The 57,671-nt window shown below is 56.8% G+C and carries 55 protein-coding genes (2 of these 55 cut by a window edge); 24 read left to right on the plus strand and 31 right to left on the minus strand.

What is annotated here, in order from left to right; genetic code table 11:
- From tagH to MWU60_RS01075, 9 genes are all read right to left on the minus strand, one after another.
- Positions 1-1,048 carry the 5' portion of a type VI secretion system-associated FHA domain protein TagH gene (tagH, locus tag MWU60_RS01035; RefSeq protein WP_247225188.1) on the minus strand. It extends 257 nt beyond the left edge of the window, so 1,048 of the gene's 1,305 nt are visible here — the first part of the coding sequence; its start codon is at positions 1,046-1,048; the stop codon falls past the left edge of the window.
- Positions 1,045-2,073 carry a type VI secretion system baseplate subunit TssG gene (gene tssG / locus MWU60_RS01040; RefSeq protein ID WP_247225189.1) on the minus strand — a complete coding sequence of 343 codons (1,029 nt, stop codon included), beginning with the start codon at positions 2,071-2,073 and terminating at the stop codon, positions 1,045-1,047. The genes tagH and tssG overlap by 4 nt, the downstream gene beginning before the upstream one ends.
- Entirely contained in the window at positions 2,037-3,905 is a 1,869-nt protein-coding gene (gene tssF / locus MWU60_RS01045; protein WP_247225190.1) for a type VI secretion system baseplate subunit TssF, read from the minus strand. The genes tssG and tssF overlap by 37 nt, the downstream gene beginning before the upstream one ends.
- Positions 3,905-4,633 carry a type VI secretion system baseplate subunit TssE gene (gene tssE / locus MWU60_RS01050; protein WP_247225191.1) on the minus strand — a complete coding sequence of 243 codons (729 nt, stop codon included), beginning with the start codon at positions 4,631-4,633 and terminating at the stop codon, positions 3,905-3,907. Before tssE ends, tssF begins: the two co-directional genes overlap by 1 nt.
- 3 nt (positions 4,634-4,636) lie before the next feature.
- Positions 4,637-5,137, minus strand: a complete 501-nt coding sequence (locus MWU60_RS01055) for a type VI secretion system tube protein Hcp (RefSeq protein ID WP_247225192.1) — start codon at positions 5,135-5,137, stop codon at positions 4,637-4,639.
- A 43-nt stretch (positions 5,138-5,180) separates the two neighbouring features.
- Positions 5,181-6,686 (minus strand): type VI secretion system contractile sheath large subunit, encoded by a 1,506-nt coding sequence (gene tssC, locus MWU60_RS01060; RefSeq protein ID WP_247225193.1) that lies wholly within the window; start codon positions 6,684-6,686, stop codon positions 5,181-5,183.
- Positions 6,687-6,688: 2 nt separating this feature from the next.
- Entirely contained in the window at positions 6,689-7,228 is a 540-nt protein-coding gene (gene tssB / locus MWU60_RS01065; RefSeq protein WP_247225194.1) for a type VI secretion system contractile sheath small subunit, read from the minus strand.
- A 19-nt stretch (positions 7,229-7,247) separates the two neighbouring features.
- Complete coding sequence (tssA, locus tag MWU60_RS01070) at positions 7,248-8,372, minus strand: type VI secretion system protein TssA (RefSeq protein ID WP_247225195.1); 1,125 nt, start codon at positions 8,370-8,372, stop codon at positions 7,248-7,250.
- An 88-nt stretch (positions 8,373-8,460) separates the two neighbouring features.
- Positions 8,461-10,551, minus strand: a complete 2,091-nt coding sequence (locus MWU60_RS01075) for a serine/threonine-protein kinase (RefSeq protein ID WP_247225196.1) — start codon at positions 10,549-10,551, stop codon at positions 8,461-8,463.
- A gap of 146 nt (positions 10,552-10,697) precedes the next feature.
- On the opposite strand from MWU60_RS01075, the gene tssH reads away from it, so the two are divergent.
- A complete protein-coding gene (gene tssH / locus MWU60_RS01080) occupies positions 10,698-13,376 on the plus strand; it encodes a type VI secretion system ATPase TssH (RefSeq protein ID WP_247225197.1) in 2,679 nt (892 codons plus the stop codon).
- 430 nt (positions 13,377-13,806) lie between these two features.
- Here the strand turns inward: tssH and MWU60_RS01085 are convergent, their stop codons facing one another.
- The 4 genes from MWU60_RS01085 to MWU60_RS01100 all read right to left on the minus strand — a co-directional run bounded on the left by MWU60_RS01085 (position 13,807) and on the right by MWU60_RS01100 (position 16,833).
- Positions 13,807-14,124, minus strand: a complete 318-nt coding sequence (locus tag MWU60_RS01085) for a hypothetical protein (protein ID WP_247225198.1) — start codon at positions 14,122-14,124, stop codon at positions 13,807-13,809.
- 73 nt (positions 14,125-14,197) lie between these two features.
- The gene (locus MWU60_RS01090; protein ID WP_247225199.1) at positions 14,198-14,458 is read right to left on the minus strand and encodes a hypothetical protein; all 261 of its coding nucleotides are present in this window, start codon (positions 14,456-14,458) and stop codon (positions 14,198-14,200) included.
- Positions 14,459-14,497: 39 nt separating this feature from the next.
- Positions 14,498-15,685: an OmpA family protein gene (locus MWU60_RS01095; protein WP_247225200.1), complete on the minus strand. Its 1,188-nt coding sequence runs from the start codon at positions 15,683-15,685 to the stop codon at positions 14,498-14,500.
- A gap of 182 nt (positions 15,686-15,867) precedes the next feature.
- Positions 15,868-16,833, minus strand: a complete 966-nt coding sequence (locus tag MWU60_RS01100) for an OmpA family protein (RefSeq protein ID WP_247225201.1) — start codon at positions 16,831-16,833, stop codon at positions 15,868-15,870.
- A gap of 391 nt (positions 16,834-17,224) precedes the next feature.
- Between MWU60_RS01100 and MWU60_RS01105 the strand changes: the two genes are divergently transcribed.
- Positions 17,225-17,788 carry a hypothetical protein gene (locus MWU60_RS01105; RefSeq protein WP_247225202.1) on the plus strand — a complete coding sequence of 188 codons (564 nt, stop codon included), beginning with the start codon at positions 17,225-17,227 and terminating at the stop codon, positions 17,786-17,788.
- Between the two features lie 268 nt (positions 17,789-18,056).
- Here the strand turns inward: MWU60_RS01105 and MWU60_RS01110 are convergent, their stop codons facing one another.
- Positions 18,057-18,272 (minus strand): L-rhamnose isomerase, encoded by a 216-nt coding sequence (locus MWU60_RS01110; RefSeq protein ID WP_247225203.1) that lies wholly within the window; start codon positions 18,270-18,272, stop codon positions 18,057-18,059.
- Between the two features lie 120 nt (positions 18,273-18,392).
- Here MWU60_RS01110 and MWU60_RS01115 point away from each other — a divergent pair, with 120 nt between their 5' ends.
- Positions 18,393-19,682, plus strand: coding sequence for a PQQ-dependent sugar dehydrogenase (locus MWU60_RS01115; protein WP_247225204.1), 1,290 nt, complete (start codon positions 18,393-18,395; stop codon positions 19,680-19,682).
- Positions 19,683-19,711: 29 nt separating this feature from the next.
- Here the strand turns inward: MWU60_RS01115 and MWU60_RS01120 are convergent, their stop codons facing one another.
- The 3 genes from MWU60_RS01120 to MWU60_RS01130 all read right to left on the minus strand — a co-directional run bounded on the left by MWU60_RS01120 (position 19,712) and on the right by MWU60_RS01130 (position 24,998).
- Positions 19,712-19,858 (minus strand): hypothetical protein, encoded by a 147-nt coding sequence (locus MWU60_RS01120; RefSeq protein WP_247225205.1) that lies wholly within the window; start codon positions 19,856-19,858, stop codon positions 19,712-19,714.
- Positions 19,859-20,073: 215 nt separating this feature from the next.
- Positions 20,074-23,763: an efflux RND transporter permease subunit gene (locus tag MWU60_RS01125; RefSeq protein ID WP_247225206.1), complete on the minus strand. Its 3,690-nt coding sequence runs from the start codon at positions 23,761-23,763 to the stop codon at positions 20,074-20,076.
- Positions 23,760-24,998, minus strand: a complete 1,239-nt coding sequence (locus tag MWU60_RS01130; RefSeq protein WP_247225207.1) for an efflux RND transporter periplasmic adaptor subunit — start codon at positions 24,996-24,998, stop codon at positions 23,760-23,762. Before MWU60_RS01130 ends, MWU60_RS01125 begins: the two co-directional genes overlap by 4 nt.
- Before the next feature lie 269 nt (positions 24,999-25,267).
- On the opposite strand from MWU60_RS01130, the gene MWU60_RS01135 reads away from it, so the two are divergent.
- The 3 genes from MWU60_RS01135 to der are packed head-to-tail and all read left to right on the plus strand — an operon-like array spanning position 25,268 to position 28,751.
- On the plus strand, positions 25,268-25,924 hold the full coding sequence (locus MWU60_RS01135; RefSeq protein ID WP_247225208.1) for a tetratricopeptide repeat protein: 657 nt from the start codon (positions 25,268-25,270) through the stop codon (positions 25,922-25,924).
- A gap of 22 nt (positions 25,925-25,946) precedes the next feature.
- A complete protein-coding gene (locus MWU60_RS01140) occupies positions 25,947-27,245 on the plus strand; it encodes a PQQ-like beta-propeller repeat protein (protein WP_247225209.1) in 1,299 nt (432 codons plus the stop codon).
- Between the two features lie 48 nt (positions 27,246-27,293).
- Positions 27,294-28,751 (plus strand): ribosome biogenesis GTPase Der, encoded by a 1,458-nt coding sequence (gene der, locus MWU60_RS01145; RefSeq protein WP_247225210.1) that lies wholly within the window; start codon positions 27,294-27,296, stop codon positions 28,749-28,751.
- Here der and MWU60_RS01150 read toward each other — a convergent pair.
- Positions 28,726-29,445, minus strand: coding sequence for a hypothetical protein (locus MWU60_RS01150; protein WP_247225211.1), 720 nt, complete (start codon positions 29,443-29,445; stop codon positions 28,726-28,728). The two genes, der and MWU60_RS01150, sit on opposite strands and share 26 nt — an antisense overlap.
- A 114-nt stretch (positions 29,446-29,559) precedes the next feature.
- On the opposite strand from MWU60_RS01150, the gene MWU60_RS01155 reads away from it, so the two are divergent.
- Positions 29,560-30,690, plus strand: a complete 1,131-nt coding sequence (locus MWU60_RS01155) for a DUF2235 domain-containing protein (protein ID WP_247225212.1) — start codon at positions 29,560-29,562, stop codon at positions 30,688-30,690.
- On the opposite strand, the gene serS is transcribed toward MWU60_RS01155, so the two are convergent.
- Positions 30,665-31,957 carry a serine--tRNA ligase gene (gene serS / locus MWU60_RS01160; protein WP_247225213.1) on the minus strand — a complete coding sequence of 431 codons (1,293 nt, stop codon included), beginning with the start codon at positions 31,955-31,957 and terminating at the stop codon, positions 30,665-30,667. The two genes, MWU60_RS01155 and serS, sit on opposite strands and share 26 nt — an antisense overlap.
- Positions 31,958-32,228: 271 nt before the next feature.
- Between serS and yajC the strand changes: the two genes are divergently transcribed.
- The 10 genes from yajC to MWU60_RS01210 are packed head-to-tail and all read left to right on the plus strand — an operon-like array spanning position 32,229 to position 38,707.
- Positions 32,229-32,513 carry a preprotein translocase subunit YajC gene (yajC, locus tag MWU60_RS01165; protein WP_247225214.1) on the plus strand — a complete coding sequence of 95 codons (285 nt, stop codon included), beginning with the start codon at positions 32,229-32,231 and terminating at the stop codon, positions 32,511-32,513.
- Between the two features lie 24 nt (positions 32,514-32,537).
- Entirely contained in the window at positions 32,538-34,202 is a 1,665-nt protein-coding gene (gene secD / locus MWU60_RS01170) for a protein translocase subunit SecD (RefSeq protein ID WP_247225215.1), read from the plus strand.
- Position 34,203: 1 nt separating this feature from the next.
- Positions 34,204-35,172: a protein translocase subunit SecF gene (gene secF / locus MWU60_RS01175; protein WP_247225216.1), complete on the plus strand. Its 969-nt coding sequence runs from the start codon at positions 34,204-34,206 to the stop codon at positions 35,170-35,172.
- 10 nt (positions 35,173-35,182) lie between these two features.
- On the plus strand, positions 35,183-35,536 hold the full coding sequence (locus MWU60_RS01180; RefSeq protein WP_247225217.1) for an Mth938-like domain-containing protein: 354 nt from the start codon (positions 35,183-35,185) through the stop codon (positions 35,534-35,536).
- Entirely contained in the window at positions 35,537-36,151 is a 615-nt protein-coding gene (gene ccmA / locus MWU60_RS01185; RefSeq protein ID WP_247225218.1) for a heme ABC exporter ATP-binding protein CcmA, read from the plus strand.
- On the plus strand, positions 36,148-36,804 hold the full coding sequence (ccmB, locus tag MWU60_RS01190) for a heme exporter protein CcmB (RefSeq protein ID WP_247225219.1): 657 nt from the start codon (positions 36,148-36,150) through the stop codon (positions 36,802-36,804). Before ccmA ends, ccmB begins: the two co-directional genes overlap by 4 nt.
- Positions 36,805-36,846: 42 nt before the next feature.
- Complete coding sequence (locus tag MWU60_RS01195; RefSeq protein ID WP_247225220.1) at positions 36,847-37,575, plus strand: heme ABC transporter permease; 729 nt, start codon at positions 36,847-36,849, stop codon at positions 37,573-37,575.
- Positions 37,568-37,711 carry a heme exporter protein CcmD gene (gene ccmD / locus MWU60_RS01200; protein ID WP_247225221.1) on the plus strand — a complete coding sequence of 48 codons (144 nt, stop codon included), beginning with the start codon at positions 37,568-37,570 and terminating at the stop codon, positions 37,709-37,711. The genes MWU60_RS01195 and ccmD overlap by 8 nt, the downstream gene beginning before the upstream one ends.
- Positions 37,704-38,240, plus strand: a complete 537-nt coding sequence (locus MWU60_RS01205) for a DsbE family thiol:disulfide interchange protein (RefSeq protein WP_247225222.1) — start codon at positions 37,704-37,706, stop codon at positions 38,238-38,240. Before ccmD ends, MWU60_RS01205 begins: the two co-directional genes overlap by 8 nt.
- 14 nt (positions 38,241-38,254) lie before the next feature.
- Positions 38,255-38,707: a hypothetical protein gene (locus MWU60_RS01210; protein WP_247225223.1), complete on the plus strand. Its 453-nt coding sequence runs from the start codon at positions 38,255-38,257 to the stop codon at positions 38,705-38,707.
- A gap of 30 nt (positions 38,708-38,737) precedes the next feature.
- On the opposite strand, the gene acnA is transcribed toward MWU60_RS01210, so the two are convergent.
- Complete coding sequence (acnA, locus tag MWU60_RS01215) at positions 38,738-41,428, minus strand: aconitate hydratase AcnA (RefSeq protein ID WP_247225224.1); 2,691 nt, start codon at positions 41,426-41,428, stop codon at positions 38,738-38,740.
- A 233-nt stretch (positions 41,429-41,661) separates the two neighbouring features.
- Between acnA and MWU60_RS01220 the strand changes: the two genes are divergently transcribed.
- Positions 41,662-42,354, plus strand: coding sequence for a DUF1223 domain-containing protein (locus tag MWU60_RS01220; RefSeq protein WP_247225225.1), 693 nt, complete (start codon positions 41,662-41,664; stop codon positions 42,352-42,354).
- Here the strand turns inward: MWU60_RS01220 and MWU60_RS01225 are convergent.
- The 6 genes from MWU60_RS01225 to MWU60_RS01245 form a co-directional block, all read right to left on the minus strand.
- On the minus strand, positions 42,346-43,239 hold the full coding sequence (locus MWU60_RS01225; RefSeq protein ID WP_247225226.1) for a lysophospholipid acyltransferase family protein: 894 nt from the start codon (positions 43,237-43,239) through the stop codon (positions 42,346-42,348). The genes MWU60_RS01220 and MWU60_RS01225 overlap by 9 nt on opposite strands.
- Positions 43,236-43,880: a nitrile hydratase subunit alpha gene (gene nthA / locus MWU60_RS01230; RefSeq protein ID WP_247225227.1), complete on the minus strand. Its 645-nt coding sequence runs from the start codon at positions 43,878-43,880 to the stop codon at positions 43,236-43,238. The genes MWU60_RS01225 and nthA overlap by 4 nt, the downstream gene beginning before the upstream one ends.
- Positions 43,870-44,139, minus strand: coding sequence for an SH3-like domain-containing protein (locus MWU60_RS19470; protein WP_281493206.1), 270 nt, complete (start codon positions 44,137-44,139; stop codon positions 43,870-43,872). The genes nthA and MWU60_RS19470 overlap by 11 nt, the downstream gene beginning before the upstream one ends.
- A 10-nt stretch (positions 44,140-44,149) precedes the next feature.
- A complete protein-coding gene (locus MWU60_RS19475; protein WP_281493174.1) occupies positions 44,150-44,497 on the minus strand; it encodes an SH3-like domain-containing protein in 348 nt (115 codons plus the stop codon).
- A gap of 51 nt (positions 44,498-44,548) precedes the next feature.
- The gene (locus tag MWU60_RS01240; RefSeq protein ID WP_247225228.1) at positions 44,549-45,571 is read right to left on the minus strand and encodes a FliG C-terminal domain-containing protein; all 1,023 of its coding nucleotides are present in this window, start codon (positions 45,569-45,571) and stop codon (positions 44,549-44,551) included.
- 80 nt (positions 45,572-45,651) lie between these two features.
- Positions 45,652-46,140 carry an autoinducer binding domain-containing protein gene (locus MWU60_RS01245; protein WP_247225229.1) on the minus strand — a complete coding sequence of 163 codons (489 nt, stop codon included), beginning with the start codon at positions 46,138-46,140 and terminating at the stop codon, positions 45,652-45,654.
- Between the two features lie 137 nt (positions 46,141-46,277).
- Here MWU60_RS01245 and MWU60_RS01250 point away from each other — a divergent pair, with 137 nt between their 5' ends.
- Positions 46,278-46,886: an autoinducer binding domain-containing protein gene (locus MWU60_RS01250; protein ID WP_247225230.1), complete on the plus strand. Its 609-nt coding sequence runs from the start codon at positions 46,278-46,280 to the stop codon at positions 46,884-46,886.
- Between the two features lie 123 nt (positions 46,887-47,009).
- A complete protein-coding gene (locus MWU60_RS01255; protein WP_247225231.1) occupies positions 47,010-47,675 on the plus strand; it encodes an acyl-homoserine-lactone synthase in 666 nt (221 codons plus the stop codon).
- Between the two features lie 63 nt (positions 47,676-47,738).
- Here MWU60_RS01255 and purB read toward each other — a convergent pair whose 3' ends face one another.
- Positions 47,739-49,046: an adenylosuccinate lyase gene (gene purB / locus MWU60_RS01260; protein WP_247225232.1), complete on the minus strand. Its 1,308-nt coding sequence runs from the start codon at positions 49,044-49,046 to the stop codon at positions 47,739-47,741.
- 173 nt (positions 49,047-49,219) lie between these two features.
- Between purB and MWU60_RS01265 the strand changes: the two genes are divergently transcribed.
- Positions 49,220-49,639 carry a DUF6314 family protein gene (locus MWU60_RS01265; protein WP_348644663.1) on the plus strand — a complete coding sequence of 140 codons (420 nt, stop codon included), beginning with the start codon at positions 49,220-49,222 and terminating at the stop codon, positions 49,637-49,639.
- A 75-nt stretch (positions 49,640-49,714) separates the two neighbouring features.
- Positions 49,715-50,320 (plus strand): biotin transporter BioY, encoded by a 606-nt coding sequence (locus MWU60_RS01270; protein ID WP_247225234.1) that lies wholly within the window; start codon positions 49,715-49,717, stop codon positions 50,318-50,320.
- Between the two features lie 51 nt (positions 50,321-50,371).
- Here the strand turns inward: MWU60_RS01270 and MWU60_RS01275 are convergent, their stop codons facing one another.
- Entirely contained in the window at positions 50,372-51,577 is a 1,206-nt protein-coding gene (locus tag MWU60_RS01275; RefSeq protein ID WP_247225235.1) for a bifunctional alpha/beta hydrolase/OsmC family protein, read from the minus strand.
- 98 nt (positions 51,578-51,675) lie between these two features.
- Between MWU60_RS01275 and MWU60_RS01280 the strand changes: the two genes are divergently transcribed.
- A complete protein-coding gene (locus tag MWU60_RS01280) occupies positions 51,676-52,557 on the plus strand; it encodes an endonuclease/exonuclease/phosphatase family protein (RefSeq protein ID WP_247225236.1) in 882 nt (293 codons plus the stop codon).
- On the opposite strand, the gene dddP is transcribed toward MWU60_RS01280, so the two are convergent.
- A complete protein-coding gene (gene dddP, locus MWU60_RS01285; protein WP_247225237.1) occupies positions 52,554-53,894 on the minus strand; it encodes a dimethylsulfonioproprionate lyase DddP in 1,341 nt (446 codons plus the stop codon). The genes MWU60_RS01280 and dddP overlap by 4 nt on opposite strands.
- A gap of 91 nt (positions 53,895-53,985) precedes the next feature.
- Positions 53,986-55,836 (minus strand): extracellular solute-binding protein, encoded by a 1,851-nt coding sequence (locus MWU60_RS01290; protein ID WP_247225238.1) that lies wholly within the window; start codon positions 55,834-55,836, stop codon positions 53,986-53,988.
- 110 nt (positions 55,837-55,946) lie between these two features.
- On the opposite strand from MWU60_RS01290, the gene MWU60_RS01295 reads away from it, so the two are divergent.
- Positions 55,947-56,756 (plus strand): M90 family metallopeptidase, encoded by an 810-nt coding sequence (locus tag MWU60_RS01295; RefSeq protein ID WP_247225239.1) that lies wholly within the window; start codon positions 55,947-55,949, stop codon positions 56,754-56,756.
- A gap of 82 nt (positions 56,757-56,838) precedes the next feature.
- On the opposite strand, the gene glnA is transcribed toward MWU60_RS01295, so the two are convergent.
- Positions 56,839-57,671 carry the 3' portion of a type I glutamate--ammonia ligase gene (gene glnA, locus MWU60_RS01300; protein WP_247225240.1) on the minus strand. 574 nt of this gene lie beyond the right edge of the window, so the window shows 833 of its 1,407 coding nt (coding positions 575-1,407); its start codon lies off the right edge, out of view — the gene reads right to left on this strand; the stop codon is at positions 56,839-56,841.

Below are 57,671 nucleotides of genomic sequence, written 5' to 3' on the forward strand. Positions count from 1 at the left end.
CCTGATGGTCGGCCAAATCGCGGTAGGCCCCATTGATGGCTGCCGGACCATCAAGATAACCGGGCCGGTTGTTGTCCAGCATCATCGCGATTGCGTCATCTGCGGTGGCCAAGAATTTCAATGGGTTCACATCCGCGCTGGAAATCAGCGTTTGCGCCACGCGTACCTGTTGTTTTTCCGAAGCCCGCGCGCGCAAAAGATGCATGACACCTTCGACCAGATAGCGGTACTGGGTGCCGATGGCCTCCATCTGGGCCTCAGGATCATCGGTTTGCATGTGGTCTGGGTCAACGCCCATACCGCGCAGGAGCGCAGCGCGCAGGAGCGCAGCGCGCAGGGCCGTGTCATTTTTAGTTGAAGCTTGAGGTGGGGGTGGAGGTGGCGGCGGCGCGGTTGCCTGCGGCACTGGTGCCGGTTCGCGGGCTGGTGCCTCGGGTTGCAAAGGTGCAGCAATAGGTGCGTCAAAGAACCGATTGCCGGATGGGGTGGGCGTGTCATCCTGCGGCGGCGGCAGATCAAGCCCAAACGGATCATCCATATCCAGCGGTTTGGGCGGCGTGTTGTCTTGTGCAGCGGCGGCCTGTTTGGCTGTGCTTTCGGCAAAAGGATCAAAGGGCGGCGGCAGCGTCTCCGGGCGCTCTGCCTGCGCAGGTTCTGACGCCGGGGTTGGCGCGGCGGCAAAGGTGAAGCTTGCGTTTAATTGGCCCGACGGCTGTTTCGCGCTGTCCTGCGCGGCCAGATCCACGCGAAAGACGAAGTCGCCCATGCGTAGCCGCATCCCATCAGTCAGCACGACAACATTGCCCGTGCCAAGCGGCTGTTCAGCACCATCCACAAATGTGCCGCCTCGGCTGGTATCTGTTGCCGTCAGTTGCCCGTCGGTCAGCGCAATCACACAGTGTTTGCGGCTGAGATACATATCAGGATCGTCCAACTGCCAATCCGCGTCCTCACCTCGTCCGATCACGACGCTATTGGTGCTGAGCGCGTAGCTCATCCGCGTTTGCGGTCCTGGTGTGGTTTCAAGGATAAGCTGTGCCTGTGTCATGCAGCGGCCTTTTTGTCTGCGGCATCGGCCAGCGTCAGATCATCGGCATCGCGGTCGCGTTTGGGTTGGATCCATGTAGTCGCCCCCAGCCGGCAGTCGCCCAATCGGGCGGCAGGAACCTCGGATGCGGCCAACACCAGACGTATACGGAACGAAATGTCATGCCCCGCCGCAAAGAGGATCGCATGATGCAGTTTATCGCGTGTGTCGGGGTCATCCAGCAGCGCTAGAAACTGCGTGTGGGTCAGTGGACCTAGCCGAAGCTCGGCGCGGTTCTGGCGCGAAAAGCTGCGTGCGCCGACGACAGCGCTTTCGCCCAAACCGCTGTAAGCCATACCAAGACGCGATTGGAGCGGTTGGGGGATGTCATCCCAATGGCCCACGAATTGCTGCAAAGCGACTGGCACACCGATGGCATCTGTCAGATAGCTTGTTAGCCGCTCCGGGCTATTGATGTGCTGGGCCAGTGTCGTGGCGTGGCGCAGTTTGGCAGTGTCATGGGGCGGGGCGCTGGTGCCCTCCATGCCAAGCCCGGCAAGGCTGTTCAGGATCGCCATGCTGGGTCCGCCACCTTTGTGACTGACGTGAATTTCGGCCCGGGCGTCGGCCCAGGCGCGCCAATATAGTGCGATTAAGCGATGTTGCAGCACATCGGCAAAGTCCTTGAACGCGGTATCCGAGGTGACGCCATCAGTATCACCGGCAAACCAACGGTTCGACAGTCGCGCCATGACCCAGCGGGTCAGGTAAAGCGGCATTGGTCCTTCGGGCCCCAAAAGCCCCAGCACATTGATGGCAACTTTGGTCTGTGGACCGGTTGTCATGTCAGCCACATCCGTGGTGGCAAACGACAGCCGCACGTGCTGGCCGAGGCGCGCTGGTTCGTCACCGGGGCCGCCCTCGCGTCCAAAACGACGACCATCGACATCCTCTATCGCGCGCAAGAGCGCGAAGAAATCCGAACGTCCTGCGTGTTGGCTCAGCGCAGTCAGATCATCGCGCGATTGCCGAGCGTTAACGGCCATGTCACCTCCTGTTGTGATCCGGTGAGCCTGGTCTTGATGCGCACGACCGCATTGATCGCTGCTTGACGGCGCAAAAGCTGTGCCAGCAGAGCCGACATCAACAGCTGGCTGTGACCGCTCAGTACGCTTTCGTCGATGTCCAGCGTGATCCCGGTGCCATGCCCGAAACAGATAGGCCCTTTGATAGGCAAGCGTTCAAAGACGGGGCCTGAACTGACGCCGCGCAGGGCCTGCGCATGGCGGGTCAATGCGGGATCGCCGCGGTCTGCATAAAGCGCCAAAAGCGTGCGCAGCGGAGCGGCATCGGTGCCTTGTTCGGCAAGCGACAGTTGGTTGAGCGACAGCTGGCTGATCCAGCGCCATGCCAGTTCATCGCGCCTTGCATCATCGGCACCCGTGGCGGGCAGGACTGCCTGCAAACTGCTGCGGGGCCGCTTGATGGCCTGCAACAGGGTGATCGTGCCGACAGGCGCACCGGAGTCCAGCGTCAGAACTGGCGTGTCATCAAGTATAGCCAGATCGCGATTGGTGCAAAGCGCTCGGATATCCAGCCGGCGCACCGGCGGGCCACTGCGTTTTGAGCCATCATGGCTGAGGGCGATAAAGACATTGTCACCAGCATAGCTGGTGCGCATCTGGCCACGGCGGACCTCATCTTCGCCGGGGTGGCGGGCCTGCCGTTCAACGCTGTAGGATATCCTGCTGGCATGGCTGCCTTGGGCTGCAAAGATGGAAGGGATCTGCGCCTGCGGGCCATCGTTTTCGATGTCTTCGACCCGCAGCAAACGAAACACCTCGTAATCCAGAGGCCGGGTTCGGTCCGGGTGAACAACATGTGCTGCGCGGCCCGGATCAAGATCGACGACGTTACACTCACGCTCAAAGAGGTTCACAATCGGCGTCACGAAAAGCTGAAAATCGGCGGCGGAAAGATCGGCAAGGTCTGGCTGGGTCTCATCCAGCAGGATCAGGACTTCGACGCTATCGCTGGCGTCCGGTACCACCTGTTGCAGATCATGCAGGCGCATATAGTGGAACCGCTCTGGCATCAGGAAGTATTCGCGGATCAGGCCATATCCTTGAAAGGCCGGGCGGACCTGCGGCAAGAGCGTTTCATCGGGGGCGATACCAACCATGCTGTGATTGCCAAGGCGCTGGAATGGGGCGTCGCCACTGCGCGCCATCACGGCAGTGCCATGCCCGTGGATCGCGTCAAATAGCTGCCCGCCTCGCGCCTTTTGACCCAAGTAAAGATCAAGCGTGTCGAGTTTCAGTGTGTTCAGCGGCGTTGGTCCCGCGCTTTTCAAGGTCAACCGAATACCAGCAGCAGGTCTGTCGCCCACCCCGTCGGGTAGACCAGCGGCCCGCAACGCGCCAATGTCTTGCAGATAATCGGCGACGGCAATCTTGATCGGCCAAAGCTGCACATCCTGTGCGGTGGTATAGGTGGCCCGCGTGGTCAGCCCATCGCGCAGCCCCGAGATCATCCGCGTGCCGCGGTCCACAGTAAAGCCGCTGACCATCCCTTCTACCTGGTCGCCGGGTTCCAGCTGGGCCAGCGACATCGCGGGGGCAGGCGCCACCATATCAGGGTAAAGCGCATCAAGCAGGTTGCGCACATGACGGCTGCTTTCGGCATCGACCTTGAGCCGGGTGCGTGCCGCCAAATAGGCGACACCTTCCAGCAAGCGTTCGACATATGGATCGGGGCAGGGGGTGGTGTCGAGTGACAGGTTGCGCGCCACACCGGGATGCAGGGCCGCAAAATCGGTGGCCATGTCACGAATGTGTTCCAGTTCGCCTTCGTAATAATGCAGAAAGGTGCGATCCATCAGTCATCTTCCAACACGGTGGCGGCGGCGCCATTATCAAGATCTATCGTGGTCGATAGTTTCAGCCGCTCAGGCGTCGGCGAGAGCATCAGCGTGGCATCGACGGTGATTTTCATGCCGGTCTTGTCGTTCAGATCAATGTTGACCTTGATGGTGTTGGATTTCAGTCGCGGCTCAAAAATCGTCAATACCTCGCGCAGATCGCGGGCGAGGGCGGTTTTGTCAAAATCGGATCCGCTGCGCCCGGCAAAGGAAGGCACGCCATAGTTGATCACACTGCGGCGCACATGTGGAAAATCCGCCAGCAGGCTGGCAGGTGTTTCGATCATCAGGGCCTCTTGATCGGTCATCAGCGTATTGGCTTCCATCCTTTCGATATTGAACAGGGTTTCGATGTCGCGGCGCACGGCCTCGCGCAGCACATCGCGGGTTACAGTGATGCCACTGGCCTCAAGCGCGCTGCGGCGCTGCATGTTGGTCTTCAGCAGATAAAGCTGCCGTTTGGTATCCTCGCTCAGCGTTGTATCAGCCGAGGCCGCCCGCCCGCCATCATCCAGCAGGGCCCCCAGTTTGTCAGCACCGCCCAGCTCTTTGACAAGTTGGCGGTGCTGGCTTTCGATCTCAGCCTCAAGACCGGGCAGATCGTTCACCAGACGGTCCCAAAACGACGGCTGTATTGCCTCGCTTCGGGCAACAGGCACGGTGCCCGATCCTACGCCTTGATTCATGCGTTAGACCCCGGCGACGATATCGAATTCGATCTCGTGCTCGTCTCCGGCGGAGTGATCATCGGCCTGAACAGTGTAGACCATGTTGACGGATTCAAACGATAGCGCCAGACGTTCTGTCACGACGTCGCTGTCTGAATCCTCACTTTGGTCTGCGTCGTCATTCAGCATCTCATACGTCGTGACAATGCAGTTGGTCATCTTAATCGTGAGATAATCCAGATGCGCGTCTCCAGAGTCCTTGCGTAGCGCCAACGTCGCCTCCGGAATCGATTTGCCCTGCATGCATGCAAGAGCAAGATAAGGCGATGAGGCATCGACTTCCTTGTAACAAGTCAACGATGACACCTGCGCTCGTGACTGGGTTCTCCCGCTGCCGCGCGCTGAAGAACTGCCCTGCGAGATATTCCAATGAATGTCATGCACATCAATTTCACCCTCGTGATCCGCACGTTTGGATTCGCCGGGGATATCGTCAATTTTTAGATAGCCTGTCAGTGGCATTTCAATGTCCTTTCAGTTCAATTTAAGGTGGCAAAAGCCCTATTCAGGAGCTTTTGACCGATGGCAATTCCGAGACGAGCCGTAGTGACGCGTTGATGCCTTCCAGCTGATAATGCGGTCGTAGGAAGAAGCGGGCATTGTAGTAGCCGGGCCGTCCTTCGACGCTGTCGACCTGTACTTCGGCTGCCGCAAGTGGGCGCTTGGCCTTGGCCTTGTCATCGGCCATTGCGGTATTCGCCAGCACGTAGCGATTGATCCATTCGGACAACCAGACCTGCATATCCGCGCGTTCCTTGAACGTGCCGACCTTGTCGCGGGCAATCGCCTTGAGGTAGTGCGCAAAACGGCTGACAGGGAAAAGGTAGGGCAGGTTGGCCGACAAACGTTCATTCGCCTGCGCATCAGGATCAACAAGCCGCCCCGCGCGGGTTTCATCGTCTTGCAGGCTGTGCGCGCCAATGAATGCTGCAGTATCAGTGTTCTTGCGGTGCAGGATCGGCATCATGCCCAGCTTGGCCAGTTCCGCCTCGCGTCGGTCATCAATGGCAATCTCGGTGGGGCATTTCATCGCCACCGATCCATCATCGGTAGGGAAGGTATGCACCGGCAGGTTCATCACGGTGCCGCCGGATTCAACACCACGAATCTGTGTCCCCCAGCCATAAAGCTTGTGACTGCGGTTGATGTTCACGCCCATCGCGAATGCGGCATTCATCCAGACATAGTTGTCATGCTTAGCGTCGATCTTTTCTTCAAAGCTGAAGCCTTTGACTGGCACCGTCTCGGCACCATAGGGCAGACGGCCCAGCACGCGCGGCATCGTTAGCCCAATATAGCGGGCGTCTTCGCTCTCACGCAGGGATTGCCAACTGGCATAGTCTGGCGACGACACGATTTGCTCAAGGTCTTGCGGATTGGGCAGTTCCTGCCAGCTATCCATACGGAACAGTTGCGGTGCGGCGGCGGCGATAAAGGGTGCGTGCGCCGAAGCACAGATACCCGACAGGTTACGCAGCATCGCGACATCCTTGGGCTTGTGCGAAAACTCATAAGCACCAACGATGCAGCCGAAAGGTTCGCCACCGAACATTGAGTATTCGTCAGAGTAGACCTTTTTGAACATATCGGCCTGGTCCCACATCTGGCCTTCAAAATCCTCCAGATGATCAGCAAGTTCGTCCTTGGTGATGTTGATCACCCTGATTTTCAGCTTTTGGTCGGTTTCTGTGTTGTTGATCAGGTAATGAAGGCCGCGCCATGTGCCCTCCATCTCGCGGACTTCAGGGGCGTGCATGATTTCATTGACCTGATCGGTCAGCATACCGTCGATGCCCGCGATCAGCGACTTAATCGACTTGACTGCATTGCCGGAAATCGTGGCAGAGCCAGACCGGTCCTTGGCTGCAACAGCCAGGTTTTGTACCAGCGCCTGAAGCTTGTCGGTTTCGCTTTCCTTGACCCGGAAATCCTTTTCCAGCAGCGACGAAAACTCGCCCAGATCAAGCGTTTCCGCTTCTTTGCCTGCGTCTTGGGTTTCTGTCTCGGCCATGATCAAGCCTCCCCTTTTTCTTCATTTGCCTTCATTGCAGCCTCGGCCGCTTCGGCCAGAAGCGGTTCATTGGCCAATAGCTGTGCAATGCGTTTTTCGGCATCAACCTTGCCGTCCATGTAGCCCAGAAGTTCTTCAAGCTGCTGGCGCATCTTAAGGAGCTCGGCCAGCGCGGGCACCTGTTCGGCCACCTTGTCAGGGGCGAAGTCGGACATGGATTTGAACGACAGATCGACGAAAAGCTCCTCGTCTTTTTCTTCACCGTCGGCGACAGGTAACGTGTTGGGCACACGCGCCTTCACCCGCGGTGACAGCGCCTCCATGAATTTGGGAAAACGGCCTGCATCGGTTTCGACGAATTTGCGATCGCCAAGTGCTTTTTGGGCCTCAGGCGTTTCGGACTTCCCCGCCAGATCGGCCATCACGCCCATCACGAATGGCAACTCGATTGTTGTGGGGCTGCCGTAATGTTCAACGTCATAGGCGATCTGCACCCTCGGGGCGCGGTTGCGTTCGATGACCTTCTGTTTGCTGTCTGCCATAATACGATACTTTCCTTAACTACTTGCTCTTGTTGTCTTGCACGCCAGCGGCGCTGCGAAATTCCTTCATGCCGCTCGGGGCGACCTCGGACATCAGTTCCATGAAATCCATATGCACCATGCGCTGCACCCGACGCGCCAGATGCGGGATCGGGCTGGAGGGTTCGGTGCGTTCGTAAAACGCGATGATCTGACCCAAGGCGCGTTCAACATCATTGCGTGAATTGATCTCGCCCGGGGTGCCGGACGGCGCGTCGGGCTGTACCGCTTTGGCAGCAGCAGGGGGTGCTTCTGCCGCGCTGCTTTGCTTGGGTTCAGCGACATCTGTTTCGACCATCCCCGTCTCCATCATTGTTTTTGCGCGTTCCAGAAACTGCGTCAGCTCTGGAAAGCTGAGACCGGTTCCGTTGGACAGACCCGCCTTGTCCGAGAAGTTGGCCTGCAGCGTTGTTAGTCCGACCTGTGCATCGGCCACGTTCTGCTTCAGTGACGCCGCCAGATCAGGTTGTTCAGTTGCCACGGCGCGACAGGCGGCGGTTACGCGGTTTTGGTTCGCTTCATGGGCGCTGCGCAGGCGCTCCTGCTCGGCTTTGCCGAGGCCGGAGGGCGCGTCATTCATCGCCTCGAATTCGGTCAGCGCCGCATCGCAAAGATTTTGCCCCGTGATCATCCCGATGCCCGGCAATGTCAGAACTGGGTTCATCTCCAGATCGCCCAGCAGACCGTTGTCGTCGTTCTCAAGCTGCTTAAGGCTGTTGATCCGCCGCAGCGCCGCCTGTTTGGGATCGTCACGTTCGCGTAAAAGCGGATGCAGGGTGTCCCAGTGTTGGTTCAACGTGTCGTTGATCAGCCCCAGACCAGCCACAAGACCTGCCAGCCCGTCTTGGTTTGCGAGCGCACGTACTACCACTACAAGCAGACGCAGATCACGCCCGGTCTTTGCCAAAGCAGCACAAGCATCGAACACAGCAGCCCAGTCAACATCAGCGGCAGCGGGTGGTCCGTCTCCATCGGTTTGCACGCGCGCATCGCGGGCGGCAGGTGCGAGCATCCGCTCGATTGCGTGGAACTCCGGCTCGTTTCGCAGGTCAGTCCCCGAAGGTGCCGCAGCGTCAATCACGCTATGGAAGCCATCCAGCTTCATCAATCAAACCTTAAATAAATCGTCTTTAATATCCGGTGAGTTTCACACAGGAAATTGATTCTGACAAATTTTAACCACAATTGGGCTTTCAGGGCCGCGCGTCGATGATCGCTGAAGCCACGCCAATTATGTTATCAGGGTTCTGTGCGAGGATTGCTTCAAGCGCTTGGGCGGTCGATGCGACACTCTCGGATGTTGGCCTGCGTCCGGCAAAAAGCGGGGCCCGTGACAGGATCGCGATGATTTCGCTTTTGTCGTAGTCTTCGTCGGTCACGCGAATTGCCAAATTTCTGTTATCGTTCGTAAATTCTTCAATCGTATGAAGGGCGCGGATACGGTAAATGCCGTCGCTTGGGGTAGCGAGACGGTTTATTTGGCTATCTTCGTTGTGGATATTTGGCACCACGTGAAAGACGGACCCATCCGGGTTGACCGCCATCACCCACAGGGCGCTGGCCCCATACCGTTCGGGGATCAGCACATCGACTACGGGGTTTTGACCAGTGGTGAAGACACCTGATAGATTGCGTGCGCCAGTCTCTCCATTTGTCAGCGCAAGAGTGACGATATTGTCCGGAACGGTCACCAGCGCCTGCCGAATCGTGCACAGTTCAGGGTTCAGAATCTGCGTGGCGAAAGTGATGGGGCGGTCACCGACAAGCGGGGTCAGCCGGGCGGTCACTGCCGCGCTCGTTTCTGCCAAGGCAAGGTTGCCTGTCACGGTGATCGGATCGCGGGGGCCAAAATTACCATCGGTCGCCCCCTCGACACCGAGCGGTCCGCAGTCTGCGATCTCATTGAGCGCGGGGGTGAGCGCTTCGGTTGATAGCGACAGCGGGCCAGCCGCCAGATCAGTGCTGATGCGCCATCCATTGGTGGTGGCAAATTCATCCAGTGTGTCTTGCAGCGCGGATTTTGCCGCCACATCAGCGGTCAGACCGGAGAGCGTCGCGCTGCGATCTGCGATTGCAAGCTGCGCGGCTTCCAAACCGGCAATCTGCTGCATCAAAGCCAACGCTTCACTTTCCCAATCGCCCTCTGGCAGGCCAGTGGCGAGGGTTATCTCGCCTGTGGGTGGCCGGCCAAAGCCCTGCGTGATCGCGGCGCGGAACCTGTCGCTGCTTGCGGCGGTAGGGGCATTGCCCGTCAAAACAGGTGCCGCACCGTCTTCAAACGCAAGAGCAAGCACATAAGGGTTCGCCTGGGGCAAAGGAGGTGTTCCCAATCCGCCAAACGCCCCGCCCAGCCAAGCAGCAGCAAGCCCGGCCACTGCAACGCCGCCTGCAATCAGCGGCCATCGTCCGCGGGGTTTCGAACCCTCGTTTTCATTGGTTTCCTTATCATCATCCGGGCGCAGCAAAGCGCCAATTTGTTGGGCCAGTACTGCCGCATCAGCAGGCCGGTTGGCCGGGTCTGGTGCCGTGAGTGCGTCAATCACACCGCGTAGCGGTTCGGGCACCCCATCGGTATCAAGGGCGGCCTGCTTGCGGCGGACAATCTCGCCCGGGGTGGCGCCCAGAAACGGTGTTTCGCCACGCCAGGCTGCCAGCAACGTGGCCCCCAATGCATAAAGGTCCGATTGGGGATCAACATGACCATCCAGTTGTTCCGGGGCCGAATACTCGTACTTACCGGCAAATTCTGACCCAACGATCGTGCGGGCGCCTACGGCGGTGTCCTTGGCTATTCCGAAATCAATAATCGTGGCTTTGACCGGGTCGCCATGGCGCAGGATAATGTTGTCCGGGGACAGATCGCGGTGGATAATACCTTGGGCATGGGTCGCCACCAGACCCTCGGCCACACCATGCCCGATGATCAAAAGCTCGCGCGGATCCATCCGGCGCTCTGTCATCACCTCGCTCAGGGCCGGCCCTTCGACGTAATCCATGACCAGAAAGACATGGTCATCATCCGACATCGAACATTCGGTATAGCGCACCACGGCGGGGTGCTGAATGGCGCGCATTTCCTCTTCACGCTTCATCAGTTCGATATAGTCGGCGTTGCCGGAAAACTGCCGGTTCAGCGCTTTGACTGCGACCAGCCGTTCGGTGATTTTATTGCGCGCGCGGTACACTTCACCGGTGCCGCCGCGCCCCAGAATTTTGTCGATTTCATAGGTGTTATTCAGCACCTGTCCGACGCTAAAAATATCCCCGGGGAGCGGTTGGGTCATCGCATTCGTCCACTAAATAAGGGCCGGCATAAATCAAAAATGTCGCTTTCTGTTCATATTTAGGATAGGCTAGTACGTGATCAGGCGCGACTTATTTTTGCTTGGCGCATTTTTTGTAGTTTGATTTTTTATGGGGGGCGGATGCATTGGCCCAAAGTGGATCGTCCGAAACCGTCAAGCGAAAAGAGCTTGTCGGCAAGCTGAATCCGGTGTGTCTGAAGGCCTTCTCGGCTGCTGCCGGGGCGGCCAAGTCCCGTGGGAACCCTTACGTTGAATTGGTCCATTTCATTCAGGCATTGATAGCCGAGGATGGATCGGATTTTGCACTTTTGTTGCAAGCCGCAGAGGTCGATCAAGGCACGCTTGAGGCTGACCTGACACGCGCGCTTGATGCCTTGCCGCGCGGCGCGAGTGCCGTGGAAGAGTTCTCGGATCACCTGTTTCACGCCATCCGTGACGGATGGAATATGGGGCAATTGGATTTCGGCGATGAGACGGTCCGGTCCGCCTATTTGCTGCTGGCAATGCGCCAGACGCCGGTGCTTGAGTCGCTTCTGTTTCGCATTTCAACCGAGTTCGACAAGGTGGATGCCGGTGCGATGTCATCGCAGCTTGATGACTTGCTGGCGGATTCGATTGAAGGGCAGACGGCAGCACCCGGGCCGCAAAAGGTAGCACCCGGCGGTCAATCCGCACTGGACCTTTACGCCACCAACATGACTGCGGATGCCAGTGATGGCAAAATGGACCCTGTCGTTGGCCGTGATCCTGAAATCCGCCAGATCGTTGATATTCTGATGCGCCGCCGCCAGAATAATCCGATCCTGACCGGTGAGGCTGGCGTCGGTAAAACCGCTGTCGTCGAAGGCTTTGCCCAGCGGCTGGTGCGCGGCGATGTTCCGCCTCAACTGCGCAATGTGGCGCTGCATATGTTGGATGTCAGCCTAATGCAGGCCGGGGCCTCGATGAAGGGCGAGTTTGAAAAGCGCCTGAAGTCCGTAATTGACGAGGTGCAAGCCTCTCCCACGCCGATCATTTTGTTCATTGATGAAGCGCATACACTGATCGGGGCAGGGGGTGCGGCCGGCACTGGTGATGCGGCCAATATCCTCAAACCTGCCTTGGCGCGGGGTGAATTGCGGACCATCGCGGCAACCACATGGGATGAATACAAGCAGCACATCGAAAAAGACCCTGCACTGACCCGTCGTTTTCAGGTGGTCAAAGTCGAAGAGCCCAGCGTTGAAAACGCGATCCGCATGTGTCGCGGTGTGTCCGGCGTCTTGGAAAAGCACCATCAGGTTGAGGTTCTGGATGAGGCAATTGCGGCGTCAGTTGAGCTGTCACACCGCTATATCCCGTCCCGACAATTGCCCGACAAGGCCATCAGCCTGCTGGACACCGCCTGCGCCCGCGTCGCGATCTCTCAGCATGCCACGCCGGGGGCGGTTGAGGATCTGGAGCGACGCGCGACCGCGTTGGAGTTGGAGTTGACGATCGCCGAACGCGAGGCCGGCATCGGGATCGACACTGCGCAGCGGATTGAAGGCATCAATGCCGAGCTGGATGAAACCCGCAGCCTGCTTGAGACCGAAAACGACCGCTGGGCGGCGGAAAAGGCGCTTGTCGCTGACATCATCGGTTTGCGCGCGAAACTGCGTGAAACCGGTGCGCCGATTGAGGGCGAAGATGTAACAGAGGCAGAGGACGACGTCGCCGCGTTGAACCCCGCTGAACACAGCGCTCTGATGGATGACCTACAAGCGAAAATGGCCGAGTTGACGACGGCGCAGGGGGAAAGCCCATTGATCCTGCCATCGGTCGATATGGCTGCCGTGACATCCGTGGTGCAGGATTGGACCGGCATTCCCACGGGTCGGATGATGGCCAGTCAGGCCGAACGCGCGCTGGAACTGGTGGATACCATCCGCGCCCGCGTTACAGGGCAAGACCATGCGGCCAGGATGATCGCCGCGCGCATCCAGACCTCTTATGCGGGGCTATCGCCGCCGGAAAAGCCAATGGGTGTTTTCATGCTCTGCGGTCCGTCCGGTGTGGGTAAGACCGAAACGGCACTGGCTTTGGCTGATATGTTATATGGCGGTGAACAGAACCTGATCTCGATCAACATGAGCGAGTTTCAGGAGGCGCATACCGTCTCAACCCTCAAAGGTGCACCACCAGGCTATGTTGGTTATGGCAAGGGCGGCATCCTGACCGAGGCTGTGCGCCGCAGACCCTATTCTGTGGTGCTGTTGGATGAGGTGGAAAAAGCGCATCCAGACGTGCATGAGATTTTCTTTCAGGTCTTTGACAAGGGCATGATGGATGACAGCGAGGGGCGGCGCATTGATTTCAAGAATACCCTGATCCTTCTGACATCAAACGTCGGGTCGGACGAGATTATGGCGATGACCGAAGAGGGCACCGTTACACCCGATTTGGACGAACTCACATCGGCCCTTCGCGCACCATTGCTGAAGGTGTTCCCGGCGGCCTTGCTCGGACGGCTTGTCACCATCCCCTATTATCCGCTGTCCGATCAAATGATCGAGGTGATTGCCGATCACAAACTGCGCGCAATCGCGGGCCGCTTGGCGAAGCAATATGAGGCAGAGCTGGTCATCGGCAAAGGCGTGCACGAGCTGATCAAGGCCCGTTGCACAGAGATAGAAAGTGGTGGTCGCATGATTGACGCGATACTTACAAACACGTTGCTGCCGGAACTCAGCCGCCAGTTGCTGCATAAGGCGCTGGATGGCGGGGTGATTACACGGGTCGAAGTTACAGGCGACGACACCGGCTTTGCCTACCATTTTGAATAGGGGCAGGTTGGCGCGTCAGTATTCAATCAAGAAAGCATTGTCATCATTGCTGGGGTCGACAGCAACCCGGCAGGCCGTGCCATTGTGCGTTCTGTTGCAAAGAACGACTGCTCTGCCTGAATAGCTGTGAGGGTTTCATTTCGGGTGAAGCAGCGGCTGAGGTGCTTGTTACAGCGGAAACGGTGGGCGGTTTGGTGCTGGCAGGGCTGGCGCTGCCGGGCGAATAGTTACGTATTCACGATGTGTTCGACAAATATGAACTTGATTTACCACTGCGTGGGGCGACCGCGCCACCGCCAACTGAAACGACCGAGAGTGTTGGCAGCGCCGTAACAATACGCAGTCATTTGTCCTGTGCTGCGCTCACACAGAATTTGGTGCATTAAAGGTTCTCTTGGCCAAGTAAGGGTCGGTTCCAAAAAGGCAGAATTCAGTCGAACTTGTCGTGCAAAAAATTGCGCCATCCAAAAGCAGCGATGCCGATGCCGACCGCAGCAAGCAAAGAAGATACCCCAAAGACGCCGACCGTATCAAGAAGCCACTGCAGAATTGGTTGCAACAGTTGTATCGGAAAGTCCTGTACTAAGGCACTTGTGCCAGCATGGCCAATTTCGCGGGACAACAATGCATACAGCCTCGGCACTGCAAGCAACAGTACCATCTGCCCTATGCCCACAAAGAGAACTCCCAAGAGAATGTCGTTGAGTTTCGCTTGTGATTGCACATCATATGCGTCGCGGGACTTCATAAAATCATACCTCACTAAGGCAACACGCAAGTCAGTCGTGATGCTGAACAACGGCGGACACTGTTGGATCTCGTCATTCCGATTTGCTTGGCAACACCGCTTTTAGGCGCTTCTTTAGGTTGTCTCTTTCTCTTTCGAGCGCCGTGACGCGGTCTTGCTCAATGTTGCGTTCGACCCGTGATTGTTCCACGCGGTCCTTCCAATACTGCACATCAGTCTCTGTCACCCCCACCTGCGCGGGGCCGCCGAATTTCCACAAGAGCCAGCCAAGCACCAAGCCCAGAAGAAAGGTGGCTGCCAAGTAGGCGAGGATCAAAACCAAAGGTGTAAACATGATGACTCCATCTCAAAAATAACGATGCGGGGCATGCGGTTAGCCCTGCTCCCAGTCAAAAACAATACGTTGGTTTTGTGACTGACCTTCACTTGTCGCGTTATCAGCAATGGGTTCGCTTCCACCAAAACCAACGGCACGTACAGACCGCGCCGGAACGCCGTTGTTGACCAGAACATCACGGACAGCCTTCGCGCGTCCGTCGCTGAGCAACAGGTTAGCGGCTACCCCACCAGCGTCACCCGTGTGCCCCTCAATCTCAAGCGTAAGGTCATCTTGCGCGCAATCAGCCGCAATGACTGCGAGATCTTCAAGCGACGCGATTGACGCTGCGGTGATCGTCGCCGTGCCATCCTCAAAACTGATCTGCCGTGCAGTGAGTACCGCATCTGTTTGTTCTTGGCAGCTAGCTACCGAGGAAGGCGCTGCGGTTTGCATTCTTGACATAAGCCCTGCGATGATAGCGTCACGCCGATCAACTTCATCAGACAGGCCGGACGCTTCAGATGTCAGCGTTTCAAGCTGCGCCCGAAGATCTTCGATTTCGGCTGTCAGGCCGGTTGCTGTTTGCACTTGCACTGTTGCCATTTCGGTCAGAAGGGCAATGCGTTCGTCCGCTTCAGCTAAGGCTGCCGCGTTCTGGTCCGACTGCGCGTCTGCCTGCGCCACGTCACCGGGCGGTACTTCACCCGCGGCTGCTTCAATTGCTGCCAGTTGCTCAGAAAGCGCATCACGCTCTTGTTGCAGCTCGGTGATTGTCACTTGCAACGCGGCTATTTCGTCTTGTCCTGCCGCGATCGCGTCATTGAGGGCCTGTGTTGTATCTTCACTATCCCTGCTTTCAATTTCTGCCATCAGCGCTGCAAGATCTTGCGTCAACGCGTCTTTGTCTGCGGCTAAGGCTGAATTTTCCGCCTCGATGTCACTCACGCGCTGCATGACCTGATCACGCTGAGACAGAAGTGCATCACGTTCGGCGACAGCAGCTTCGAAAGCGCTGGTTTGGTCAAGGTTCTCTGCCTTAAGATCATCAATTGTCTTATTGAGAGTTGCGGCTTGTTCATCAAATGCCGCGCGGCTGGCTTCAATTTGTGCGTTGGCTTTTTCCATTTCAGCAATGGCATCTGCTGATGCAGAAGAAGCAATTGCCCCTGGAATGGACTGCGCAGCGCCATAAAAAAGCAACGCCGTCAAAGCCACGACGCTCAGGATCAGTGGTAGTCTCATTCGCGCATTCCTAAGTAACTGTCTTTGTTAGAGGGTCCAGTCATCGCGGCCGCCGGCAAGATCGTAAGGCTGGCTGTTGCTGAAGACATGAGCATCGGACAAAGAGTATTGAACTGGTGTTTTGCTTCGTTAATCGTGAAAGGCGGCCCAGAACGGGCCACCTTCTACTTTGGGCAGCAGCCTTAGCCGCTTACAACCGAAAACTCGATCCGACGATTACGCTGTTTGTTTTCAACAGAATCGTTGGCAACAATTGGCACATCTTCACCGAAACCAATAGTATCAATGCGGTCTCCGTCAGCACCTGCCTCGACCAAATAGGCACGAACTGATCTGGCGCGGGCCTCTGAAAGAGATTGGTTAAGTGCCGCAGTGCCGTCTGAGTCAGTGTGACCATCAACCCTGATCGACAGTTCTGGGCAACGGTTCACAATTTCGACGATGCTATCAAGCAAAGGTGCGCTGCGGTCTTCGAGTGTGGCGCTGCTGCGTGCAAAGTAAATGTTATCCGTGCGTGACATGATCTCGAAACGACCTTTGCAGGCCTCAAGTGAGAAATCACCATCATCTTCCATCGCAACCGTTTCGGTTTCAGCCGTCCCCAACATGGCCGTAGACGCCGATAAATAGCTTTCGGCTGATTCAGCGCGATTGAACATAAAGTCAAAGGTCACTGTTGCCGAAGGAAGGATGCTAACCTTGGCCGCTTCCTCAAGCTTGGCAACACCGCCTTCAAGCGCAAAGTCTGCAACAGGAAGTGAAATCGGGGTGCGAGATGTGACAGATACCGTATCGTCATCAAGCAATGTGACGGCGATTTCCGCCTCGCGCTCCGAGGTGACGCCATGCAAATCAATAGTGTAAGGGGCCATCATGACCTTGCGACGCACATCACGTAGATCAGCAAGCTGGGCCGGGTCAATCTGCATTGTGATGACTGCTTCGGGGTATTGGAAAGTCTCAAAAAGCAAAAAGCGCATGCGCACGTTGCGCAAATCAATCGTCGTATCGACTGAGTCGAGCAGCACACGAACTGTCGCAAAACCGTTTTCGTCGATCGTGCCGTTATAAGTTCCAAAAGTGCTGGATTCGACCTTTGTTTCATTCTTCACAGACTGAAACCGCAGCGCGGACGCATCAGTGTTCATTGTCCATCCGGGGGCGAACACGTTCTCCTGAGAAAGGGCTTGTTGCGGCCCAACACAGATCAGACCGGCGATAAGGGCAGGCTTCCATCTTACGGAAGCGGCTTTCATAATAGTTAACACAGTTCTTCTCCAAACACTGTACTCAATTGCGTCGTCAGCCACACTCAGATTGCCCACCAGCCGACCGGATCAAAGGCCCTCGGTTACAGCGATGAGCGCTTTGTCTAGGTTTGGGGATAAGACACAAATACATCACAATTTGGACGAAAATGTGATGATTTTGACGTATACGCATTACACCGAAGAGCAATGAGGCCCAACGTTATGTCTTTATTTTGAACAGACATTGCGGTCGTAGAGATGCAGTTTTGGTTAGTGATAGGATAACAACATGTTTCGAACAATAATGTCGGTGAGTGCGATTGTGTTAACCACGACCATCGTATCGGCGCAGGAAAATTCGACACAAGAAGCGCTCGCTTGGGAAACCGTTAAGGAAAGCGATGCATCCGCAGATGTTTTTGGTTTTATTGAGCAGTATCCGAACGGCACGTTCATCAAAGAGGCACAGGCCCTTATGATTGACTTGCTTTGGGCGGAAATGGCAACGGCAAGCCCTGTGACAGACAGCGAGACCGCGGAACCTACTAGTCAAGATGTAGTGGCCGTAACCTTTAGTGACCCCTTGACGCAGGGCGCGCCCGAAATCGTGGGCAAATCGCTAGAAGAGCTGATCCAAGGAAGCCCGCTTTTCCCGCCGATTGAAGGTCTGCCCGAGGCCTTTTGGATCGCCGAAGAATGCTCGAGTTGCCATGAATGGCAGCAAGCCAACCTTTGTGATCAAGCCAATACTTACGTGACTGAAGCCGGGGCTGAGAATCTGACGAAACAGCACCCCTATGGCGGCACTTTCAAGCAGAACCTCCGCAGTTGGGCGATTGCTGGCTGCGAGTAAGCCTTTTGTCGCTGCAACCCATCACAATGTGATGGTGCTGCATCAGCACCGTCTTACTTGTGCACATGCGCCCGGCTAGAGCCGGGCGCAACGTGACACAACTGATGTTGATCATGCGAAAGCGAAACTTGGCCAGCTGGATATGGCCACACCATCAAATCGCAGGATCCAACGTCTACTCCCGGCCTGAAACGCTTTGCTGATAGCGGTCGAGTTCTTTTATCAAAGCCGCGCCAACTAGGGCGTTTTCACGCGCTGAGAACTCTGCTCAAACTGCGCCGAAGGGCATATTTTCTATGTCTTCTTTTGCCGTCAGTCTGGTCGTGACGTCCAAACTGTCTTCGGCCATCCTGAGTTGGGAAAGCGGCATCAGAAGCGCGCGCAGCAACGCCTTTTGCATATTGCGTGTGCCAATGGCCCACGCAGCGGTCCGGCTGATGGTGGCATCTAAGAAATCAAACCTAATATGGGTTCGCCCAAGCAAAGACGAAAGAATTTTGTTTTGTTTAGGGCTTCGTTTATACTTTGGGTTGCGTTGGGGTCTGATGAGTTCCTGAACATTTTTCCTGGTTTCGATTCCTTCGCCTAAACTGGGAGGAATAATATGACGAACACATCACATCATAAAGCTGGGTCTCTGCTGGCATCTGTTGTGGCTGGTACATTCATTTGTGCGAGTCCTGCAATCGCGCAGGGCGGGCCAAATACCACCAGCCTCACCCATAGTTTTGTTTTAACTGATCTGGATGATCCTTGGGACATGGCGTTCTTGTCCGATGGCACGATGTTCTTTACCGAAAAATGCAACGGGCTGTCGGTTCTGATGCCCTCTGGAGAGGTGAACGCGTTGCTGGGGATGACCGGCAGCGACGGGTATGCCAGCACCGCAGCTGATTTGTTCTGCGAAGGGCAGGCCGGGATGATGGGGGTTGCGATTGATCCGAACTTTGCTGAGAACCGCAGGATTTATGTCTACTCAACGTCAAACTTGTCCAGTCCTCAAACCAACCGGCTGATGCGGCTTGAGGTGAATGATGACTTCACCGATGTCGTCGAACGCACTGATATTGTTGACGATATCCCATACAAAGTGGCCGAGAGCGATCACCCCTTTGGTGGTCCCGGCGCGCATAATGGCGGCCGTGTAAGGTTCAACCCGGGAGACGGGTTTCTCTACCTGACCACAGGTGACAATCACAATGGCATCATTCCGCAAAGCCCTACAATGATGGGTAGCAAGGTGCTGCGCATAGATACCGATGGCAACGCAGCCCCAGACAATTCCCCACCTGAAGGTTTCGATCCACGCACGTACACCTATGGGCACCGCAACGTGCAGGGTATCGCATTCCACCCTGAAACAAACATAGCCATCGCTGCCGAGCATGGGCCCTGGCATTCGGATGAGATCACGGTGCTGGTCAATGGTGGTAACGCCGGCTGGGACCCTCGCCCGAACATGGCCGGTCGTGGTGACTGCCCTGATGATTATTGTGGGTACAGCCCCAACCAGATGGACGGCATGAACAGGTTTGAACGCGCAGCCTTCATGCCAATGACTGATCTTGAAACCTATCCGGATGCGATGCCACCGATCTGGAACAATAACGGCTGGTCGCAGGGCACATCATCGGCCGAGTTTCTGACTGGTGAACAGTGGGGTGACTGGGATGGTCACTTGGTTGTGGGGATTATGGGGATTGGTTTCGGCGGCACGCCCATTGGTCAACGAATTGACGTCTTTGAACTGTCCGAAGACGGCACGTCAGTAGTTGATGTCATGGAGATGACGTTGCCTATGGCGGCAGGCCGCTTCAGGTCTTTGGTACAGGGGCCGGACGGTAGCCTTTATGCCGCTGTAGATGAAGGCGAGATCCATAAGCTAGAACCATAATCAAGATAAATTGACAGACTTCGAGTCAATTAGCGCTGTTCCGTCTCTTTTGAGACGGGCGCGCCTGTCGTGCAGCGCCCGGACTCCAGAATGTCTGCCCGCTTCCAAGCACGTATGATCGGTTCGCCATCCATCTGTGAAAGTAACGCTTTGGTCATTTCAGCGTCATCGGCCAAGCACACGAAGAAAGTAAAGTTTTCGATGTTTCATTGACCTGGGTACTGGGCCAATACGTCTTCTATCCCGGCGCGCATTACCTCGGATTCAATGCGCGCGCGTTCAGCGAGTTCTTGAGTCGTTGCAGGCAGTGCAGCAAACTAAAAAGACGATGCCCAAAATGAGAATCATCAAATTGCGCATCGCCATCTCCTTCGACAGACCCAAGAGGTCTTTACTCTGCCGCTTGCATCGTAGTTTTTGACTCAAGTGGCGGCAGCGTCGAGCTTTCATCTTCCCAAATAAACTCAGGTGCTTTGATCCGCTTGGCCTGCCGTGCCAACGCCCAGTCGCGCGCTGCTTTGCTGCTGCGGCCCATGGACAGCTTGGCGAGAAGCTGAGCGAACCATTGGACGTAGGTCACAAACCAAACACGGATCGCCAACATGGATGGGGTGAACACCAGCGTCAACATCGTCGCGATCCCAAGGCCGAAGACGACGGCGGTCGCCAATTGCTTCCACCACAGCGCCGTTGGGCTGTCGATGGAATAGCCACCGTTCATGAAATCAAGGCTGAGGCCGAACATCATTGGCGCAAGTCCGGCCATTGTTGTGATGGTGGTCAGCAATACGGGGCGGATACGGGCCTCGGCTGTGCGTGTGATCGCCTCGGTCCGCGGCATGTATTTGCTGTATTCCTGATAAGTGTCGATCAGGATGATGTTGTTGTTCACCACGATCCCAGCCAGCGCCACGATCCCGGTCCCTGTCATGATGATCGAGAAGGGTTGATCCATCACCAGCATCCCAACCAGTGAACCGGCGGTGGACATGACCACGGCCATCAGAACGAGGATGGAGTTATAGATGCTGTTGAACTGTGCCAGCAGAATGATGAACATCAGCCCCAAGGCGCCAGCAAAGGCAGTTTGCAGGAAGGCACCTGACTCGGCTTGTTCTTCCTGATCACCGGTCCATTCCCACTCGATTGAAGCGGGCAGGGGATTGGTGCTGAGCCATTCGGTCAACACCGCGATGCGTTCGTTTGCATTCAGCGGTGCCTCGGACGTGTCGCCATCAGCGACTAACTCAGTCAGGCCGACGAACGTCGTTTCACCCAACAGAGTGACAACGTCGTAACGGTCCATGCCGACAGACTCTTCGTTAACGATCCGAACAACTGCGATGGGGTCGCCATCTACGGTCAGGTTGGTCAGCCCTGCTTCAACACCTGCCTTCACATCAAAATAGCGCTTCTGGTCGATCCGGTCGATTTGCGCCAGCTTTGGGACGGGGGTCCGGCTGATGAAGCTCGACAGTGGAATAAGACCAGAAGACGTGCGGACCTTCAGACTATCAAGCGTTGATAATACGCGGTCCTCTGCTGGCAGGCGCACACGAATGTCGATCTCATCATCGCTTGTTGCGGGGGTGAAACTGTCAAGGTAGATGCCCCGTGTCACCAATTGCACCATCGCGCCAACTGTTGCGACGTCCGCGCCGTAGCGGCCCGCTTTTTCAACATCGACGTCGATTTGCCAGTCAATGCCGGGCAAGGGCAGCGAATCTTCAATCGTGATCAGACCGGGGGTTTGTTCGAATTGTGCACGCGCGATGTTCGCCGCCTCGCGCAGCTCCTCAAAGTCATCGCTTTTGAGCCGCAGGTGCACAGGTTTACCAGAGGCGGGGCCGCGCGACTGTGCAAGGATTTCGGTTTGGATACCTGGGATTGTGTTCAGCTGCTCTTGAAGTTCGGCCAGCACAACATCACCGTCGAGTTCGGCAATACCTGCGCGATCTTCCCACGGGATCGTTTCCAGCTGCACTTGCCCGATGGTATCGCCAGGGGTGCTGGCACCGCTGGCGTCCGTGTTCAAACCACCGTCGCCCGCAAAGGAAAACGCTGTTATGACGCCGGGGTGTGCCAGCACGATGTCTTCGGCCTGCCGCACCAGATCATCTTTTTCCTGCAACGACAGGTTACCGCGTGCGCGCACATAGACGATGGCTTGTTCAGGTTCAGATTCGACGAAGAATTCAACCCCATTGTTGTTCGCGCCGTAGTAGCCAAAAATCGATATGACAGTGAAGACAACCGCACCGACGGTGACAAGCGGCATCACCGGGTTGCCTGCGATAAAGTGCATGACACGGCCAAAGGGCGTGCGGCGGTAGCCTGCCTTGATGGTCTTGACCTCGCGTTCGATTTTCGCCGCGCCAATGGTGATCGACAACAGGAATGCGCCGACAAGGAACAGCATCATACCGGGCAGGCTGTCACTTAGGCCAGCGGTTTGCACCGCTTCGCCGGTGAGGTAGCCGGGGTTGAGCGTCAGCATGGCCCCGGTGAAGACCACCATGATGGCCGGGAACACCAGCAAAGCTCGCACAAACCAAGGCAGACGCGCGCGCAGCCAGTCAGACGTGTTACCAAACAAGCGGCTCATCCGGCCTGTGACGCCGCCCATGACAGGTAGGTAAACAAGTGCGACGACCAGTGATGCAGACAGAACGAAGATCAGCGTCACTGGCAACATGCCCATGAATTGCCCCGGTACACCGGGCCAGAACAGCATGGGAAGGAAGGCACAAAGCGTGGTCGCTGTAGACGAAATGATCGGCCAGAACATCCGCTTGGCGGCCTCCACATAGGCGTGCATGGGTCCGGTGCCTTCTTTGATACGCTTATCCGCGTATTCGACCACGACGATGGCCCCGTCGACCAGCATACCGACCGCAAGGATCAGACCGAACATCACGATGTTTGAGATCGTTATTTCCATCACCGCAAGCAAGGCGAAGCATAACAGGAAAGAGGTCGGGATCGCAAAACCAACCAATAGCGCCGGGCGTGTGCCCAAGGTTGCCAAAACCACGATCATGACCAGCGCAATGGCCGTCAGGACAGACCCTTCCAACTGGCTGACCATGGAGGCCACGTTGCGCGATTGATCGTTGGACGTGCCGACTTGGATCGCGGATTGCAGCTCTGGCGACCAACTGGCGCGCTCTTCTTCGACGACCTCTTTCACCAAGGCGGCGGTGTCGATCAGGTTGAACCCTTTACGTTTGACGACCTGTAGCGCCACGGTATTTACGCCGTTGAAGCGCGCGGTGCCGAGGCGGTCTTCGAACGTCAGGCGGATGGTTGCCAAATCACCCAGTGTGATGACCCGGTCACCATTGGTTTTGACCGGTAGGTTGTAGACGTCTTGCGGTCCATCAAATGAAGACGGGATTTTGACGGCGAAAGTCCCTTGGGCGGTCTCGACTTCACCGGCTGCAATCAACAGGTTGTTGTTGGTCACAACCCCGATGAGTTCACCAGCGGTGACGTTGTAAGCCTCCAGGCGCAGCGGGTCGATGACGACCTCAAGCATCTCGTCACGCTGCCCGGCAAGGCCCGCTTCAAGAACCGCATCAAGCCCTTCAATCCGGTCTTGAAGGTCTTTGGCCACACGCAACAACGTGCGTTCAGGCACTTGGCCTGTCAGGTTCACGATAACGATGGGGAACTCGGAAAAGTTAATCTCGTTGATAGAATACTGGTCCGCACCGCCGGGAAACTGGGCCTCGGCGTTGTTCATTGCAGAGCGGATATCAGCAAGGATTTTGGTCTTGTCCCACCCAAATTCGAATTCAAGCGCCACACCAGCATAGCCCTCGGCGGCGGTAGCCGACATCGTTTTCAGACCATCAAGGTCGGATAGTTCCGTTTCCATCGGCTTGACGAGAAGGGTTTCACTGTCCTCGGCTGAAATACCGGGGAAGGGGACAGATACAAAGATCGCCGGGATTTCGATGTCCGGCTCGCCCTCTTTGGGTAAGCCGACATAGGCCATACCCCCCGCCAGAAGCGAGAGACCAATAAAGGCAAGAACCATGCGGGCACGCGAAGCGGCCCAGTCAACTAATCCTGTCATCCTTTGGCTTCCGTAAATGTGGGCGCGACCTGCACGCCGTCCACGACAAATTCTTGTCCGACCGTAATGATATCAATTGTTTCAGGCAGATCCGTGACCCAAACACCTTCAGCGGTGTCGCGCAGCAGCGTCACTGGCATGAAGGTTGCGATATTGCCTTCGCCAACGGTGCGCACGCCCAAGACGCCACCATCATCGAGCGTCAGCGAGGACTGCGCGATCAGATGTGCAGTGCGTCCGTCCGAGGCGATCAGGATTTCGGCGGTCTGTCCGTCGCTGATGGCAAGGTCGTCGTTGGCCACGGTGACCTCAACGCGGAAGGTGCGGGTCAACTCATCGGCGCTGCGCGACAGGAACGTCACACGGCCTTGCACCTGTTCGCCGCTGGTCAGGCGTGCACCGGCCATCGCACCGACGTTGACTTTGGACACGTCAGCCTCTGGGACAAATCCTACCAGCTTGATTTCGTTCAGCTGAATGATCGTGGCACAGGGCGTGCCGGGCTGCATCAGCGAGCCAAGCTCGGCAGTGTCAGTTTCCAGCAGACCAGAGAAAGGGGCGGTGATCGCCAGTTTGTCAATTTCGCGCTCGGCCGAGGCGACAGCGGCTTGTGCGGCTTGGATCCCTGCTTGTGCAGAGGTCACACCGGAATTGGCACGCTGTACCCCTGCGGTTGCGGCCTCCATAGACGCCTGCGCGCTGACAAGACGGGTTTCAGATGCGAAACCGTCTTCTGACAATTGGCGTGCTGCATTCAGATTAATCTCGGCTTCGCGGACGCGTGCGCTGGCCTCCAACACGCTGGCTTGTGCTTCTGGCACACGGCCCTCGGCCTCGGCCAGCCTTGCGCGGGCTTCGGCTAACGATGCTTCGCGGGTGCCGGGATCAAGGCGGCAGAGCATTTCGCCTTCATTGATAAATGCGCCCTTGCGCCGGGGTTCTGAGACGACGAGGCCGGATGTTTCCGATGCAACGGTCACTTGGCGCGCCGCTTCCGTGCGACCGCGCAGGATAACCGCGCTGTCAATGGTTTGGGCGACAGAGTGCATTGCGACAACGCCAACAACAGATTCGCCCTGCGCGCGGGTTGTATCCTCAGCGTTTTGGTCCGTTTCGACGGACTGCTCAGTCACCGGTGTACCTTGAGCAAAGCCAAGCAGGCGGTCACGCTCAAAAACGACCAGATATAGGCCTGCAAGCACCAAAACCGCAGTTATCAACGGAATGATTTTCATAATGTCGTCCCTTAAACCCAATGCCGCGCGGCAATAGCTGTTGTTTTTGATCTGATGTTCCTACGTCGCTGTTTGGCGCGCAGATCATATTTTTGTACTAAACCATTCAGTTCACTTTATACTGAAGTTGCCCTTGCGACAAGCGCACTTTTACGTGTGATACGCGGGTTTCGGTTGCGCATTTCCGGTCCGCCTCTTGTTCATTGCCGCAGCTTCACGATATGTACCCGCAAACACGTATTCACATCTGCCAAAAATTGGGGACCAAGGTGAGCGATAGCGACAGTTTTATCAGTGAAGTCACCGAAGAGGTCCGCCGCGAAAAGCTGTATGGCTATTTGCGGCGCTATGGTTGGGTTGCCGTTGCCGCCGTGCTTTTGCTGGTAGGCGGTGCGGCCTGGAATGAGTATCGCAATGTGAAGGATCGCAATGCCGCACAGGCGACGGGCGATGCCTTGCTGGCCGCGTTGGATGAAACGGATCCCGGCGCGCGGGCCGCGGCGATGGCCACCGTCGAGGCCGATGGTAGTGCTGCTGCGGTAACACTGCTTTTACGTGCCGCGATGGAGGAAGAAGCCGGTGAAATCGCAGCCGCGAGTGCCACATTGAACACCGTTGCTGTGAACCCAGACGTGCCTGACATGTACCGCGATATCGCGGCGTTCAAGGCGGCCATGTTGCCATCGGATGATACGACCGCCCGCAGGTCAGCGCTCGAGGCGCTGTCCCAGCCCGGGCAGCCCTTCCGATTGCTGGCGCTTGAGCAGATCGCCTATATGACGCTTGAGGCTGGTGACACCGACGGTGCGATTGCCGTCATGCGCCAGATTGAAGAAGACGCTGGCGTGACCCGCGGGTTGCGCGAGCGTGTGCAGACGCTCATGGTGGCACTTGGCGAGCCGCTGCCCGCACCAGTGACCGAGTAAAGCGCAGATTGGACCCGGACCCGTGACTGTAAGAGTAAGCATCGCAGCCGCCCTGAGCCTTGTTATCCTGGCTGCTTGTGGCGATACCGACGTGATCCTGCCCGGTGAGCGGTTCGACATTCGTGCGCAAACCGCCTTTGCCAATCAGGTGCTGCCGATTGAATTGCCAACAGCGCAGACCAACGCGGACTGGGGGCATCGCAACGGTAGCCCCAGCCACAATATCACCCATCCTGCACTGGGCCCTGAGTTAAGCCCGGTTTTTGTTGCCGACATAGGCGAAGGTGACAGCAGGCGCGCCCGTATTACGTCACATCCCGTTGTGGCCAATGGCGTGATCTATACCGTAGATGCCCGCGCGACTGTGACGGCAACAACGGTCGATGGTGCGAACCTTTGGACCCGTGATTTGACGCCACGTCGCGACAATGCAGGCGATGCCTCAGGCGGGGGCATCTCTGTCGGGGGTGGGCAGGTTTATGTCACCACTGGCTTTGGCGAGATTACAGCGCTTGACGCGGCCACCGGTGCGGTGGCCTGGGTGCAGGACCTTGACGCGCCCGCAAATGCAGCCCCCACTTTGGCAGGTGATCTGGTCTATGTGGTTGGGCGCGACAGCACTGCTTGGGCGCTTGAAACAACAAACGGTCGTGTGCGCTGGCAAAAGTCCGGCGCGCCGTCCACTGCGAATTTTGCAGGCGGAGCATCCCCGGCTGTCAGCGGTGAGTTTGTCGTCTTTCCATTTTCGTCGGGTGAGGTGCTGGCCACCTATCCTCGTGGCGGTCTGACCCGTTGGTCCACTGTCGTATCAGGCGATCGCGTCGGTATTGCCGCGGGTGTGCTGGACGATATCGCCGGTGACCCGGTGATTGCAGGTGATCGCGTTTACGTCGGCAACTTCAGCGGGCGCACTGTTGCGATTAATCTGGCCGACGGATCGCGCGCTTGGACCGCAACAGAAGGGGCGATCAGCCCGGTCTGGCCTGTCGGCAACGCGGTTTTCCTGATCAACGACATCAATGAACTGGTCCGCCTCGATGCAACGACCGGCAATCCTGTTTGGCGCACTGCTTTGCCAACCTTTGAAGACAACACCCGAACCCGCCGTCAGAAAAGCATCTTTGCGCATTACGGCCCTGTGCTGGCGGGTGGTCGTCTGATCGTCACGTCTTCTGACGGCCTGATCCGCCAATTCGATCCGACCTCTGGCGCGCTGTTGGGGCAGGTTGACCTGCCCGGTGGTGCCGCCTCTGGTCCCGTTGTGGCCAATCAGACCCTTTACGTTCTGACTAAAACAGGGCAATTGCACGCTTTCCGTTGATCGCGCACCGGTGGTGTGACGCGGTTCGGCCCGAAAGGTACGTATAAGATGAGCTTTACCCTTGCCATTGTGGGGCGTCCGAATGTGGGCAAATCCACTTTGTTCAACCGCTTGGTTGGCAAGAAACTGGCCTTGGTTGATGATCAGCCGGGGGTGACGCGTGACTTGCGTGAAGGTGAAGGGCGCATTGCCGACCTGCGTTTTACGGTGATTGATAGCGCAGGTTTGGAAGAAGCAACCGACGACAGTTTGCAGGGGCGTATGCGCCGTTTGACCGAACGCGCAGTTGAGATGGCCGATGTGTGCTTGTTCATGATCGACGCACGGGCAGGGGTGCTGCCCGCGGATGAGGTCTTTGCCGATATCCTGCGCAAGAAGAACGCCAATGTGATCTTGGCGGCGAACAAAGGCGAAGGCAAAGCAGCCGATGCCACGATCCTTGAGGCTTATGCCTTGGGTCTGGGCGAGCCGATCCGTATCTCTGCCGAACATGGCGAAGGCATGGGTGAATTGATGGATGTTCTGCGCCCGATTTCCGAAGCGCATGCCGAACAGGCTGCGGCCAATGCGCCTGAGGTCGACATTGATGTTGGTGAAGATGACGAAGATGCCCCGCGCGTGCCAACCCGTGCCAAGCCCTTGCAGATCGCTGTTGTAGGGCGCCCGAATGCGGGGAAGTCCACACTTATCAACAAGATCATTGGTGAAGAACGTTTGCTCACCGGCCCAGAAGCTGGGATCACCCGCGATGCGATTTCGGTTCAGCAGGACTGGGACGGCGTGCCGATGCGTATCTTTGACACCGCAGGTATGCGCAAGAAAGCCAAGGTACAGGAGAAGCTAGAGAAGCTGTCGGTTTCTGATGGCTTACGCGCGGTGAAATTCGCCGAAGTCGTTGTTGTTTTACTTGATGTAGAAATTCCGTTTGAACAGCAGGACTTGCGGATTGCCGATTTGGCCGAGCGTGAGGGTCGTGCCGTCGTTGTCGCCGTCAACAAGTGGGACGTTGAGGACGAAAAGCAAAGCAAGCTGAAAGAGTTGCGCCAGGATTTTGAGCGATTGTTACCCCAGCTGCGTGGCGCGCCTTTGGTGACGGTCTCTGCCAAGACGGGCAAAGGACTGGACCGTTTGCAGCAAGCCATCATGCGCGCGCATGAAGTATGGAACCGCCGCATCTCAACCGCGAACTTGAATCGTTGGCTGACGGGAATGCTGGAGCAGCACCCGCCGCCTGCACCCGGAGGCAAGCGCATCAAGATGCGTTACATGACCCAAGTGAAGACGCGCCCACCTGCGTTTGTGGTGATGACATCCCATCCTGACATGATGCCTGAAAGCTATAAACGTTATCTTGTCAACGGGTTACGCGTCGACTTTGATATGCCGGGCACGCCGATCAGGCTGTTCCTGCGCGATCAGGGTGACAAAAATCCTTACAAGGATAAAAAGTCCTCGCAACCCTCGCGCCTGTCAAAGCACCTTAAGAAGGGACCGAGCGACCGTTAGCGCGCATCGTTGCGATCAACGCAAGCAAGGTCAGTACTCCTGCGCCTGCCAGAGCCGAGACTGTCCAGGTTTGCACACCATTTGCGACAATGATCCCGATCAAAGCCCAGATCACCGTCAACCCATAGGCGGGGGCTGCGGTGCGTAGCAAAACAGGACCCGCCACGATCAATGCCCCGACGATACCGATATAGGCCCAGCCCAATGCGCCTGTCGCGATGCCATAACCTGCGGCTGTACTGCCCAGTGACACAAATGACGCCGCCGTCAGCCAACCTGCGTAGATGCCAACGGGCACTTTGAACAGCCAGATGTCGCGCTTGGGTGCGCGCATCAGCGACCAAATCGCGGTTGCCGCCATCACAAAGATCAGGACGGTCGCCCAGACAGCGCTTGCATTGGCCACGGCAAGCCATGTCGTTCCAACCGCAAGGCTAGCGATTAAGGGCTTGCGGGCGCTGTCCCAGCCCGTGTCTTTGGCGCGTTTAATCATGCCAAATACCGCTGAAACCACTAACCACCCATATATGAGCCCCCAGATCGCAAAAGCATATCCTTCGGGCTGAATTGGAGGCTCAATCTGCGGAATGGGCAATTGGTCCGCCCGAAAGCCGCTAAAGGGGCTGGTCAGCGCAGGAGAGATGACAAAACTTGCCGTGAAGACAAGGGTGAGGATCGCGTAAATCTGTTTCATGCTTGTGAACATAGCTTGCTGCGCGTCAGTTCCATCAAAAGGTGGGGAAAAGCAGACTTGATCGACAGCTGACGTTACGGCAACATTTGCGTATTCAAAGTAAAGGTTATTGGTATGAAACGGATTATTATTCTCTGCGATGGCACGTGGAATTCCCCGACCATCACAACGCCGACCAATGTGGTCAGACTACGCGATGCCTGCATAAATGACGAAAACAGGCAAGTGGTCAGATACCTTGAAGGTGTGGGTGTCAATAAATACGCCAACCTACTCAAACGCTATATCCATAAGATCGGCGGCGGTGCCTTCGGCTGGGGCCTGGGGCGTAATGTCAGGCTCGCTTATCAGCAACTTTGTCTGCACTACGAACCCGGGGACCAGATTTACATCTTCGGCTTTTCGCGCGGCGCTTATACGGCAAGGTCGCTCGGTGGGATGATCAGGAAATGCGGGATTATCCCCAAGGAGCGGGTCAAAAGCGCGTTCACGCTGAACCGTGCTTGGCGGCTCTACAAGCGCAAGGGCGAATACCTGGATAAAGGGCCGCTATGGACACAACGCAAGGCACTTTCCCCGCATATCGCAACGTCAGAGGATGACTGGAAAGCGCGGGGCGAAGAAGGCACGATTGTCGACATCCACTTTATGGGCATCTGGGACACGGTTGGCGCAAAAGGGTTGCCGATAAAGCTGCTTGGCCCGGTCGCAAAGCTGTGGAACCGACGCTATCAGTTTTATGATATGAAGCTGTCGTCGATGGTGCGTCACGCCTATCATGCGATGGCATTGGATGAACAACGGCTACTCTACGAGCCGACGCCATGGGCAAACCTTGATACGTTGAACGACGGCCGGACAGACCCGGATCGCCCTTATCAGCAGCTTTGGTTCATCGGAAACCACGGCATTGTCGGCGGTAGCAACCGCAACCGCCAGCTTGTCGCCTATCCGTTAGAGTGGATTGTCAGCAAAGCGGTTGCGGCGGGGCTTGAACTTGATCCCCGCGCTATTTTACCAGACACGCCGGGTCGCGTTGATGTCATGTCCAACGATGTCCGGCAACGGTCCGGGCCTTTGAATGCTTGGCGCGTGGGGCCGACCAACCCGGATGACTACCATTGGAGCGTGGCGGCCAGAATGCGGGCACTTGGGGCGCATTACAGTCCGGGCGGGGCAATGCATATCCGCACCGCCCTGCTTAGTTTGCCGGACCCTGCTACGCCAGAACCCCTTCGGGCGTGATGCGCGTTTTACCACGCAGGTGAGGGTGCAATGCGGCGGGCAGGTCAACCGACCCGTCCGCTTGCTGCCCGTTTTCGACCACGGCGATGAGCGTGCGACCAACAGCCAGACCTGATCCGTTCAGCGTGTGCACAAACTGCGGCTTGCCGCCACCTTCGGGCTTGTAGCGGGCGTTCATGCGCCGCGCTTGATAGTCGCCCGCGACTGAGACAGAACTGATTTCGCGATACGCGTTCTGGCCGGGCAGCCAGACCTCGATATCGTGCGTTTTGCGCATGCCCGCGCCCAGATCACCGGTGCACAGCACCACGGTGCGATAGGGCAACTCCAGCTTTTCAAGGATAGCCTGAGCGCAGCCTGTCATGCGGTCATGTTCAGCGGCGCTGTCTTCTGGCCTGGTAATGCTAACCATCTCGACCTTTTCGAATTGGTGCTGGCGCAGCATGCCGGAGGTGTCACGCCCTGCCGATCCGGCCTCGGACCGGAAGCATTGTGTGTGGGCCACATAGCGGCGGGGCAGATAGCTTTCGTCAATTGTCACGCCATTGACGATGTTGGTCAGGGTGACTTCGGCCGTGGGGATCAACCACCAGCCATTTGTGGTTTGATAGCTGTCCTCACCAAACTTGGGCAGTTGGCCGGTGCCATACATCATTTCCTCGCGCACCAGCACGGGGGTGATGGTTTCCGTCAGCCCATGCTCTTCAACATGCACATCAAGCATGAATTGCGACAGCGCGCGATGCAGGCGGGCGACAGCACCGGACAGCAACACAAAGCGGCTGCCCGATAGTTTGGCGGCGGTTTCAAAATCCATGCCGGGCCGGATGGCTGCGATTTCAAAATGCTCCACCGGGTCGAAGTCAAAGTTGCGCGGGCTGCCGTGGCGGTGGATTTCAACGTTATCATCCTCGTCATCACCATCCGGGATGCTGTCATCCGGCAGGTTTGGGATACCCATCAGCAGATCGGTCAGCGCCGCGTCTTCGGACTTGGCCTCATCGTTCAGCGCGGCGATCTGTGCTTTCTTTTCACCAACCAAGGCGCGCAGCCGCTCAAATTCGGCCTCATCACCGCGCCCTTTGGCTGCGCCGACTTCTTTGGCGGCTTTGTTGGCCTCTGCTTGCGCTGTTTCCGCAGCTAAGATCTTGGCGCGGCGTGCTTCATCCATAGCCAGAATCTGGGACGACACTGGCGCAATCCCACGACGAGACAATGCCGCATCAAAAGCGGCGGGGTTGTCACGGATTGTGCGAATGTCATGCATGGCATCGGTCCTTTTGAGGTGTTTGCGTGCGCGTCATATGCCCGATTGCGGGGGCCAAGTGAACTGCGAATTTCGCGGCAGCAGTTTGCGTCGCATGAGGCCAGTTTGGTGCAAATGGCTTAACCGCGATTGCTTTCCCTCCACGCGCGCCCCATATGGCATGAAAGGCTGCTTCAATGCGGCCCAATCGCGGTTGCCAATCATGGGTGGCGGACATAATGTGCCGCGAGTTTCCAAGGCGTAAACGCCACACGACCAAAAGGGATGGAATATGAGAGCCGAAGACCTAATCATGCTGCTACTGATCTTTGCGATCATGTATTTCCTGTTGATCCGGCCACAGCAGAAAAAGCTGAAACAACATGCCACGATGTTGGAAGGTCTGCGCCGGGGTGATCAGATCATCACCCAAGGCGGCATTGTCGGCAAAATCGTCAAGGTCAAAGAAGACGACAGCAACGAGGTTGAGGTTGAGATTGCCAAGGGCGTTAACGTCCGCGTGGTCAAATCGACCATCGCCACCGTGATGAACAAGACCGAACCGGCTAAAACCTAACACTTCGCCGATGAGGCACGCTGAATGCTGAATATTTCGTTCCCCAAACTTGTGATGATCTGGCTGACGGTCATCGTTGGTTTGACCTTTGCGATGCCCAATGGCTTTTACAGTCGGGTCGAGACGCATAATGACGCGATGGCGATCATTGAAACCGGCATGACAAACGCAGAGCTTGAAGCTGATGCGGCTGAGTGGCCAAGTTTCCTGCCTTCCAGCCTTGTCAACCTTGGCCTTGATCTGCGCGGCGGTGCGCATTTGCTGGTCGAAGTGCAGGTTGAGGATGTGCATGCGTCGTTCCTTGAAGGGTTCTGGCCATCGGTGCGTGATGCGCTGGCTGCGGAACGCGATACGGTAGGGTTCGTCACCCGCGAGGACAACGGCCCGCCCACAGAATTGCGCGTGCGTATTTCGCAAGCCGAGGGTGCGACCCGCGCGTTTGAGATCGTGCGCGGTCTTGCGTCCCCTGTTGCATCCTTCACCGGTGCGGCAGCCACAAACATTGATGTACGCATCAACGGCCCGATCCTGACGATCACGCTGAGTGAGGCCGAAATGGCCGCGATGGATGAGCGCACGATCCTGCAAACACTTGAGATTATCCGCCGCCGGATTGATGAGGTCGGCACCCGCGAGCCAACCATCCAGCGCCAAGGGTCTGATCGTATTCTGGTACAGGTGCCGGGTGTCGGGTCTGCGAATGAGATTATTGAGCTGTTGGGGACGACGGCGCAGCTGACCTTTAATCCTGTCGTGAGCCCAACGACTGATCCCGATGCTACTCCGGGGACCGGCAACATTATCCTGCCGTCTTTGGATACGCCGGGGCAGTTCTACATTGTCCAGCGTCGTCCTGTTGTGACCGGTGAAGACCTCGAAAATGCGCAACTTGATTTCGACCAGAACGGGCGACCTGCGGTTGCCTTCCGCTTCAACACCTCAGCGGCGCGTGAATTTGGTGACTATACGCTGGAAAACATCGGCAACCCTTTTGCGATTGTGCTGGATAACGAAGTCATCTCGGCCCCGACGATCCAAAGCCATATTCCGGGTGGGTCGGGCATTATCACCGGCAACTTTACAGTTGAGGAAGCGACGAACCTTGCTGTGCTGTTGCGCGCGGGTGCGCTGCCTGCCGAACTGACGTTCCTTGAAGAACGCACCGTCGGCGCAGAGTTGGGTGAGGACAGTATCGCCGCCGGGCAGATTGCCTGTATCGTGGCGGGCATTGCGATCCTTGTTTACATGGTGCTGAGTTATGGTTTGTTCGGGCTCTTCGCCAATATCGCCTTGGTGATCAACGTCGGTCTGATCTTTGGCCTGCTGAGTATTGTGGGGGCCACGCTGACGCTACCCGGTATCGCAGGGATCGTCCTGACCATCGGTATGGCCGTGGATGCGAATGTGATTGTGTTTGAGCGGATACGCGAAGAACTCAAAACTGCCAAAGGCCCCGCGAGGGCGATTGAGTTGGGCTATGAAAAGGCGCTGTCGTCGATCATTGACGCCAACATCACCACATTCATTACGGCGGTAATCCTGTTCACGATGGGCTCTGGCCCGGTCAGTGGCTTTGCCGTCACCTTGGGATTTGGCATCATCACATCCGTTTTCACTGCGATTTTCGTCACCCGGTCACTCATCGTGATCTGGTTCTCGCGCACCCGCCCCAAGACAATCGAGGTTTGATATGCGCTTAAGACTGGTTCGCGAGAATACGTCGATTGATTTTTTCAGCAAAGCCCGCATTTGGCTGGGCATTTCCATGGTCGCCATGGTCATCGCCTTTGCGTCCTTCATGATCCAAGGGCTGAACTACGGCATCGACTTTCAGGGTGGGACAAGTATTCGCACCGATAGTTCCCAGCCTGTGGACGTTGCTGAATACCGGGCTGTGCTTGATGCGCTTGATCTTGGTGATATCTCAATCGCGCCTATTGATGATCCGCTCTTTGACGAAGATCAGTATGTGGCTTTGGTTCGTGTTCAGGCACAGGAGGGTGATGAGCGTATTGCGTCTGAAACGATTGAAGCGATCCAAGCGGCCTTGCGCACGATTGACCCTGGTATGACGTTTCCATCGGTTGAATCCGTCGGTCCCAAAGTTTCCGGTGAGCTAATTCAAACGGCTATCATTGCGGTGGCTTTGGCCGTGATCGCGATCTTGCTGTATATTTGGCTGCGCTTTGAATGGCAGTTTGCTGTCGGTGCTGTGCTTGCGCTCAGCCACGATGTGATCCTGACGATCGGGATATTTTCAGAACTCCAGATCAAGTTTGATCTGGCGATCATCGCGGCCTTGCTGACCATCGTGGGTTATTCGATCAACGACACGGTGATCGTCTTTGACCGTGTGCGTGAAAACCTGCGCAAGTATAAGAAAAAGGACCTCAAAGAGGTGCTGAATATCTCGATCAACGAAACGCTCAGCCGGACCTTGATGACCTCGGTCACCACGATGTTGGCGTTGTTGGCGCTGTTCATTCTAGGTGGTGACGTGATCCGCGGTTTTGTCTTTGCGATGATGTGGGGCGTTTTGATCGGGACCTATTCGTCGATCTTCGTGGCTTCCGCTATTCTGCTGGTGCTGGGGGTCAAGCGCGACTGGTCCAAGAAAGACCCAAGTGCGGGCACCAAATACGGCCATATCGACACCTGAAGGGGGCAAAATGCGCCTGAACGAAATCAGCTATAACGATGCAGTGCCAATCGACGGCTATGGCACGGGGTTTTTCCGTGTGGGTGGCAAGCGATATGATGGGGCATTGCTTGTCTTGCCCAATGGCGTGACAGCTTGGGGTGGTTTCGAGGATACCGCGACTTTGTTGGCGCAGGTCGCTGAAATTGACGTGCTGTTTGTTGGAACCGGCGCAGAGATCGCCCATCCGCCCAAAGATTTCCGGGCAACGCTGGAAGACGCCGGGATCGGGGTTGAGACGATGGCCTCACCAGCCGCTTGCCGCACTTACAACGTGCTGCTGTCAGAGGGGCGGCGGGTGGCGGTGGCCCTGTTGCCTGTTTGAATGCTTGAAGTCATTGCCCTCAAATGTGAGCGCGGTGGAGTGCCGATCCTTGACAATATTTACTTTGAGGTCCCGGCAGGTCAGGCGCTTATCCTTCGAGGCCCCAACGGCGTTGGCAAGACAACCTTGTTGCGTACCTTGGCAGGCTTACAGCCATCTCAAGCTGGCATTGTAAGTTATCCCGAGGACGAGGGAGCCTATGCCAGCCACGCTGACGGGATCAAGACTGCGCTCACCGTGACTGAGAACCTCAAGTTTTGGGCTGATGTTCATGGTACGACGATGTCCGATGATATTCTTGAAACCTTCGATCTGGGTGATTTGCGCGACCGCCTTGGCGGCACGCTTTCCGCCGGACAAAAACGCCGCCTTGGTTTGGCGCGGCTTGGTGTGATTGGGCGCAAGGTTCTGTTTTTGGATGAACCGACGGTGTCGCTTGACCGGTTTTCGGTAAAGCTCTTTGCGGATTGGTTGCAGAACACCCACCTGGCGGCGGGCGGCATTGCGGTGATCGCCACGCATATTGACTTGGGGCTGGATGCACCTGAATTGGACCTGACCCCATTCAAGGCTGCCGATGATGCAAGCGGCGGGTCGGACGAGGCGTTCTTGTGATTGCGCTTTTGCTGCGTGATCTTCGGCTGGCCGTCCGGGCAGGTGGCGGTTTTGGACTGGGGCTTGCGTTTTTCCTGATCGTTGTGGTGCTGGTGCCTTTCGGGGTCGGGCCAGACACGGAACTGCTCTCTCGGATCGCCCCCGGCATTCTATGGGTCGCCTCGCTTTTGGCGGCACTCTTGTCGCTGGACCGGATTTTCGCGCTGGATTATGAAGATGGCTCGCTTGCTTTGCTCGCCACGTCGCCGCTGCCACTGGAAGGGGCGGCGATGGTGAAGGCTTTGGCGCATTGGATCACGACCGGCTTGCCATTGACGTTGGCAGCGCCCGCCTTGGGGTTTCTGCTCAGCCTTGCACCTGATGCTTACGCATACTTGCTGATCTCGCTTTTGATCGGGACACCGGCATTGTCAATGATCGGTACGTTTGGGGCTGCCTTGACTGTCGGATTGCGCCGGGGCGGGCTACTGCTGTCTCTCTTGGTCTTGCCGCTCTATGTCCCAACACTAATTTTCGGGGCCGAGGCGGTGCGCCGTGGTGCCGAAGGGTTGGACCCGACCGGTGCGCTCATGCTGATGGCGGGGATTACTGCCGGATCATTCGCATTGTTGCCGTTCGCCACTGCGGCTGTGTTACGCATCAATCTGCGGTGATCGGGGATTGTTGGGATGGATGAGGAAGGATAGATAGCGCCTATGTCGATGTGGGAATACGCCAATCCAAAGCTGTTCATGGGCTGGACCAGACCGGTCCTGCCTTGGAGCTTTGCGCTGGCCGGGGTTTGCCTTGTGGTTGGCCTCGTATGGGGTTTTTTCTTTACGCCTGATGATTTCCGGCAAGGATCGACCGTCAAGATTATCTACCTGCATGTTCCGGCCGCCCTGATGGCGATTAATGCGTGGATCATGATGCTGGTGGCATCACTGATCTGGGTAGTGCGGCGGCATCATGTTTCCGCTTTGGCAGCAAGGGCGGCGGCCCCTGTGGGCGTTGTGTTTACGCTGATCGCGCTTTTCACCGGGGGCATCTGGGGACAGCCAATGTGGGGGACATATTGGGCGTGGGACCCGCGTTTGACGTCCTTCCTGATCCTGTTCCTGTTCTATCTGGGCTACATCGCGCTTTGGGAAGCCATCGAAGACCCTGACACGGCGGCGGACCTGACGTCTGTCTTGTGTTTGGTCGGGTCCATATTCGCGATCCTGTCACGCTATGCGGTGTTGTTCTGGAACCAAGGGCTGCATCAAGGGGCGTCGCTGTCGCTGGACAAGGAAGAGAATATCTCGGACGTGTTCTGGTTTCCGCTTTTGGTTTGTATCGCGGGGTTTGTGTTGCTGTTCATTGCCTTGGTCCTCATGCGCACCCGCACCGAAATTCGCGCGCGCCGTATTCGTGCATTGGAAGCGAGGACACGCCGTGCCTGATTTGGGTGACTACAGAATAGAGGTTTTGTCGGCCTACGGGGTCAGCATTTTGCTGCTTGCCGCTATCGTCTGGCTGAGCTGGCGGCGCTACGTCAAGGTCCGCGCGGCTTTGGAGGCGGTTGAGAAGAATGGCTAAAATCTCGCCTCTGATGATCATGCCCCCGGTGATTTTCGCAGCCTTCGCGGGGCTCGCCTTGGCGGGGATGATGCGGGATAATCCCGATGAGTTGCGGTCGACGTTTATTGGTAACCAAGCACCAGAGATCCCGTCTGAAGCCGTACAGGGGACCGTGCAACTGACCGCAGAAGACCTGCGTTCGGGCGATATCACGTTGGTGAACTTCTGGGCCAGCTGGTGTCCGCCTTGCCGGGCCGAGCATCCAAACCTGTTGGACCTGGAGGCGCAGGGTTACCGCATCGCCGGGATCAACTTTCGCGATCAGCAGTCGATGGCGTCTGAGTATCTGGAGAATTACGACGATCCGTTCTTCGCGACCGCTTTTGACCTGCGTGGGCGCACTGCGATTGACTGGGGCGTAACTGCGCCGCCCGAGACATTCATCGTGGATGGGGACGGGACAGTGCTGTATCGGTTCGTCGGGCCGCTGGTGGGGTCGGACTATGAGCAGCGGTTTTTGCCGGAGTTGGCGAAGGCTATGGAGTAGGACGAGACCCGCCTATGAATAAAGCGGCATCACACGTTCGCAGTCTGGCTGCAACAGCCCTGTTTTCAGCGTTGGCTTCGTTTGCCGTGGGTCAGAGTGGTACGGAGGTATTCGATCCAAACGAGCCACATGCATTAACGCAAACCATTGGCGTCGAGATCGTCGAGAATTCAGATTTTCCAAGAATCATAGACGACTTACTCCTGACACAGGAGTACAAATACACATACCATGTTTCAGAAAACTATCATTATCTCGTTATGTTATTTGATACGCCGCTTCACTGCAGATCGGGACTTTGTTTGCGCCTGATCGTGGAAAGTCGTGGGAGCGAGTACATCAATCCGACTCTAACGATGATGAGACCTGACGTCGGATTGGGTAGAGGCTTTGCCCCTGTCAGAGAGCCCGTATACGAAAACTGTAGGGTTCAATTGCCTGAATTTTGCGTCGATCTTGTGGAATAACCCCGGTGTTTCCACCGGGGCCAACCAAAATCAAGCAGCCTTCGCCAGGTTCCGCAGCACATAGTGTAGCACGCCGCCGTTTTCGATGTATTCGATCTCAACGGCCGTATCGATGCGGCATTTGACGGTGATTTCTTTGACCGTGCCATCCGCCATCGTGATCTTGGCGGTCATGTCTTGCAGTGGCTTGACCGCATCCAGACCTTCGATGGTCACTGTTTCCTCACCAGTCAGACCCAGCGATTTGCGATTGTCACCGCCTGTAAACTCGAACGGAACAACGCCCATCCCAACAAGGTTGGAGCGGTGGATACGTTCAAAGTTTTCAGCGATCACAGCCTTCACACCTAGCAATGCTGTCCCTTTGGCCGCCCAATCGCGCGATGATCCGGCACCGTATTGTTCGCCTGCAAAGACGACCAGTGGTGTGCCTGCCTCTTGGTGCGTCATGGCCGCATCAAAGATCGACGTTTGATCGCCGTTTGGCCCTTTGGTGTAACCGCCTTCGACGCCGTCCAGCATTTCGTTCTTGATACGGATGTTGGCGAATGTGCCGCGCATCATCACTTCGTGGTTACCGCGGCGCGATCCGTAGGAGTTGAATTCGCGCACAGGCACCTGACGTTCGATCAAGTATTGTCCGGCAGGGGTGGTGTCTTTGAACGAACCGGCGGGGCTGATGTGGTCGGTGGTGACCATATCACCCAAAACGGCGAGAACTTTGGCATCGACCACGTTTTTGATTGTGCCTGCGTCCTTGGACATACCCTTAAAGTAAGGCGGGTTCTGGACGTAGGTGGATGTGGCTGGCCAATCGTAGGTTTCGCTGTCCGTCGTTTCGACAGCTTGCCACTTTTCGTCGCCTTTGAAGACGTCAGCGTATTTGCTGATGAATGCTTCGCGGGTGACCGTGCGTTCGACCAACTCGTTGATCTCGGCTGAGGTGGGCCAGATGTCTTTGAGGTAGACGTCATTGCCTTTTTGGTCCTGTCCCAGCGGTTCGCTGGCGAGGTCGATATCCATCGTGCCTGCCAGCGCATAAGCGACGACCAGCGGTGGAGAGGCGAGGTAGTTGGCCCGCACGTCGGGTGAAATCCGCCCCTCGAAGTTGCGGTTGCCGGACAAGACCGAAGTTGCGACCAGATCACCTTCGGCAATCGCGTCAGACAGTTCTTTTTGGATCGGGCCAGAGTTGCCGATACAGGTCGTGCAGCCATAGCCAACAAGGTTGAATCCGATCTTGTCGAGGTCCTCTTGCAGGCCTGCGGCCTCCAAATACTCGGACACGACTTGGGAACCGGGGGCGAGCGATGTTTTCACCCAAGGTTTGCGGTTCAGGCCCAAGGCCGCCGCTTTGCGCGCCACCAGACCTGCGCCGATCATGACGTAAGGGTTGGATGTGTTGGTGCAGGATGTGATCGAGGCGATGACGACCTTACCGGATGACAGCGTGTAGTCTTCGCCTGCAACCGCCACTTCTTTGTTCATCGGACGCTTAAATGTTTCTTCCATCTCGCGGGTGAACGCGGTCTTGGCGTCGGTCAATGCAACGTAATCCTGCGGACGCTTGGGGCCGGAAATCGCAGGAACGATGGTGCCCATGTCAAGGTGCAGGGTGTCGGTGTAGACCGGTGCATAATCGTCGCCACGCCAGAAACCGTTTTCCTTGGCGTAAGCTTCGACCAGTGCGATACGGTCTTCGTCGCGGCCTGTGTTGCGCAGGTAGCGTAGGGTTTCGCCGTCGATAGGGAAGAAGCCGCAGGTGGCGCCATATTCTGGTGCCATGTTCGCGATTGTTGCACGATCTGCCAGTGGGAGGACGTCGAGACCAGCACCGTAGAATTCGACGAATTTGCCGACAACGCCCAGTTCACGCAGCATTTCCACGACTTTCAGCACAAGGTCAGTGCCGGTCGTGCCTTCGACCATTTGGCCGGTCAGCTCAAAGCCCACAACCTCGGGGATAAGCATAGACACAGGCTGGCCCAGCATCGCGGCTTCCGCCTCGATCCCGCCAACGCCCCAGCCCAGCACGGCAAGGCCGTTGACCATCGTGGTGTGGCTGTCTGTGCCGACCAGCGTGTCAGGGTAGGCTACTTCTTCACCGTTCTGGTCTTTGTCGGTCCAAACGGTTTGCGCGAGATATTCGAGGTTCACCTGGTGGCAGATGCCTGTGCCCGGGGGCACCACGCGAAAGTTGTTAAACGCACCTTGGCCCCATTTCAGGAACTGATAGCGTTCCATGTTCCGTTCGTATTCACGGTCCACGTTCATCTGGAAGGCGCGCGGATTGCCGAATTCGTCGATCATGACCGAGTGGTCGATGACCAGATCAACCGGGTTCAGTGGATTAATCTGCTGTGCGTCACCACCCAAGGCCACGATCCCGTCGCGCATCGCGGCAAGGTCAACCACCGCCGGCACACCGGTGAAATCCTGCATCAACACGCGGGCAGGGCGGTAGGCGATTTCGCGGGGGTTCTTGCCGCCGTTATCGGCCCATGCGGAAAACGCTTTGATGTCGTCAACGGATACCGAAAAACCACCGTCTTCGAAGCGCAGCAGGTTTTCCAGAACCACTTTGAGAGCCGCTGGCAGTTTTGAGAAATCACCCAAACCCGCAGCCTCTGCCGCCGGGATCGAATAGTAAGCGACCGACTGGTCACCGACTGTGAGGGTTTTACGGGTTTTTGCGGTGTCATTGCCGACTGTGATCGTCATGGCGGTCCCTTTCGTGGCTTTTGCGTAAGCAAGGCTATCGTTGGTGGTGATGCACCATGCAGATTCGTCATGCAATGCGGCGCTTTCGCGCGTTGTATACCGTTGCACACAATAAAGATCAACGATGATTACAACTGAAACATTGTTAACTTTCCACTCGCAATTGGTTGATTGGCCATTTCAGTCGAAGCTGACTAAACCGGTTGGACAGTAACTCAAGACCGAGGCCCATCATGCGCAGTTTTCTAACACTTATGTCGTTTGTGGGCCTGTTCCACGCGTCGCAAGCTGTCGCGCAAAATGGTCCGGTTGTGGTCGAGTTATACACCTCGCAAGGGTGTTCTTCCTGTCCGCCGGCGGATGCCATGTTGCATGACCTTGCAAAACGTGACGATGTGATCGCTTTGGCGTTGCATGTGGACTATTGGGACTACATCGGCTGGAAGGATATCTTCGCGTCACCTCAGTATACTGAGCGTCAACATGCCTACGCCCGAGCGGCCAATGCGACGACTGTCTACACACCGCAAATGATTATCGGTGGGGTTGATCATGTGATTGGATCACGCCCGATGCAGGTTATGGATACGGTTCAGGCGCACAATCGGCGTGGAAATCCGTTTGATGTCCAACTGACCCGGCGTGGCAACAATGTGATCGTCAATGCAGCCCCCGGAGCGCGCGGTGACTATGTGGTACAATTGGTTCGCTATACGCCTGAAGAAACCGTTTCGATCCGCCGCGGTGAAAACGCGGGGCGCAATCTAAGCTATGCCAATATCGTCACATCATGGGATGTGATCGGACAATGGGATGGCCGCTCTGCCTTGGCGCTTGAGGCGTTGGCCAACGGGGATAGCCCCGTTGTGGTGATCCTGCAGCAAGGCGCGAATGGCCCTATTGTTGGTGCAGCGGAACTACGCTGAGCTTTTGCGGCTCTTTTTCCACCGCTTGTGAACCCAAAACCATTGTGCCGGATTTCGCGCGATCTGCGCTTCAAGCCGGGCGTTCATCTGCAACAGCATGTCCTCAGCTGTGCCGTGGGTGATAGGGGCCTCGACCTCAACCTGAAATGACACGCCGTCTGTTTGTCTGATGCCAAAGTAGGGGATGACGACCGCATCAAGTTTCAGCGCGATCTCGGCGGCTGAAAGTGAGGTGCGCGCCGGATGCCCCAGAAAAGGCAAGGATGCGCCGGGGGCTGACACGTCATAAAGCAACGTGCCCATGCCGCCGCCGCGCAGGTGCCGGACAAATCCCATCGTTCCGCGCCTGCCTTGCGCAAAGACCGGGCCGCCCCAAGAGGTCATGGTCTTGGCATAATGATCGTTGAAGTAGGCGTTCTGCATCGGGCGATACAGCCCCCCGATCGTGTGACCCATGCGGGTCAGAACCTGCCGCGGGGCTTCGTGATTACCGAAATGGGCGGTGACAAAGATGACAGGCTGCTGATCTTTAACGGCCGTGACAAGTGCATCCAGACCATCGCCTGTCGGTTCGGTCGTCTTAAGCTTTTCGCCAAAGTCCTGCCAAGAATAGTTTTCAATAATCGTGCGACCGAAGTTGTCACAACAGCTTTCGGCCAATTGGCGGCGATCTATTACGCCCATTTCGGGATAAATCAGCGCGAGGTTTTCTTCGGCGCGTTTCCGATACCCTGTCAGCGGACCGATCGCGCGGCGCAAGGCGCTGCCCATCATCGGCACGCGTGTGTCATAAGGCAGGCGCATCAGCGTACCGATCAGCCCGCGCAAGGCGCGGTCTGCCAGCCAATCGGCCTTTGATCCTTCGGGCAGTGGTTCAGTGGTCACGCAGCATCCGGTGATTTGGGCAATCCAGTACCGATCATACTGTCGCGCGTGACCAGTTTGGCAAGGTCATCTGCGCTCCACCCATCGGTTCCTTCGGGTCGGGCAGGGATCACGACATAACGCATGTCGGCTGTGCTGTCATGAACGCGGACGGTGGTGGTGTCAGGTAGGGTGACACCGAATTCAGCCAGCACTTTGCGCGGTTCTTTGACGGTGCGGGATCGGTAGGCGCGTGATTTGTACCAATCAGGCGGCAAGCCCAACAGGTTGCGCGGGTAGCATGAGCAAAGCGTGCAGACGACGACATTGTGCTCTGTCGGCGTGTTTTCTAGTGCGATCAGTTTCATCGGACCAACGTCAAAACCCATGTCGCGTGTCGCCGCACTGGCGTCGGCCAGCAGCGCGTCCCGGAACGCTGGATCGGTCCACGCACGGGCCACGACGGCGGCCCCGTTCGCCGGCGTGCGGGCATCCATCGTGTCGATTTGCGCGTTGATCTCTGCCGCGGTTGTCACGCCTTTTTCGATCAGCAATTCGCGCACGGCGATTTCCATCTGCTGCCAATAGGTCAGCGGGTGGTCATCGTCGGGCCGGTAAGGGTGGCCTGAGGGCGACAAGTGGTCATGATGATCATGGGGCATGTGGGGCCTCTGCCGGTTCGAGCCAGTGGCTATAGATTTCAGCGTCGATGGTGTCGTTGGGGTTGGCGGCTGCTGCGCCCCAAACCTCGGTCATGGAAAACCGCATGCGCATCAATGGCAGTGCTTGGGCTTGGAGGCCGTAAGCGAGTGCTTCGGGGTTCGGGAAAGGGCCAAGTGTACGTTCAACCCAACCGCATTTGCCGCGCAGATAAGCAGGTGTGCGTACGTGTCCGGGCGGCATATCCGCCCGCACCCGCATATATTGGCGATCACTCACTGGCGGCCTCGCCGTAAGTCGCACCGCGTGCGGCGACCTGTGTCATGCGTTGGGCAAGTTCGGATGTGGTGTAGACGCCAGCTTCGATCAGGTTCTGGTTCACCGATGCGATCCAGCGTTCATAATAGGTCATCGTCTCGAACGCCTCTTCGCCCATGTCCTCAAGAACGCGGCGCAGGCCATCAACCGTGAAATGCCCTTTGCCTGAGGCGACAATCATCAGCGCGTCAACGCGTTTTTCCCACAGCGAAAAATCATGCTGGTCTGTTGGGACAGGTCCGGCTGCGGTGCCGCCCATGTCGTGCCAGCGTTGGCCGTCGAATGTGTTGGTGTCAGTCATAAGGCAAAGTGTAGAGCATTCCTTGCCGGACGTGAATCACTATTCGCGTTGCTAGCCGTCCTCTTCGTCATCCGCCTCATCAGGGTCGATCAAGGTGATCACCCCGGCATCGGCCTTTTCGCGAATGCTGGCTGTGACGGCGGCCATCGCCTTTTCTGCATCGGTTTTTTTGACACGTCCGCGTTCGTCGGCATCTTCGCGCAGCTGCCCAGCCATGCGTTGCGACAGGCTGCCAAGGATAAATTCTGCGGAGTTTGCCAGTGCTTCTTCTCCGGTCAGGGTAGCGGCAAGGGCTGTAATCAGCACGTCGCCTTCGACATCCCGAATGCAGTTGGGAATGTCTGTTGGTTTGACCCGTGATGCGATGTCTTTGAAGGTAAAGATCGCTTTGCGCACATCGCTGGCAAAATCGGGGTCGGTGCCGCCCAACCCTTCAAGCACGTCTTCGCGGGTGTCTGTTGCGGTGGAGTTCAGGATCGCGCCCAAACGCTGTACTGGTGCCTTGTCAAAAGCGATGTCGCGTTGTTGGCCGTAGTCCTGCGCTAAAGCCGCACCAATCCGCCTGACCGCGTCGGGTGTGATGTTTTCGGTTTGGGACATTGCGTATGTGATTCGTCGGGCCCTGTCTCCTGGGGTCTTTGAAAGCACTTCTGCGGCTTTTCCAAAGGGTAATTTTGAAAGGGCAACGGCGCAGACTTCGATGCTTTCGGCACACATGATTGCAATAATCCGGTCAACGCTGAGGTCGACAACGATAGGCCAATGATCGCCATTGCGGACACTATCGAGTTGCGCACGCAACTGATCCGCGAGGGTCGGGCTGAGGTGATCAGCCAATGCGACAATGGCCCCATCACGGGTTCCTGATCCGGTAAGGCCAATGGCCTCAAGTTCGGCTGTGAATTCCTCTGCTACCGCCGAAACCGTTGCTTTATCCACGCGGCGCAGTGCACCGAGTTCATCCGTCAAAGCAAGTTGGAGCGTCTCGGGTAGCTGGTCAAGCGACAGCGTTGCGCCATCGTCTATCAGCATTTGAACAACCATCGCCGCTTTGCGGCGACGTGTTAGCGCCATGTCGGACATATTTGGTGAAGAAAAATCCATACCTGACGTCATAGCCGCATCAGCGTAAAGGATTGGTTATTCTGGCGGCTTTAAGATCCGGGGTGGGTGACCATAATCGACATCTTTTTGAGATGTTCGACTGTATCGGGATCAAGCGATGCGGTATCGGCAGTATTGTCATGGATCAGAACGACATCAGCTTCAAGCTGCGCAATCTCGTCATCAGTGAATTCGCGGTCGGGATGGGCAAAACCACCGATGCTGCGGCTGTCACCTGACACTGCGGCAATCACAACACCGTATTTCATGCCATATTCGCCGGCCATTTTCAGAACACCAGCGGGGTCTTCAAGCCCTGACCAGCGTTTGCCGCCCGCATTTTCGAAGCCCCAGGCAACCATCGGATCCATCATGATCAAGCCGTTGCTTGAGTAGTAATCAAGCCAGGCTTTCGGATAGGTCTGAAAAACGAACTTGGGTGTGGTATACTCAACATGGAACCCGAGTGCGTAACCTGCTGGCGCGAGCTGATTTAACTTTCCAAGCGTCTCACTAATCTCAAACTTTGTCGGCTGCATCGACCATTACTCGCTTTCCGGTTGCCAAAACTGCTAAATACCAAATACTGTGGGCCTGACGTCTTGCGTCGATTGTAGTGGCAAGTCTGTCGCAGGAACAAGGGCTTTATCCTCGGATGGCCTGTTGAGGGTAACGAATGTCAAAACTACTGGGTCTTGATGAGATAGGGCAACTTGCCCCGTCAGGCCACTATGTTGCGTTACGCATTGGGTTTGCCTTTCCGATGGAAGAAGTAAATGCGCTTCCGCCAGATTGGGTCGCGCATTACACCAAACAGCGATTTGCGCTCTTTGATCCGGTACTTAGGTGGGCCTATGGCAACGTCGGTGCTGTGCGATGGAGTGAGTTCCCCGTCGACGACCCCAAACGGATCATCGCGCAGGCCAAAACCTTCGGCATGCGATACGGTGTGACCGTTTCAGTATTCGACAGCTCGGCGGACGCGCAGCGGTCTTTTGCATCTTTTACGCGACCTGATCGAGAATACACCGACCTTGAGATGAAGCTATTGCAGGCCTATCTGGCGCGCCGCCACAATGAGACTGCTCCTCCGACGAATCTGACCAAAGCTGAACTCGAAGCGCTGGGCATGGTTAAAGATGGTCGCCGGTTGAAGGAGATCGCCTTTGAGTTGAGTGTTAGTGAGGGCGCCGTCAAACAGCGGCTGAAAAACGCGAAACTGAAGCTTGGCGCGAAAACGGGCACACAAGCCGCCGCATTAGCGAGTCAATACGGTCTAATATAGACAAATCTTCAGGCTTTTTTTCTGACCTCCGAACAATTAGAGCTAAATTGTCCACATAGTGGTAACGTCACTTTCGGCGGAGGTGGGGCCGTCGCTGAAAAACATACAACCAGAGGGAAGACTATGGAGAATATTACTTTTAACCTGACGGAGCTCCACAAGCATGGAACTGCATTTTTTGAGTTCCTTGCGCTTCGCAAACAGTTTTTCGTTGACCAGTTGGGTTGGGACATCCCCCACGACAACGATGTCGAGATGGACCAGTACGACAACCCCAAGGCGTATTACTCGCTGGCGATGCAAGACGGTAAGGTCGTCGCAGGTATGCGTGCAATGGCCACAACGGCCCAATGGGGATCGCATACGTACATGCTGCGTGATGCCGTTGATGGAAAGCTGATCGGGATACCAGCTGATATCATTCCAGAAGCAGAGGTGACACCAAATGTCTGGGAAGCCACGCGCATCGTTATTTCCGATGAAATCGACACCCATGCAGGGCGGTCACAGGCGCTGGGCCTTGTGCTGAACGGGGTCGTTGAACAGGCACGGGCGCAGGGTGCGACCGAAATTATGGCACTTTGCCCACCGGTCTTTGCCAGAACGATGCGTCAGATTGGTTTCCCCGTGCATGTCATTGGCGAGCCTTATGTCAACCATCACGACAATCGCCGTTATGTGGCAATGAAAGGCAAGATAGCAGGCGTGACCTGGCAGGATCCTGGCGCGGTACAAGCTGCCAAAAGCAGCGCGGTGGAGAAGACGCATGTCAGCGAGTTCGCTGCCTAACGTCGTGCCTGGCAAAAACCATGTCTGTCAGCCGCCGAATAGGCTGTCAGGTAAATCGACCCTTTAGCGCGTCCCAAAGACGCGCGCAAAAATCGTATCAACGTTTTTCATGTGATACCCGAGATCGAATTTTTCTTCGATCTCTGCCGGGGAAAGTGCGCCCAATACATCCGCATCGGCAAGGAGCTCGGTTTTAAAATCGGCTCCTTGTTCCCATACTTTCATCGCGTTGCGCTGCACAAGTTTATAGGCGTCTTCGCGGCTGACGCCTGCTTGCGTAAGTGCGAGCAGGACGCGTTGCGACATGATCAGGCCGCGGAATTTGTTCATGTTTGCCAGCATATTGTCGGGATAAATCACCATTTTTTCAATAACACCAGCAAGCCGGTTCAGGGCAAAGTCCAGTGTCACGGTTGTGTCCGGCCCAATTGCGCGTTCGACAGATGAATGGCTGATATCGCGCTCATGCCAAAGGGCCACGTTTTCCATCGCGGGGACGACGGACATGCGCACCAGACGGGCGAGCCCAGTCAGGTTTTCGGTTAGCACCGGGTTGCGTTTGTGGGGCATGGCGGACGAACCTTTTTGACCGGCGGAGAAAAACTCTTCGGCTTCCAGCACTTCGGTACGCTGCATGTGCCGGATCTCGGTCGCGATGTTCTCGATGCTGGACGCGATGACGCCCAGCGTGGCAAAGAACATGGCGTGGCGGTCGCGCGGGATGACTTGGGTGCTGATCGGTTCGGGCTTGAGGCCCAGTTGCGCGCAGACGTGCTCTTCGACCGATGGGTCGATGTTGGCGAAGGTGCCAACGGCGCCAGAGATCGCGCCGGTCGCGATTTCTTCGCGGGCATTTAGCAGCCGCGCGCGGCCCCGGTCCATTTCGGCGTAGAAGCGCGCGAAGGTCAGACCCATCGTGGTCGGTTCTGCGTGAATACCGTGACTGCGTCCGATTCGGACGGTGTCTTTATGCTCATACGCGCGGGTTTTCAGTGCGGCGAGAACGCGGTCCATGTCAGTGATCAGCAGATCGGCGGCGCGGACCAGTTGCAGGTTGAATGTGGTGTCGAGCACGTCAGATGACGTCATGCCCTGATGCACGAAGCGCGCATCGTCTGATCCGATGTGTTCGGCCAGGTGCGTCAAGAAGGCGATAACGTCGTGTTTGGTGACCGCTTCGATTTCATCAATGCGGGCCACGTCGAATTCAACATCCTTGGCTTTCCAGACCGCTTCGGCGTTTTCTTTGGGGATCACCCCGATGGCCGCTTGTGCGTCGCAAGCGTGCGCCTCGATCTCGTACCAGATGCGGAATTTGGTCGCTGGCTCCCAAATGGCGGTCATTTCCGGGCGAGAATAGCGAGGGATCATGGGCAGGCACCTTCATGTCAGGGGTGGGCAGAGGATTCCTGACGCGTCATAAGGGGCGGGGGCGGAACCCTCAAGGGAGAGATGCGCATGTTGCGGGGAATGGTGGCTTTGCTTTTGATGCCGAGGGCGATTTTGGCCAACGAAGCGCGTGCGATGGATGGCGGGTCCCCCAAGTGAAGCTTTCAGCCGTAGATTTTGAGGGTAACTGGCGAATTCAGCGCGAGATTACGGATATGCGAATTCTTGAAAGCGGCACGCTTGAGGGCGAAGCGCATTTTACCGCGAAGGAGAACGGGCTGCTTTTCCATGAACGTGGAATGCTGCGTTTTGCAGGTGGTGCACCGGTATTGGCGGAACGCAGCTATCAATGGTCTTTCCAAGACGATGAAGTGTTTGTGGCATATGCGGATGGAACGCCATTTCACAGCTTTGCAAGGGTCGGTGCCCCTGTTGCCACCCCGCATCTGTGTGGAGAGGACATGTACCGTGGAATATACTCTTTCGTGCGGTTTCCACAGTGGCAGGTGACCTGGACTGTGAAGGGGCCGCGCAAGAACTACCGATCAGTCACGCAATACACGCCGGAGTGCTAGCGCCATCACACTTGCGCCGCGCCGCGGCATAGGCAATAAAACCGTAATGAAATAGATAATAGGGGAGAGCGGCACATGGCCCTCGCACTCAACGATAAAGTTCTGGCCGAGGCCTTTGGCCCATCCGAAGGCACTGCATTACGCGTCAAGCAAGTGGCGATGGTGGTTCTGGGCATCGTCGCCTTGGCGATTTTGGCAAAGGTCAAAGTGCCTATGTGGCCTGTGCCAATCACAATGGGCACCTTTGCTGTGCTGACCATTGGCGCGACTTATGGCCCGCGTCTGGGGCTGGCAACGATCCTTGGATATATGATTGTCGGCGCCTTGGGCTTTGACGTCTTTGCAGGCTCTACCGCTGAAAACTATGGTCTGGCCTATATGATGGGCGGCACTGGTGGTTATCTGCTGGGCTACGTGCTCGCCACGCTGGCGCTGGGTTTTGCAGCACGCGCCGGTTGGGACCGTTCGGTTTTGATGATGGCTGTTGCATTGTTGATTGCGAATGCGCTGATCTATCTGCCCGGTGTTGCTTGGCTGACGGTGCTTTACGAAGGCAAAACGCTGGCTTGGGCCGTTGAAGTTGGTCTGACACCATTCCTAATCGGTGACGCGCTCAAGCTGGGGCTTGCAGCTTTGCTTGTACCCGGCCTGTGGAAGCTGATCGGCAACGCCCGCACTTAAGTGTTTGCAAAAGAGTTCTGATAAGGCGCAGCATCAATGCTGCGCCTTTTTTCATGCCAGATGCGTGGATACAGTAGACGCCCGTTCAAGCGTACGGTGCACCGGGCATTTGTCCGCGATCTCAAGCAGCCTGTCGCGCTGTTCGGGGCTCAGGTCGCCTTCAAGCCGGATCAGGCGATCAAAGTGATCCACTTTTGCGCCGGGGTCCGCCGCATCTGCTGCATGTTCCTTGGCGTGAGTGATATCGACACTGACACCGGTGAGTGGCCAGCCTTTGCGCCGCGCATACATGCGGATGGTCATTGAGGTGCAGGCACCAAGGCCCGCAGAGACCAAACCATAGGGTGTAAGCCCCTTGTTGGTGCCGCCATATTTGGCAGGCTCATCGGCCAGCACGTGATGCGGCCCGGACTGGACGTCTTGCAGAAAGCCGTTCGCGTCGGCCTCGGTCACGCGCATGATGCCTTCGGGTACGGCGGCTTGCGCCTTTGGCTCTTCCAGTTGCAGATAGCGCTTGGACCATGCGGCAATCACGTCGGCTGCATATTCGGCGTCAGCGGGACGGCTGATGAGGTGGTCTGCGTCATCCAAGGTGACAAAGCTTTTGGGGTGTTTTGCAGCAAGGAAGATGTCAGAGGCGTTTTCAACACCAACGGTCGCATCGCGCGGGGCGTGCAGCACCAGAAGGGATGCGCCAAGTTTCGCGATAGACGCTTTCAGGTTCGCTTTGCTGACGTCTTCGACAAAGTCTTTACCGATGCGGAAAGGTCTGCCACCAAGCGAGACCTCGGCGACGCCCTGATCGACGATTTGTGGGATCGCGTGGGCAAAGTTATGGGTGACATGTTCAGGATCGAATGGTGCGCCGATTGTCACGACAGCTTTGATGCTGTCCATCATTGGGGCAGCTTTTAGCACTGCTGCACCCCCCAATGAATGCCCGATGATCAGCGAAGGGGACATGCCGCGCGCGTCCAATGCCTGACACGCGGCGATCAGATCATCGACGTTAGAGGTAAAGCTGGTGTTTTCGAACTCACCCTCGGAATGGCCCAGACCTGTGAAATCAAACCGCAGCACCGCGATACCCATCGAGGACAGTCGCGCGGCGATCCGGCGGGCGGCGGTGATGTCCTTGGAACAGGTAAAGCAATGCGCAAACAACGCAGTCGCCAGATGTGGCCCGTTGGGCATATCAAGACGCGCGGCGAGCGTGTCGCCCGCGTGCCCGGTGAAGGTAAGCTTTTCGGTTGGCATGTGACGGGACCTTTCCTTGGCGGTCTGCATAAAAACTGCGCAAGTCATGGCAATCAGATGCGCATGCGGCAACTCTATTTGCAGACAATCGCGGCAAGGTGAGAGATGTTACTGAGATGAAACTGTTGTTTTGGATGATGCAGGCGGGGACTGTCTGCCTGCTACTCGCGCTCATTTTGAGCTTTGCAGGTGCGTTGCATCCGGCCTTTGACAGCCTGTCTTTGCTGCGTTTGCCGCTTGCCATCGTTTGCCTGCTATTCCTTGTTTTTCCGATGGGCATGCGCCTGCGTCTGATGCTGGCGGCCTGCGTGATGCTGGGGGCGGGGACGACTGTGCCGATGTTTTTTGGTGCCGATGATGCGGATGACCTGCGCATCTATTCCAAGAACATGTGGTTTCGGAATGGTCAACTGGCTGCCTTGGCCGACGACATACGTGATAGCGACGCTGATGTTGTCGCATTGCAGGAGGTCTCGCGCGGCAATCGCGTGATGATGGCAGCGTTGCGCGATGTCTATCCACATCAGCATATTTGCACGTTCTCGGGATGGAACGGTGTTGCTGTGCTGTCGCGAGAGCCGATTTTGCAGACCCGGTGTTCCGACCGGCGGGCGTTGGCTGCGGTGCAGCTGGATCGTGGGCAAGGGCCAATGTGGGTGGCATCCGTGCACCTCAGCTGGCCTTTTCCTTATGGCAATGCAACGTCGGCGCAATCAGCCATTGAGGTGCTTGATGCGTTGGATGGGCCGGTCGTGATGGCCGGTGATTTCAACATATTTCCTTGGGCCAATAGCGTGCAGGGGATGCAGCAGACCGCTGATCTAAAGGTCGCTCAGCCTGTGCGTCCGACCTATGACTTGCGCGGTGTGCCACTGCTGCTGGATCACGTGCATGCGCCGGGCGGGGGCACGGCGCAGTATCGCGGGCTGCTTGGGTCGGATCATCTTGGCGTGCTGGCAGATGTATCGCTGAAGCCTTAAATCCCCATCAACGCCGGATCATGGGGATATTTGGTCAGGTTTTCATAGCCGGTTTCGGTGATCAGGACCTGATCTTCCAGTTTGATGGAAAAATCGCCGCCTTCGGGGCTGATCAGTGCTTCGACGCAGAGTGTCATGCCTGCCTGTAGTTCGTAATCAAAAGCGCCAGGTACCATTTTGTCTGGGTAGGCGACCAAGGGCCATTCATCGCAAAGCCCCACGCCATGCATCAGGCAGCCGTATTTCAGGTTCTGATACTTGTCGGGCAGGACATGGGTGTTGCGGCTCAGCTCTTCTATGTTCACGCCGGGTTTGAGCATGTCCATGTTGGTGCGGATGTGTTCGACGCCGATCTGCATCGCTTCGATCATATCGGGTCGGGGTTTCTGGTCGCCGATCCACCATGTACGGCTGATATCGACGCAGATGCCGTAGGCGCCAATCAGATCTGTATCAAAGGCGACGATTTCGTTGTTCTGTACGATCCGCCCGCCACATTCCTGAAACCAGGGGTTGGTGCGCGGGCCGGATGACAGCAGCCGCGTTTCGATCCATTCGCCACCGCGGCGGATGTTTTCGGCATGCAGCACCGCCCAGATATCATCTTCGGACATATTGCCTTGGGGCACGCCTGCGCGGGCGGCGTCTTCCATGGCATAGCAGGCGGCCTCACAGGCGTGGCTTGCGCAGCGCATTGCCAGGATTTCATCGGGGCCTTTGATGCTGCGTGCTTTCTCGGTCAACTCCTCGCCGGGGTAAACGGTGAAGCCCACGGCCTCTAACGCGCGCAAACCATGCAGCATGGGTTTGTCGACGCCCAGGTTCATGTTGCCGCCGCTGTGCTCGTGGATCAGATCGCGCACTTCGTTGGCAAAATTGTCTGCGGCAGGTTCCAGTTTGTCGCCGCGATCGAAATAGAAGAGGTCCGCACCTGTGCGCTGTTCATTCACCAACGGATTGAATTTGCTCAGGAACATCCCGTTCTTGTAGTCCCATATGACCATGTAACCATCGGCGCAAACGATACAGGCGCGGAATGGGTTGTGGCTGTTCCATAGCTGCATATTGGTGCTGTCGGTGGCGTAGCGGATGTTGAGCGGATCAAACATGAGGATGCCGCCATAGTCGCGCGCATTGACCGCATCGACCAACCGCTTGTGGCGCCAAGCGCGCATCGCAGGCAGGTTGGGCAGTTGCAGGCCGGCCGCAGCCCATTCGTTGAAGGCCAGTTGCGTCGGCCCTATCTCGACCCGGTCCTGATCATTAGGGGTGCCGTCGCCCAGCGTGGCACCACGTGTTGGGTCGATTTTGCGGGTGTCACGGTAGTGGGTATTCATGGCGATTATCCTTGGCCTTATGGGGCCAAGTATGCGCGCGTTCCCCGTCAGATCATGTCCGTTTTCGACATTTCCCGGTCTTTGCGGCGTGCTACAGGCCGGGATCCAGCGCGCCTTGGGCGACTAATGCGTCATATTTTTCGCGATCAAACCACCAGAAATCCATATTGCGGAAGACGTCATAAGGGGCGGGTTCTTCGGGGATGCCGAATATGTCCCAGACCGCAACACGGTGGTAGTCAATCGTCCAGCCGGAAACCCAAATATGTTTGGATCGCAAAACCCGGTCCAGTGCACGTGCAGCGATGTTCAGCTCTTCACGCGATTGCGCGACCACAACCCGTTCGATCAATGCATCAACGACAGGATCGGCAAGCCCTGTCAGGTTGTTGCTGCCTTCGGCCTCTGCCGCGGCAGAGCCATAAAATGCACGCAGTTCTGAACTGGGCGTTGTCGAGACGAACCACGCCGTATGCGAAAGATCAAAGTCAAACTCTTGGCGGCGTTGGGTCCATGTGCTGGGGTCAAGGACCTCATATTCGATATCAATCCCCAAGGCCCTTAGATTTTCAGTATATGGGATCATGATCCGTTCAAGGCTGCGGCTGCTGTCGGGAAATTCCAGGCGCATCGGCTCACCGGCGGCGTTGCGGCGGACGCCATCATCGCCCACGACCCAGCCGGCGGCGTCAAGTAACTCGCCAGCGCGGCGCAACGCGCCCCGGTCGCGCGGGCGGTCACCGCTGACATTGGGGACAAAGGCGGGTTCGGTGAAAATCTCTGATGGCAGCTGATCGCGGAATTCTTCCAGCAAAGCCAGTTCGGCACCTTCGGGCAGGCCGCTGGCCTGCATGTCAGTATTTTCAAAGAAGCTGTCTGTCCGCCCGTAAGCATCATAAAAAATCGTTGCATTGGTCCATTCAAAGTTGAAGGCATAGCCAAGAGCTTGGCGCACGCGGATGTCCTGCAGCACAGGGTTGCGCATGTTCAGCCAGGTGCCCTGCGCGCGACCGGGGCGGCCATCGGGGATCTGCATTTGCTTGACATAACCCGCTTGAGCGGCGGGAAAGTCATATCCCGTCGCCCACGATGACGACCGGTTTTCGACGCGCTTGTGATATTCACCGGCGGCAAAGGCTTCTAACCCCACGGTATCGTCGGCGAAGTATTCGTAGTTGAAACAGTCGAAATTGTTGCGGCCCACGTTCACCGGTAGGTCGGCAGCCCAGTAATCATCGTCCTTGCAGAAGGTAAGTGTGCGGGGGGCATCGACGCTTGTCAGCTCGTATGGGCCAGACCCAAGGGGGGTATCCATCCAACTGTCCGCGAAAGGCACCGTGTCGTAAAAATGTTCAGGCAGCACGGCCAATCCTCCGATGCTGCCTAAAAGGCCACTTCCCGCGCCCTCGGCCAGGTCAAACCGCACACGGTGATCGCTTTCGGCTTCGACGTTCAGAACATCAGCCAACAGGTTGCGGTAAAACGGGTGCCCTTCGGTTTGGAGTGCGTTGACTGTGAAGACCACGTCTTGGGCTGTCACCGGTTCGCCGTCATGAAACCGCGCTTCTGGACGCATGTTGAACGTCACATAAGACAGGTCGTCGGGGTATTCGATGGTTTCCGCGATCAAACCGTAAAGCGCATCAGGTTCATCATTCGCCCGCACCATAAGGCTGTCATAGACATGCACCGCGACCTCGGGCGCGCTGTCGCCTTTGATGATGAAGGCGTTCAGGCTGTCGAAGGTGGTGTTGCCATAAAGCTGGCGCTGGCTGAGTGTGCCGCCTTGGGGCGCATCTGGGTTGGCATAAGCGAAATGGGTGAAATCGGGGCCGTATTTGAGATCGCCAAAGGTAGAATAGCCGTGGCTGATGGTGACATCGGCATAGGCGGGGGCGGAAAGGGCGAACAGCGACAAAGCGGCGTAGATATGCAATCTCATGATGGGCTCCGATCAAGGGTCTGACATACAAACAAGCATGAATGGCTGTTGAGTCAAGGTAGTGCGAGATGCGCTGTTGTGCGTGCACAATTCCGTTATAGGTCACTGGTATGACAGTCATTCTTCTGATCCTTGCTGCGGTCGTCGCGGGTTTTGGTTTTCGCGCGTGGCAAAGACGGGCGCGCAGGCAGGTGTTGTTGCATGCGGCCTTGTCCGATCATCAACGCCAGATCGTTGCGCAAGAAGTCCCGATCACACGGCGTTTGCCCGATGCCCTGCGCGCGCGGTTTGAGGGCAAGATCAATCTATTTCTGGATCAGTTAGACTTTATCGGCTGCGATGAGTTGACGGTCACGGATGCGATGCGCCTTTCTATCGCTGCACAGGCCTGCCTTGTCATCGTGAATAGTGATGCGTGGTACAAAAACCTGCGCACGATCCTGATCTATCCCGGTGCGTTCAAATCCAGGACCACAACGCATGATGGCTACGTCGTACGCGAGGAAGAAGTGGTGCGTTTGGGGGAAAGCTGGTCACGGGGCCCGGTGATCTTGTCCTGGCACCATAGCCAGCAGGGGGCCGCTGTCGAAGATGATGGCAAGAACGTCGTCCTGCATGAATTTGCCCACCAGCTTGATGATCTGTCAGGCCAGACCAATGGTGTGCCGTTGTTTCGTAAAGGGCAGAGCTTTGCGGAATGGGAGCGTGTTTTCCTTGATGCCTTTGCGCGCCATGAGCAAAGCGTGGAAACGGGAAAGAGGGCGTTATTGGACCCATATGGTGCCACGAACCATCAAGAGTTCTTCGCCGTCGCCATTGAGGCCTTTTTCGAGAAGCCAGGCGCATTGAAACGGGATGAGCCCAAGATTTATGGGCAACTTGCAATCCTGCTTGATTTGGATCCCGCGACTTGGGATTGAGCATCGCAAGCCGCGATTGACGTCAACTCAACAAGAAAGCCCTGCCAGATTGCTCTGACAGGGCTTTCATTCGCTTTAGGAATTAGCAGCTGTAGTAAAGCTTGTATTCCACCGGGTGTGGTGTGTGTTCGTAGGCGTAGACCTCTTCCCACTTCAGCTCCATGTAGCCTTCCAGCTGATCTTTGGTGAAGACGTCACCGGCCAACAGGAAGTCGTGATCGGCTTCCAGCGCTTCGAGTGCTTCGCGCAAGGAGCCACAGACCGTTGGGATCGCTGCCAGCTCTTCTGGTGGCAGATCGTAGAGATCTTTGTCGGAGGATGGACCCGGGTCGATCTTGTTCTTGATGCCGTCAAGGCCAGCCATCAGAAGCGCTGCAAAGCACAGGTACGGGTTGGCTGCCGGATCGGGGAAACGGGCTTCGACACGTTTCGCCTTGGGGCTTTCGGCCCATGGGATACGGACACAGCCAGACCGGTTACGCGCAGAATAGGCGCGCAGAACGGGTGCTTCGAAGCCGGGGATCAGGCGCTTGTAGCTGTTTGTGGACGGGTTGGTGATCGCGTTCAGCGCTTTGGCGTGCTTAAGGATGCCGCCGATGAAGTAGAGCGCTTCCTGTGACAGATCAGCGTATTTGTCACCTGCGAAAAGCGGCTTGCCGTCTTTCCAGATCGACATGTTCACGTGCATGCCTGTGCCGTTATCGCCAGCGATGGGCTTGGGCATAAATGTCGCGGACTTGCCATAGGCCTGCGCCACGTTGTGGATGACGTATTTGTATTTCTGCAGCTCGTCGGCCTGATGCGTGAGCGAACCAAAGATTAGGCCAAGCTCGTGCTGGCATGACGCCACTTCGTGGTGGTGCTTGTCGACCTTCATGCCCATGCGCTTCATGGTGGAGAGCATCTCGGAACGCA

The organism is Yoonia sp. F2084L (genome assembly GCF_023015625.1).
Lineage (GTDB): Bacteria > Pseudomonadota > Alphaproteobacteria > Rhodobacterales > Rhodobacteraceae > Yoonia.

Bases quoted from the DNA above. Each gene is read 5' to 3' on its own strand.
- tssG (WP_247225189.1), bottom strand. From the start codon at position 2,073: ATGGCCGTTAACGCTCGGCAATCGCGCGATGATCTGACTGCGCTGAGC.
- tssF (WP_247225190.1), bottom strand. From the start codon at position 3,905: ATGGATCGCACCTTTCTGCATTATTACGAAGGCGAACTGGAACACATT.
- tssE (WP_247225191.1), bottom strand. From the start codon at position 4,633: ATGAATCAAGGCGTAGGATCGGGCACCGTGCCTGTTGCCCGAAGCGAG.
- MWU60_RS01055 (WP_247225192.1), bottom strand. From the start codon at position 5,137: ATGCCACTGACAGGCTATCTAAAAATTGACGATATCCCCGGCGAATCC.
- tssC (WP_247225193.1), bottom strand. From the start codon at position 6,686: ATGGCCGAGACAGAAACCCAAGACGCAGGCAAAGAAGCGGAAACGCTT.
- tssB (WP_247225194.1), bottom strand. From the start codon at position 7,228: ATGGCAGACAGCAAACAGAAGGTCATCGAACGCAACCGCGCCCCGAGG.
- tssA (WP_247225195.1), bottom strand. From the start codon at position 8,372: ATGAAGCTGGATGGCTTCCATAGCGTGATTGACGCTGCGGCACCTTCG.
- MWU60_RS01075 (WP_247225196.1), bottom strand. From the start codon at position 10,551: ATGACCCAACCGCTCCCCGGGGATATTTTTAGCGTCGGACAGGTGCTG.
- MWU60_RS01085 (WP_247225198.1), bottom strand. From the start codon at position 14,124: ATGAAGTCCCGCGACGCATATGATGTGCAATCACAAGCGAAACTCAAC.
- MWU60_RS01090 (WP_247225199.1), bottom strand. From the start codon at position 14,458: ATGTTTACACCTTTGGTTTTGATCCTCGCCTACTTGGCAGCCACCTTT.
- MWU60_RS01095 (WP_247225200.1), bottom strand. From the start codon at position 15,685: ATGAGACTACCACTGATCCTGAGCGTCGTGGCTTTGACGGCGTTGCTT.
- MWU60_RS01100 (WP_247225201.1), bottom strand. From the start codon at position 16,833: ATGAACACTGATGCGTCCGCGCTGCGGTTTCAGTCTGTGAAGAATGAA.
- MWU60_RS01105 (WP_247225202.1), top strand. From the start codon at position 17,225: ATGTTTCGAACAATAATGTCGGTGAGTGCGATTGTGTTAACCACGACC.
- MWU60_RS01115 (WP_247225204.1), top strand. From the start codon at position 18,393: ATGACGAACACATCACATCATAAAGCTGGGTCTCTGCTGGCATCTGTT.
- MWU60_RS01125 (WP_247225206.1), bottom strand. From the start codon at position 23,763: ATGACAGGATTAGTTGACTGGGCCGCTTCGCGTGCCCGCATGGTTCTT.
- MWU60_RS01130 (WP_247225207.1), bottom strand. From the start codon at position 24,998: ATGAAAATCATTCCGTTGATAACTGCGGTTTTGGTGCTTGCAGGCCTA.
- der (WP_247225210.1), top strand. From the start codon at position 27,294: ATGAGCTTTACCCTTGCCATTGTGGGGCGTCCGAATGTGGGCAAATCC.
- MWU60_RS01150 (WP_247225211.1), bottom strand. From the start codon at position 29,445: ATGAAACAGATTTACGCGATCCTCACCCTTGTCTTCACGGCAAGTTTT.
- MWU60_RS01155 (WP_247225212.1), top strand. From the start codon at position 29,560: ATGAAACGGATTATTATTCTCTGCGATGGCACGTGGAATTCCCCGACC.
- serS (WP_247225213.1), bottom strand. From the start codon at position 31,957: ATGCATGACATTCGCACAATCCGTGACAACCCCGCCGCTTTTGATGCG.
- yajC (WP_247225214.1), top strand. From the start codon at position 32,229: ATGAGAGCCGAAGACCTAATCATGCTGCTACTGATCTTTGCGATCATG.
- secD (WP_247225215.1), top strand. From the start codon at position 32,538: ATGCTGAATATTTCGTTCCCCAAACTTGTGATGATCTGGCTGACGGTC.
- secF (WP_247225216.1), top strand. From the start codon at position 34,204: ATGCGCTTAAGACTGGTTCGCGAGAATACGTCGATTGATTTTTTCAGC.
- MWU60_RS01180 (WP_247225217.1), top strand. From the start codon at position 35,183: ATGCGCCTGAACGAAATCAGCTATAACGATGCAGTGCCAATCGACGGC.
- ccmA (WP_247225218.1), top strand. From the start codon at position 35,537: ATGCTTGAAGTCATTGCCCTCAAATGTGAGCGCGGTGGAGTGCCGATC.
- MWU60_RS01195 (WP_247225220.1), top strand. From the start codon at position 36,847: ATGTCGATGTGGGAATACGCCAATCCAAAGCTGTTCATGGGCTGGACC.
- MWU60_RS01205 (WP_247225222.1), top strand. From the start codon at position 37,704: ATGGCTAAAATCTCGCCTCTGATGATCATGCCCCCGGTGATTTTCGCA.
- MWU60_RS01210 (WP_247225223.1), top strand. From the start codon at position 38,255: ATGAATAAAGCGGCATCACACGTTCGCAGTCTGGCTGCAACAGCCCTG.
- acnA (WP_247225224.1), bottom strand. From the start codon at position 41,428: ATGACGATCACAGTCGGCAATGACACCGCAAAAACCCGTAAAACCCTC.
- MWU60_RS01220 (WP_247225225.1), top strand. From the start codon at position 41,662: ATGCGCAGTTTTCTAACACTTATGTCGTTTGTGGGCCTGTTCCACGCG.
- nthA (WP_247225227.1), bottom strand. From the start codon at position 43,880: ATGCCCCATGATCATCATGACCACTTGTCGCCCTCAGGCCACCCTTAC.
- MWU60_RS19470 (WP_281493206.1), bottom strand. From the start codon at position 44,139: ATGCGGGTGCGGGCGGATATGCCGCCCGGACACGTACGCACACCTGCT.
- MWU60_RS19475 (WP_281493174.1), bottom strand. From the start codon at position 44,497: ATGACTGACACCAACACATTCGACGGCCAACGCTGGCACGACATGGGC.
- MWU60_RS01240 (WP_247225228.1), bottom strand. From the start codon at position 45,571: ATGGCGCTAACACGTCGCCGCAAAGCGGCGATGGTTGTTCAAATGCTG.
- MWU60_RS01245 (WP_247225229.1), bottom strand. From the start codon at position 46,140: ATGCAGCCGACAAAGTTTGAGATTAGTGAGACGCTTGGAAAGTTAAAT.
- MWU60_RS01250 (WP_247225230.1), top strand. From the start codon at position 46,278: ATGTCAAAACTACTGGGTCTTGATGAGATAGGGCAACTTGCCCCGTCA.
- MWU60_RS01255 (WP_247225231.1), top strand. From the start codon at position 47,010: ATGGAGAATATTACTTTTAACCTGACGGAGCTCCACAAGCATGGAACT.
- purB (WP_247225232.1), bottom strand. From the start codon at position 49,046: ATGATCCCTCGCTATTCTCGCCCGGAAATGACCGCCATTTGGGAGCCA.
- MWU60_RS01270 (WP_247225234.1), top strand. From the start codon at position 49,715: ATGGCCCTCGCACTCAACGATAAAGTTCTGGCCGAGGCCTTTGGCCCA.
- MWU60_RS01275 (WP_247225235.1), bottom strand. From the start codon at position 51,577: ATGCCAACCGAAAAGCTTACCTTCACCGGGCACGCGGGCGACACGCTC.
- dddP (WP_247225237.1), bottom strand. From the start codon at position 53,894: ATGAATACCCACTACCGTGACACCCGCAAAATCGACCCAACACGTGGT.
- MWU60_RS01290 (WP_247225238.1), bottom strand. From the start codon at position 55,836: ATGAGATTGCATATCTACGCCGCTTTGTCGCTGTTCGCCCTTTCCGCC.
- MWU60_RS01295 (WP_247225239.1), top strand. From the start codon at position 55,947: ATGACAGTCATTCTTCTGATCCTTGCTGCGGTCGTCGCGGGTTTTGGT.